Consider the following 57,671-nt stretch of genomic DNA (forward strand, 5'->3'; position numbering starts at 1 on the left):
CATTATAAATTCTTTTAAATTTCATATTAAATTTTTAAAATCTTTATTTCAATAAATGCTTGCCATAATTATCCCATATTATAAATTAATATTTTTTGAGCAGACATTAGAATCTTTGAAAAATCAGACAGATCAAAGATTCAAAGTGTATATTGGCGATGATGCTAGTCCAGAAAGACCTATTGCTTTATTAGAAAAGTATAAAGATAAGTTTAATTTCGTCTACCATCGTTTTGAGACTAATCTTGGAGGAAGTTCACTTACTAAACAATGGGATCGTTGCATTGCCTTAACTGGAGAAGAAGAATGGATCATGATTTTAGGAGATGATGATGTTTTGGGAGAAAATACAGTTGAGCAATTTTATAAAAAATTACCTGAAATAAAAAGTAAGGAAATTAAAGTAGTTAGATATGCAACTCAAGTTCTTAATGAGAAAAGTAAAGTTAATTCAGAAATTTATTATCACCCAGAAAAAGAGAAATCTTTAGATTTTTTGTTTAGAAAGATCAGAAGTTCTTTAAGTGAATATATTTTTTTGAAGCAAAAAGTCCTAAAAATTGGATTTGTTGATTTTCCATTAGGATGGTATTCTGATGTTTTAGGGGTTTTAGAATTTTCAGATTTTGGTACAGTTTTCACAATAAACGAAGCAGTAATTAAAATTAGAGTTTCTTCCGTAAGCATATCTGGAAGCTCCTTTTATTCAAAGAAAAAAAATAAGTCCAAATTTGATTTTTACTATTATCTTTTGTCAAGTAAGAGAAGCTTTTTTTCAGAAATGCAGCAAAAGGAATTGTTTTGGGAAATCTCAAAGTGCTATATAAATGATAAAAAACGAATTCCATTTTTTTTTAAAATTTCATGGCTATATCTAAAAAACTTTTCCATCAGCGGTTTTGTTAAATTTATAAGATTGATTTTCTTTTATACTTTCAAGGAAAAATGAAAAAAGATCAGGATTTTTATATTCCTCTCTTTCGTTCCATTTATAAAACACAGAAAAATATATTGAGATTGAAGACAATATTCTAAAAGCAATTTTAGATTTACCCAAGAAAGCATCATTAAAAAAACAAAGAATAGCAAGCGAAAGATTGAATTATTTTGAGAACAAATTAAAAGTTATTGAAATTTATAAAACTATAATGCAATGAGATTAGGCTTTAACCCTCATAAAGATAAGGAAATGCAACAATCTGATAGTTTTCATCAGGTTGTTATTCCTGTTTATATTCCAAATCAAGAGGGATATTTTAAAGATAGCTTCACAATTCTTAAGCTATGCTTGAATTCATTGTTTTGTACAAGTCATAAAAAAACATTCATAACTGTAGTAAATAATGGAAGTTGTCAGGAAGTGACAAATTATTTACATGAATTGTATTTGGAGAATAAGATTCATGAAGTATTGGAAACAACCAATATAGGGAAGCTAAATGCTATTTTAAAAGGTATAGTTGGGCATAAGTTTCCATTGATAACAATCACAGATTCAGATGTGTTATTTCTGGATGACTGGCAAAAAGCTTCCTATTCTATTTTTGAAAATTTTCCTAAAGTAGGAGTCGTTTGTCCTACACCGTCATCTCGCTCATTAAGTACTTATACTTCTAATATATTTTGGGATAGTTTTTTTTCTAAAAAGCTCTCTTTTTCAAAAGTTAAAAATCCTTTGGCTTTAAAAAAATTTGCTGTTAGTGTCGGAAATCCAGATTTTTACAATAAAGCTCATTTAGAAAATTATTTTACAATATCAAATAAGAATGAAAAAGCGGTTATTGGAGCTGGACATTTTGTAGGAACATACAGAGGTGAGATTTTTAGTAGTCTTGGAGTAAAATACTCTAATTATAAAATGGGAGGAGGTAGCGAAAGTGAAATTTTAGATATTCCAGTGGTCAAAAAAGGTTTTTGGCGTTTATCTACAGAAGATAATTACGCTTATCATATGGGAAATGTTGTTGAAGATTGGATGCGTGACGAAGTGTCAAAAATAGAACAAAATAAATCAGAAGTTGATTTTATTATTAAATCGGTACAAGATAGTTCTAAGTGGCTTTTCATAATAAAAACTAAATTTTTTGGAAAAATTATTTTAAACAAAAAAATAATGAAGTACTTTTTAATATGGAAAGGACTTTCAAAGGAGGAAGCTAGTAACTATTTGATTTAAAGTGAATATGCAAAATAAAATTAAAGTAGCTTACCTCATAACAGCCTATCATGATTATGAACATCTAAAGAAATTGATATTAGCTTTAAATGATACCAATATTTATTTTTTTATTCATATTGATAAAAAATCTTTAATGCCAACAAATTTAGATGAATTTGAAAATATTAAGTTTATTAAAAGACATAAAGTTTGGTGGGCAGGTTGGTCGCATCAAAAAGCAATTCTTAATTTAATGGCAGAAGCGATTAAAGGAAATTTTGACTATTATTCCTTAATTAGCGGAAGTGATTACCCTATAAGAAAGAATGATTTTTTGTATTCATTATTAAATCAAGGAGGAGAATTTATAAGCATAAAAGAAGGATTTCCTGCAGAATTTAAAAAAAAATGGATAACCAATTTCTATTTTGATCTGTTTTATCGTAGGAAGCCCAACAAGCCAATTTGGATTAAAATATTATTGCGTATGGAGAAAAAAATTAGTTTTTATTTTCCTAAAAAGAAATACCCATTCGAGAGGATTTTTTTTGGCCCGACTTGGTGGATTTTAGCACATTCGACAGTTCAGTATATTTTTGATTTTTTAGAAGCTAACCCAAAATATGAGAGATTTTTTAAAAATTCGTTTTGTAGCGAAGAAATTCTAATACCAACTATTATTGGGAATTCAAATATTAAAAATTTGAAAGGAAACTTAACGTATGTTGATTGGGCCGTTGCTCCAGGACCAGCTTTTATTTCGAAGGAACATCTTACAATTTTTGAAAATGATATTGTTAATAACGAATATGGAGATAATTGTGCATTTTTTGCAAGAAAATTTAAAAATGAAAGCTTAGAAATTTTGCAATATATTGACAATAATTTGAGGGTGTAATTTATGATAACAATAATTTATCCATATAGAGATAGAGAATCTGAGCGAGTGAAACGTTCTTTAGATTCGTTGAAAGAACAAACAAATTCTGATTTTGAAGTGCTTTTGGTTGATTATGGCTCAAATTTATCCTGTGCATCTATTATTAAAGATTTGATTTCCAATTATAAATTTGCAAAATATCTCTACAATTATTCAGGATTTCAGCCTTGGTCGAGAGCTAAAGCAATTAATATTGGACTTAAAAAGACTACTACAGAATATATTTTTACAGCGGATGTCGATATGATTTTTAGTCCAAATTTTGTTTCTAGACTTCATGAATTAAAAAATCCGTTCAAGGCTTATTATTTTAAAGTTGGTTTTCTTAATGAAAAAGAATCTAAAGCGAATAAGAAATTTGAGAATTATTTAATTGATTTTAGTACAGAAATTGGAGCGCAAGGATTATCATTATTCTATCTTAATAGCTTGAAAGAGATTACAGGTTATGATGAATTTTTACATTTTTGGGGAGCCGAAGATATTGATGTGCACAATCGGTTAGAAAAAAATCAAACTGAAAGCATTTTTTATTCAGAAGAAATTTTAATGCTTCATCAATGGCATGCTAGTTATAGGAAATCAGAAAAAAAAGTGCTTACAACAGACTTGCAACTGACAGATGTTGTGAAAATGAATCAACAAAAATTACTTGCCAATACTAGAAGCAAAGAAATAAAGATTAATAATTTAAATTGGGGAGCAGGTTTTTTAGAAAATGATTTTGAAAATTTAAAAAATTACGGACAAGAGAAACTAATGTTTAATAAAAAGGAAGTTGTAACGCATTTTCTATTTTGTGAATTGCCAAATTTTAAAAATGGAATTTTAAATATTCATTTTGTAAAAGATCCTTTTCAAACCTCATTAAAATATAGGCTAAAGAAATTTCTGGGCAAAAACGTTCCTAAATACTATTCTTTAAAAGAAATTAATGATTTACTGTTACTACATATTATTTCTTTTTATCACACACATCCTTATTTTTATGAAGTTAGTAATGATTTAAATAGCATTACATTTAAAATAAAAAAATAAAAAGATTCAAATCACACAACATGCCAAAAGTAATTCTGATTTCTCAAATTCCTTTACCTTACTCTCATATTGGGAGCTGGACAACTTTATATCATAATTATCTTAGTAAAAATCATTCCATTGATTATATTGTTTGTGAAGAGCCTGAAAATCTATATGCCGAAATAGAATATAGCATAGTTGCTAGTGCCAATCTACAAAAGTTTCAAAACAAATTCTCAAAAAATAAGTATAAAGAATATTTTAAAGCGCTAGAAAAAATTCTGGAAAAGGAGGATAAAGTTATAATCCAAATAATTGATAATTTTGGAATTGTAGAACCTTTAATTGATTTTTTAAAATTAAAAAATAAACAAGACAAATGTTACTTGCAGTTCTTTTATCATGGTTTCTCTCCATATTTTGAAAATTTTTCAGGGCGATGGTTTTTTGAAGGTATAGACGAAATGGTTCTATTAACCAAAGATTCATACAAAGCGCATAAAGCATACTATACAATTCTGCCAACAAAATTTTCAGTATTACATAACGGAATCGATACTTCGAAGTTTCATAAAGTAAGTATTGAAGAAAAAGAAAATTTAAAGAAACAATTAGAAATAACAAATAAGAAAGTATTTATCTGGTGTTCTCAGGATCGTCCTAAAAAAGGATTAGATTTTATTATTGATGTATGGAAAAGAGTAGATAAAAAAGAGAATGATGCAATTCTTTTAGTAATTGGTGCAAAACGAGATATAAAAATTGATGGGGTGTTTTTTTTAGGAAGAATACCAAATAATGATTTACCAAAGTACTATCAAATTGCAGACTGTTATTTGTTTCCTACGCTTTGGCATGAAGGTTTTGGATTAAGTTTAATCGAAGCTTTGCATTGTGGCTGTTATTGTATTGCTTCTGAAAATGGAGGCGTTCCGGAAGTTTTACAGTATGGAAAATACGGAAAACTTATAGAGAATCCAAACTTTATAGAAGAATGGTGTGATGCTATAAATTCATTTTTAGTAGGTAATGAAACAAATTACGTCAATATTCCGGAAACTTTATATTCGATGGAAAATTGGAACGATGGGATGAATGCAATAATTAACAATGCAAAGAAAAATCTAATTTAAGGTTATGAATCCGCTTTTGAAAACAACTAATAAAAAAAATGAATCGAATTCGGTATTCATTATTGCCGAAGTTGGACAAGCCCATGAAGGCAGTCTTGGCATTTTGCATTCTTATATTGATGCTCTTGCTCAAACAGGTGTAGATGCGGTAAAATTTCAAATGCATATTGCCGAATCAGAAAGTAGTGAATATGAACCATTTCGCGTGAAATTTTCATTAGAAGACGAAACAAGATTCGACTACTGGAAGCGAATGGGGTTTTCTCTCGACCAATGGAGGGGTATTAAAAACCATTGTGATGAGGTAGGTTTAAAATTTATTTGCTCTCCTTTTAGTAATTTGGCAGTTGATTGGCTAGAAGAGCTAGGAGTAGAAGAATATAAAATAGGCTCTGGAGAGGTCAATAATTTCTTAATTTTAGAAAAAATCGCCCGAACGGGAAAACCAGTGATTTTGTCATCAGGAATGAGTTCATATGAAGAATTAGAAAAAACAGTTGAATTTTTAAAAGAAAGAAATGTTGAATTTTCTATTTTACAGTGTACAACTGCATATCCGACTCAGCCCGAACAATATGGTTTAAACGTTATTCAGGAATTAAAAAATCGTTTTAATGTTCCTGTAGGGTTTTCTGATCATTCTGCAAAAATTGAGACTTGTGTTGCCGCAACAGCTTTAGGTGCTGATATTTTAGAATTTCATGTGGTATTTGACAGACAAATGTTTGGGCCAGATTCAAAATCCTCATTAACTATTTTAGAAACCAAAGAGCTTGTAGGAGCTGTTAGGCATATAAAAACCGCATTATCTAATCCTATAAATAAAAATAATAATGAAGCTTTTTCTTCGCTAAAGCAAATTTTTGAAAAATCATTAGCAATAAACAAAGATTTGCCTAAAGATCATATTTTGACTTTTGAGGATTTAGAATCAAAAAAGCCAAAGGGTTTTGGAATAGATGCTTTAAGATTCCAGAAAGTGATTGGGAAAGCTTTAAATAAAGATTTAAAACAATGGGACTTTTTAACAGAAAATGATCTTTCATAGAAAAGACATTTTAATTGATTTACGCTTCTTAATTTTCCTTACTCCAATTTATTTAAATATATAATAATTTCAAAATGCCAAAAAGAAAAATAGCTGTTGTAGTTACAGCACGTCCTTCTTATAGTCGTATAAAAACAGTTTTGTCTGCAATTCAGGAACATGCAGATTTAGAGTTGCAATTGGTAGTTGCTGCTTCGGCATTATTGGATCGTTATGGATCTGCAGTAAATTATATAGAAAAAGATGGTTTTAACATTACGGCCAAAGTTTTTAATGTACTAGAAGGAGAAAATCTTACTGCAGCAGCAAAAACTACCGGAATTGGCATTTTGGAACTTTCTACTGTTTTTGATAATCTGAAACCAGATATTGTTATAACTGTCGCTGATCGATTTGAAACCATGGCAACAGCGATTGCTGCTTCCTATATGAATATCCCTCTTGCGCATATTCAAGGTGGTGAAGTGACAGGAAATATAGATGAAAAAGTGCGTCATGCAATTACAAAATTAGCAGATTATCATTTTGTCGCTTCTGAAAGTGCTCAAGAAAGAGTTATAAAGCTGGGAGAAGATTCTAAAATGGTCTTCAATACAGGATGTCCCTCTATCGACTTAGCTTTAGAAATTAGAAATAGTAAAACACTTCCATTTGATCCCTACGAAAAATATGGAGGCGTAGGAGCAAAACCCAATTTATCCAATGGGTATTTGGTTGTCATGCAACATCCAGTAACAACAGAATATAAAGATTCAAGAAAGCATGTAGAGGCTACGCTTGAAGCAATATATAAATTGAATAAACCTACATTATGGTTTTGGCCAAATGTAGATGCTGGAGCAGATGGAACGTCAACAGGAATTCGAGCTTTTAGAGAACAGCACAATTTACCTAATGTTCATTTTTTTAAGAATATGGAAGGGAAAGATTTTTTACAATTATTAAAGCATAGCGATTGCCTGATAGGTAATTCTAGTGTAGGAATTCGCGAATGTGCATACTTAGGAGTTCCTGTTGTAAATATTGGTTCTCGTCAGAATAGAAGAGACCGAGGAGGAAATAGCGTAGATGTTGATTACTCACAAAAAGAAATAGAAGAAGCAATTACAGCAATTGTTAAGAATGATAAAATTGTCTCGTCTTCTATTTATGGCGATGGAAAAGCAGGAATCAAAATAGCAGAACTATTGGCCGAAGTTCCTTTACAATTTCACAAAACAATAATGTATTAATATGAAAGTTCTAGCATTGATTCCGGCTCGTGGAGGTTCAAAAGGAGTGCCGGAAAAAAATATTAAAGAATTAGGAAATAAACCATTAGTGGCTCATGCAATAGAATGTGCAATTCAATCTACCTATGTGTCTAAAATTGTACTATCAACTGATGATGAGAAAATTGCCACTATTGGTAGGCAGTATGATATTGATGTATTGAAAAGACCTGCTTATTTAGCTGAAGACAACAGTAACGTTGTGGAAACTGTAGAGCATGTGATTAAAGAATACAATGAAGATTTTGATATTATAGTTTTATTACAGCCAACTTCACCATTAAGAACATATTCAGATTTAGATAATATTGTTAATCTGTTAATTGATAAAACAGAAATTGACGGTGTAATTAGTGTAGTTCCAATGAATGATACACATCCTGCAAGAATGTATAATTTAATGGAGAATCATGAATTGAGTCCATTAATTGATAGTGGAGAAAGCATGAGAAGGCAAGATTTAACTCCAGTCTATTATAGAAATGGGTGTTTTTATGCAGTAAGAACTAAAGCTTTTAAAACCCAAAAAACTTTTATGGTCGAAAAAAAAATAGCTTATGTGATGAATCCGGATTGGTTGGTTAATATTGATACAATAAGAGATTTTAAATTAGCAACACTTTTATATGAAGACTGGAAAAAAGAAATTACTAATTACTGAACCTAATAATTTTAGCCCAAAAGCATTAGCAATTTTAAGCGAAGCTTTTGATGTAAAGTCTATAAAAGTAAAAGATAGAGAGGAATTGAAATTAGAGATTTCTAGTGTTGATGCAATTTTTATAAGACTGGGATTTGTAATTGATAAAGAAATTTTAGACAAAGCTACTAACTTAAAATTTATACTGACTGCAACAACTGGATTGGATCATATTGATGTTGATTACTTTAAAAGTCTAGGAGGTGAAGTGATTTCTCTTAAAGGTGAAGTAGATTTTTTAAAAAGCATACCATCAACAGCAGAACATACTTGGGCACTGTTGCTCGCGCTATTAAAAAAAGTTCCGACTTCCTTTGATCATGTTAAAAATGGAGGATGGAATAGAAATTTGTTTATTAATACAAATCTGAAAGAAAAAAAAATTGGCATTTTAGGTCTAGGAAGAGTTGGTGCTCAAGTAGCTCATTTTGCAAAAGCCTTTGGAATGGAAATTGGTTTTTTTGATGTTAAAAATGTTGAGAGTCAATTTTTGAGATTTAATGGTCCTGAAGAGTTGTTCAAATGGGCAGACATTATTACGATACATATTCCATTTTCTGTAGAAAACGAAAAATTTATTAATAAAGAATTATTATCGTTTGTAAAAAAAGGGACATTACTAATTAATACGTCTAGAGGAGGTATTTGGGATGAAAATGAAATTGCTAGATTAATCGTCAATGGTAATTTTAGTGGTATTGCAACAGATGTTTTGGAAAACGAATTAAATGGAGAAACAATAGAATTGAATCCTTTAGTTGATTTAGCTAGGCAAAGCTATAATGTAGTAATAACACCGCATATTGCTGGAGCAACTAAAGAATCAATGGAAATGACGGAAGAGTTTGTAGCGAAAAAACTGATCTTGAAGAGAGGCATTTTATTTTAATTCTTCAAAAATGTTATGCATTGCGAATAAGAAATGCCAAACAAACTTTCTTTTTTAAAATCTTATGAATCAAAAAGTAAACGATTGTTTTACAAAAAAGAAATAATGCAGAATTATTTTTTAGTTGTGAGCAAAAATCGGATATTTGGCCGCTCATTTACCCCCAAAAAACAATTTAGACACAATTAATGCCTACTAAAAAGATTTTTATTCTTCTTCCAGATGGAGTTGGACTCCGAAATTTTGCTTTCTCTAATTTTTATAAAATAGGATTAGAAAAGAAATTTGATATCACATACTGGAATAATACTCCATTTGATTTACATAGTTTAGGTTTTAAGGAGATTAAAATAAATAATGCTAAATCACGCCCTTTAACTGATAGTTATAAAAACGCTAGAAAACATATAGAGCTAAATCTCAATATAAGAAGAGAGAACGATAAAGTTTATGATACATATCGATTTCCTTTTGCATACAAAAATGTAAAGGGTGCTTTTAAAAGTTATTTTGCCAGGTTTTTGATTTCATTGTACAACTCAGACAAAGGGTTAATGAAAGTTAAATCAAAGATAAAAAGTATAGAAAAGAAAACGGATTTCTATAAACAATGTCTGCAGACACTCGAAAGAGAACGACCAAATTTTGTTTTCTGTACAAATCAAAGGCCAGTATTGGCTATTGCTCCATTATTAGCTGCAAAAGAACTCAAAATTCCAACAGGAACATTTATCTTTTCTTGGGATAATTTGCCTAAAGCAACAATGGTAGTAGAAACTGATTACTATTTTGTGTGGAGCGAACACATGAAATCGGAACTTTTAAAATACTATCCAGATATAAAGGAAAAACAGATTTTTGTTGTAGGAACACCTCAATTTGAAAGTCATTTTGACGAAAAAAATCTTATTGATAAAGCCCAGTTTTTCAATGATTATAATTTAGATCTAAATAAAAAATATATCTGCTATTCTGGAGATGATATCACAACTTGTCCAGATGATCCGCAATACCTATCTGATGTAGCAGATGCAGTAAGAAAGATAAATGAACAAGATAATAAATCACTTGGATTAATATTCAGACGCTGTCCTGTAGATTTTTCAAACAGATTTGATGAGGTTTTGGCCAGAAATAAAGATCTAATAGTTCCAATTAGTCCCATTTGGGAAAAAATAGGTGAACAATGGAACACTATCTTGCCAACGAAAGAAGATGTTAAATTACATGCAAGCACAATTTTTCATACAGAGATGGTGGTTAATCTCGGTTCGTCAATGGTTTTTGATTATGCGTGTTTTAAAAAACCATGCGCTTACATAAATTATGATGTATCGAATAGGGTTAATGAAAAATGGTCGGTTTCAAAAATTTATAACTATATGCATTTTCGTTCGATGCCAAGTAAAAAAGCAGTTATTTGGCTGAATTCTGTTGATGAAATTGCAGATAAAATTAGATTGGGACTAGAAGGCAACAATGAAACAATTGAACATGCTCAACAATGGTTTGAAATTATAAACCAGAACTCCCCTAAAAAAGCCTCAAATAGAATATGGGAAGCAATAGAATTAATTGCTGACTAATTTATTATAAAATCATTTTAAGTTATGTTTTTTAACTCTTTGGCTTTTGCCATATTTTTGCCAATAGTATTTTTCTTATATTGGTTCGTTTTCAATAAAACGAAAAGCGCACAAAACGCTTTGTTGATTGTTGCCAGTTATTATTTTTATTCTTGCTGGGATTGGAGATTTCTATTCCTGCTGGTTTTTTCTACATTTTTAGATTATTTCACTGGAATTCAAATTGAGAAAAGCAACTCAGAAAAGGGACGGAAATTTTGGTTTTGGCTTAGTATTTTAGTGAATTTAGGATTTTTAGGAATTTTTAAATACTATAACTTCTTTGCGGCTTCATTTGCAGAAATGTTTACTTCTTTAGGCTTTAAGGTAAGTCCAATGCTACTGAATGTAATTTTACCTGTTGGAATTTCTTTCTACACTTTCCATGGATTATCTTATGTAATTGATATTTACTATAAAAGAATTAAAGCAGAATATAATTTTGTAGACTATTCGCTTTTCGTGAGTTATTTTCCTCTTTTGGTAGCAGGACCAATAGAAAGAGCAACGCATTTATTGCCTGAGTTAAAAGAAAAGCGCGAGTTTAATTTTGAAAAAGCAAAAGAAGGAGTTTGTCAAATTGTTTGGGGATTAGTCAAAAAAGTAGTTATTGCCGATACTTGTGCCGTTTATGCAAACGCCATTTTTGATCATTATCCGTCAATGAATTCTTTTTCATTGATTTTAGGAGCAGTTTATTTTGCTTTTCAGATCTATGGAGATTTTTCTGGATATTCAGACATAGCACTGGGAGTTTCTAAATTATTTGGTTTAGAGTTATTGAGGAATTTCAATTACCCTTATTTTTCAAGAGATATTGCAGAGTTTTGGCGCCGTTGGCATATTTCGCTTTCTTCTTGGTTTCGAGATTATTTGTATATTCCGTTAGGAGGAAGCAAAGGTGGCCTTTGGATGAAAATTAGAAATACATTTATCATTTTTATTGTTAGCGGATTTTGGCATGGTGCCAACTGGACATACATTGTTTGGGGATTTATAAATGCTCTTTATTTCCTTCCTTTATTATTGTCCAATAGTAATAGAAATAATATGGATTCTATTACTTTAAAATGGAACTTTGATTCTGTTAGAATCCTATTTAGCATTTTAACCACTTTTTTATTGACTTGTGTAGCTTGGGTATTTTTCAGAGCAAAAACAATCACTGACGCCGTTTTATATCTAAAGAAAATATTTACTAATGGAGAGTTTAGTGCTCAGTATTTAGATAATGAACGATATAATTATGAATTATTACTAATGATCGGTTTGTTCGTTCTGGTTGAATGGAATAATAAAAACAAAGTTGAGCCAATTTCGGGGAAAAGGAGTATGCTTAAAATGACTTTAGCTATTATGGCAATTATCGCTTTTGGAACATACTCAGATTACAAAGAATTTATTTATTTCCAGTTTTAATGAAGAAGTTTTTATTATACATATTAGGAATTTTTCTACTAACAGTCTCGATAGCTGTTATTTTAGACGGATTGTATACTTATGTTTTTATGCAGTCAAGAAACCGTGGCAAAATTGAAACCGTTTTTAACTCTACAGCAAAAAAATACGATGTCGTGATTTTGGGTTCTTCAAGAGCTAATAATCATTTTGTGTCGCAAATGTTTGAAGACAAAGGTCTAAAAACATTCAATTATGGAATGAGTGGCGGGCATTTGTTTGAAGCTTCATTAATGTTGAAATTGATGATTGAAAGAAAATATGAAATAAAAAATATTATTCTAGAAGCAGATTTGAATCTTTCCAACGATCAAGAATCTGAAGGTGTTGCAACAAAGTTTCTACCTTATATTCATTGCTCAAAAGTTATAAAAGATCATTTTTCAACAGAAGAAAATTTTAATGAATTGTACTATATTCCTTTTTACAGATATTTGAAATTTGATTCTAAAATTGGTTTTCGAGAGATTTATAAAATAGTTTCAAAAGAAAAAACCAATGCCTTAGATAATTTAGGGTACTATCCTTTAGAAAAACATAAAAATGGCAATATGAAAAATAATATTGTCAATTTAAATCCATTGCCACACAATAAATACTACGAAGAGATTAAAGACATATGCAAAAAGAATGGCATCAATTTTATTGCTGTTATGACGCCAATGTGCGAGAATGTTGTTGGGATGAATTATTTTGACAAAGTAAAAAAGGCATATCCAGAAATTCATAATTACGAAAATACAGTTATTGAAAACAAATACTTTTCTTCATGTGGACATATGACAGATGAAGGAGCGAGATTGTTTACCGCAAGAATTATTAAAGATTTTTTTTAATAAAGGATAAGTTTTTTAATATTCAAAATGTTAACATTTAGTAAAATAGGAAAGAAAGGTAATTTGGGGAATCAACTTTTTCAAATAGCCTCAACTATCGGTTTAGCGGTCAAGAATAATCGAGAATTCTCTTTTTTGCAATGGAAATATCAAGATGCATTTAAAAATAAATTACCACTTTTATCCTTAAATCAATCTTTGTTTAACCATATTGAGGAAAAAGAATATCATTATCATCAATGGATTTTTGGAGCTGATAATTTTGATATTAGTGGTTGGTTGCAAACAGAAAAATACTTTGATATCGAATTGACAAAATACTATTTTGAGTTTTCAGATTCTTTAAAAGAAAAAATTAATAATAAATATGGTGAGGTTTTAAAAAAACGTACAATTTTAATTTCTATCCGCAGAGGAGATTTTGTAAATCACAAGGATTATTTTCAACTTCCAATAAATTATTATTTAAATAGTTTAGCAGTATTTTTTCCAGATTGGATTTCTTGTAATCTTATTGTTTTGAGTGATGATATCAATTATTGCAAATATCATTTTTCATTTTTAGAAAATGCCTTTTTTGGAGATGGGTTAAATGAAACGGAACAACTTTGTCTAGGAACAATGTGTCATGATTTTATAATAAGTAATTCTACTTTCTCTTGGTGGACAGCTTGGCTTGGGGAAAAAAGTGATTCAAAAATTATAAGACCATTCAAAAATTTTGATGGACAAAAAAGTAAAGAACTTAATGATAAAGATTATTATCCAGAACGATGGATAAAATATAATCATTTGGATCAAAAAATACAGTTGCATAATTTATGTTTTTTTATAAATGCTAGTAGGAATAGAGATGAAATTAAGGCATATCTGTCTAACTATTTTGAAGCAGAATTTGTTTTAAATGAAGAAAATTTTCAGTTTCCGAGAAATATTTATTTTATAAAGAAGGATTATTTTCTACCTCCACTTTTAGTTTATTTCTCTTGGTTAAAGCTTGAAAAATCTAATATATCCTTGGTCGTTAATAATGCAGTGAAAGTTTTTGAGGTGTCAAAATCATTAAATTACAAAGAGTTTGCAGTACAACAAGATTTTGGTCTTTTCTCAAAAATTTTTTCATTCGCAAAGAAGAGTAGCAAAAAAAGAAGTTACGAGCAGAAGATTTTTATTAAAAAAAGTGATGCGTTAGATTTAAATAAGAGTAAAGAAAACGAGCTTTTGGTATGTTTTTCTGCAGGTAGTTTTCTTAATATTGGAGGATATAAATTTAGTTTCAAAAGATTCTTGAAAACGAAAGAAAGACAATTAAAACGTACCGTGAAGAAAAAATTGAATAAAATAAAAAAATGAAACCAGACCTACATGTTGCTTATATTGTTTCTCATTATCCTCATAATGCTTTCGGGCACGATGGAGGAATTGGGACAAGCGTTTTTACTTTGGCTGAAAAACTAAAAGAGTTTAATGTACAGGTTTCTGTTTTTGTATATGGACAAAAGGAAGAATTTGTTATCGAAGAAAAGAATACGACGATTTATAGTTTGAGTAATAATAAAGGGAAGTTTTTTAATTTTTACTGGAATAGAAAAAAAATACAAAAATTCATTAATAGAATTATTCTCGAAAAAAAGATCGACATCATTGAAGCGGCAGATTGGACTGGAATTACAGCTTTTATGCGGTTTAAAATTCCGTTAATAATTCGTTTTCATGGTAGTGATGCTTATTTCTGCTATTTAGAAAATAGAAGGCAAAAACTTAAGAATTTCTGGTTTGAAAAATTAGCAATTAGTAATGCAGACGCATTTATTGCTCCAACAAAATTTGCTGGTGAAATTTCAAAAAAGCTTTTTAAGATAAAGGGAAAAGAAATTAAGACAATTTATAATGGTTTGAATCTTCAAAATTTTGAAAACGAAAAACCAGAAAAGTTTGAAGAAAATGTAATTCTTTACATCGGTGCTTTGATAAGAAAAAAAGGAGTTTTAGAACTGCCAGGAATTTTTAAAAAAGTCCGTAATGATTTTTCGGATGCCAAATTAATTTTAATAGGAGGCGATGCTCCAGATTTGAAAACAAAATCAAAATCAACTTGGGAGTTAATGAAGGCTTTGTTTACTACAGATGATTTGAAAAATGTAAATTATCTAGGTAAAATTCCATATAGAGAAATTCAAAACTATATAAAGAAAGCAAACGTATGTGTGTTTCCAACATATGCAGAAACTTTCGGAATGGTAACAACAGAAGCCATGGCTATGCAGAAAGCTGTTGTAAATAGCGATATAGGTTGGGCACAAGAATTGATTATTGATGGAGAAAGTGGTTATTTGGTTTATCCTTCAAATCATGATGAATATGCTAGTAGGATTCGTAATATTTTTAAAAAGTGTGATTTGAGTTTAGAAATTGGAAAAAATGCCAGAAAAAGAGTCGAAAATAAGTTTGATATTAACAAACTTGCAAAAGAAAATATAGCATTTTATTTAAAAGTAATAAATTCAAATTCTATTTAATGCTAGTTATAGTTTATCATCAAAACAATAAAGTTGTTGAAGTTGACTTTGATGGAAAAAGTATTCTATTTTCCGAAAAAAATATAGTAAACAATTTATTTCAGATTGCTAAGCAATATCCTGAATGTCTTATTATTTGGTGTCAATTAGATTTAAAATCAAATTTAAATTGTACCGAATTGGCAGAGATTTTTCATCATAAAAAAATAATGGCATCATATAATCTGTCAACAAATTCATTTTTTCCAGAAACGATAGGATATGCAGATCTCTCTCTCTTTATAAATGTAAAAAAAGATGTCACTTATCCGACTTGGATGATGAGCACTCATGTTGGCGGAATTAATGCGGAGGTTTTAAATGCTTTAAACAATCAAATTTTGAAAGATTTAAATTTTGATTACTTTTTACACTCAATGGCTAAGTTAGTAATGCCACTAGGTTTATATTGCTATTCTGAACCAAGGTTGCTTAAAAAATCTGAAGTAATATTCCCCAAATTTAAAAACAATAATTATCTCTTGTTTCGATTTGTTAAACAACATTATAAAACACGTTGGACATTTTTGTTGTTTTTAAATTTATTTCTTTATGAAAAAAAGTTTGCTTTTTTACCACTCTTTTTTACAATCTTCTACAACAAGCGATATTTAAAAGATGATTTATTACAACTTATAGAAAGCCAATCGCAAAAAAAGGCAGTAGAAGACGGCTCTATAGACATCATAATTCCGACAATTGGACGCAAAAAATACTTGCATGATTTCTTAAAAGATTTAGCATTACAAACTCATTTACCAAAAAAAGTAATAATTGTAGAACAAAATCCTTTTGTTGGCTCTTTTTCAGAACTTGATTTTATTGAAAGTAATAATTGGCCATTTTACATTAAACACATTTTTACGCATAAAACAGGAGCGTGTAATGCACGAAATTTAGCTCTTGCAGAAATAAAAAGCGAATGGGTATTTATGGCTGATGATGATATCAGAATTGATAAGATTTTTTTAGAAGAAGCTTTTGAGGTTATAAAAAAAGATGGACTAGAACAAGTAACATTTGGATGTTATGCATCCGATTATGCTGAAAACAAAAAAATCAAGCATAGATTTCAATCGGGTAATTTTGGCTCAGGCTGTAGTATTGTAAAATCAAAAAATATAGGTTCGATGTCTTATAACACAAGTTTTGAATTTGGTTATGGAGAAGATAGTGACTATGGAATGCAACTTAGAAACCAGGGATTTGACGTTATATATTCTCCAAAACCAGAAATAGTCCATCTCAAAGCACCAATTGGAGGTTTTAGAGCAAAACATATTTTAGATTGGACGAATGATTTAATTCAACCAAAACCATCTCCAACAATAATGTTGTATAAACTTTTAAATGAGACCAAACAACAATTAAAAGGGTATAAAACCACTCTATTTTTTAAATTTTATAAGGTTCAAAAAATTAAAAATCCTATTAAATATTATAAAAATTATAAAATTCAATGGGATAGAAGTTTATATTGGGCCAATAAATTAAATAGCAAAGAATGAAAATTTCCTTAATAATCTGTACCTACATGCGGGTAGAGTCTTTGCTTGCACTACTTCAATCTATTAAACTTCAGGATAGATATCCAGATGAAATTTTAATTATTGACGGTTCGACAAACGATACGACTGAAACAATGCTGAAGAAAAATAATTTTGAAAAAGTAAAATATACAAGAGTTAAAAATGAAGACCGAGGGTTAACTAAACAACGTAATATTGGAATTTTAAAAGTTGATTCAGACGCAGAAATTGTTTGTTTTCTTGACGATGATACTATTCTAGAGCCAGAATATTTTAAAGAAATTGCTAAAACATTTGAGAGTGATGAGGAAATTATTGGAGTTGGAGGAGTTGCTGTAAATGAAAATAAATGGAAGCTTCAAAATAAGAACCAATATTATAATAAAAAGAAGTTTTATTTGTTTGAAGGATATTTTTACAAAGAAGGCTTAAGAAATGTTGCAAGAAATTTTCTAGGTCTAGCTTCAAATTTAGGATCAGGAAAAATGCCGTTTTATTCGCATGGAAAAACTTGTGGCTTCCCATTGACAGGTAAAACTTATGAGGTTGATTTGTTAATTGGAATGTCTATGTCATTTAAAATAGATGTACTAAATAAAATTAAGTTCTCAAAATTTTTTGAAGGTTATGGTTTATATGAAGATGCAGATTTTAGTTTAAGAGCTTTACAATTTGGTAAAAATGTCATTAATACAAGTGCCAAACTGTATCATTATCATGATCCATCAGGAAGACCAAATCAATATAAATATGGGAAAATGGTAGTAAGAAATGGATGGTATGTTTGGAGGATTAAAAATCCAAATCCAAAAATCATTGATCGTTTTAAATGGAATGCTATTACTATTTTGTTAATCATGATAAGACTAACAAATGTATTTACAGAATCTGATAAGCAATCTGCTTTTAAAGAAAGTATTGGAAGAATTGTTGGATGGTGCAGTTTAATTTTTAGTAAACCAAAAAGAAAATGATTTTAATTATAAAAAAGAAAATTGCGAAGAAACTTAAAGAGTTTAAGCAAAACTACTCCCATGTAAGATATTATAATGGTGATGATGCAGTTGTTTATTTACATTTAAATCATAAAACGAAAGTTCGCACTTACTTAAATCTTTTTTTTAGAATTAGAGCAGTATACAACGAGCCAATTGTTATAAAGTTTTCAGTCTTAAGAATGATATTTTTGGCAAGATGGTTTCGCGAGCTTGATTATATCTACTTTTCAAAGCCTTTTTCAAGACTTAAGAAAACAAAGGTTTTTAGTCATAATAAAAATGCCGATTTCAAAGTAAGTTATAATTATAGAAAAATATACTCTATTTCCAATTTTAATAAAAATGCATTACCTTATATAATGCATCCAAGCAATTATTTACATGGTGATGTGGAAATGATGGAAAAAAAAGTTGGTATATTGATGAGTGGAAACTTTGATGAAAAAATATATAACTCAGGTGTTATTTCTAAAAACTTCGGAATAATGAACAGATGGGAAATTTATCAGCAAGTCTTGAAACATGATAAATTGTATTCTGTAAGCGGAGATGAACTTTTACAGGATCTTGATTCATTAAAATTTAAAGAAAGTTTTGTTTTAATGAAATGGCAGACAGGAGCAATTCCAATAGAAAAGTGGCGTTATTATCTATCTACAGCAGATTTTATTTTTTGCGCACCCGGCATGACTATGCCTATGTGTCATAATATTCTTGAAGCAATGTCTGTCGGAGTAATTCCAATTTTAAATTATGCGAATTGGCTGAATCCGTCACTGCAAGATGGTATTAATTGTTTCGAATACCGTAATTTTACAGATATTAAAAAAGTAATTGATAAAGCTCTTTCTCTATCAGGAAGTGAAAAACAGATTTTAAGGCAAAATACATTGGAGTATTATAAGAAATATTATAATTTGTATGATTTTAAAATTGATGCTTCAAGTGAATTAATAGTTTTGAATGAGGCTATTTCAGATTTAACCTAATATTTTACATGAGAAAATTTGTTGTTATCACGCATGTAAATCATATTAAAAATCGGGATCTGTATTATGCGTACGCCCCTTATGTACGAGAAATGAATCTTTGGTTAGAACATACTGATCAATTAGTTGTTGTAGCTCCATTACAGCGAGTAGTTTTTACTCCGATTGATTTAGCATATAATTGCAAAGATGTTGTTTTTAAAGTTGTGCCTGAGGTTAATTTTATAACTTTAAAAAAACAGCTTATTTCGGGTTTTAAATTGCCGATTATTTTTTGGAAAATATTTTGGGCAATGTATCATGCAGATCATATTCATTTGAGATGTCCTGGAAATATAGGATTGATAGGATGTTTTGTTCAGATTTTATTTCCAAAAAAGATAAAAACGGCAAAGTATGCCGGTAATTGGGATCCAAAAAGTAAACAGCCTTGGACGTACAAATTACAAAGTGCAATTTTGAATAATACTTTTCTGACTCGAAATATTAGCGTTTTAGTTTATGGAAATTGGCACAACCAATCAAAAAATATCAAGCCTTTTTTTACAGCAACTTATTCTAATACGGAAAAAGAAGTTGTTGAAAAGAAAGGTTTTGATAATGGAATTTCTTTAGTCTTTGCAGGAAGTTTGGTTAAAGGTAAAAATCCTCTATATGCAATCAAGGTTGTAAATCAATTGGTGAAAAAGGGATATAATGTTGTATTAAGCCTTTTCGGAGAAGGAGTGGAGAGAGAGAATTTGCAACAATTTATTTTAGAGAATAAAATAGAAAATTTTATTTTTTTGCACGGTAATCGAGACAAAGAAACAATTAAGGAAGCCATGAAGGAAAGTCATTTTGTAATTTTGCCTTCTAAAAGTGAAGGTTGGCCAAAAGTTATTGCAGAGGGAATGTTCTGGGGATGTGTACCCTTGTCAACAAATGTTTCTTGTGTTTCAGATATGTTAGATAATGGAAAAAGAGGAATATTTTTAACAATGAATTTAGAAAAAGATGTGTTACAAATTGAAGAAATCCTGAATAATGAAAGTGAATTTTTCTTCAAAAGCAAACTAGCATTAGCTTGGTCGCAAGAGTATACCACAGAAGTTTTCAATGAAGAAATTAAAAAGTTAATGTTGAGATAGGATGAGAGTTGTTCAGATAATTGATTCTTTAGAAACTGGAGGAGCAGAAAAGATGGCAGTAAATTATGCCAATGCACTTGCCGACAAAATTGAATTTTCGGCATTAGTAGCGACGCGTAGTGAAGGCTTACTGTTGGAGCAATTAAGTAATAAGGTTTCTTATCTGTTTTTAAACAAAAAGGGAAAAATTGATTCTAAAGCCATTTTAAAATTAAGGAAATTTATAAAAAGCAATAACATTGGAGTTATTCAGGCTCATAGCTCTTCTTTTTTTATTGCAGTTTTGATTAAAATAATATATCCAAAAGTTAGAATTATTTGGCATGATCATTATGGAATTTCGCAAAATTTGAAGTCAAGAAAAAGTCTAGTGTTAAAGTTTAGCTCAGTTCTTTTTTCTGGAATAATCTCGGTTAACAATGCTCTTAAAATCTGGGCGAAAGATTATTTAAAATGTTCGGATGTAATTTATTTGCCTAATTTTATTATTGAACCAACTATGCTTGTAAATGATTTTCAACTTCATGGAGAAGACGAAAAAAGAATAGTTTGTGTGGCGAATTTGCGTCCCCAAAAAAATCATGAATTATTAATTGCCGCTGCAGCCGAGATTCATAAAAAGTTTCCTGATTGGACTTTTCACTTAATAGGAAAAGATTTTAATGATACTTATAGTGAAAAGCTTTATGCAAAAGTAAAGGATCTTAAACTTTCCAAGACAGTGTTCTTTTACGGAGCTATAAACAATCCACAAGTAGTTTTTAGGCAATGTGAAATTGCTGTCTTGCCTTCCCTTTCAGAAGGACTTCCTTTAGTGATTCTTGAATATGGTCTGTTTAGTTTACCTGTGATAGCAACAAATGTTGGAGAAATATTAAAGATCATACCTTCATCAGATCAAGGTATAATAATAGAATCAAATAATTTGAATGAATTCGTATTTTCCATTAGTAAATTAATCGCAGAAAAAGATTGTAGAGAAAATATGGGGAAAAATTTGTATTCTCATGTAGAAAAAAAATTTAGCGAAAAAACAATCTTAAATGAATATATTAATTGGCTGAAGGCTCTAAATTAATAGTGAAAAGAATATTTTTATTACAATGAAAAATACAAAAATATCTTATTTTACAATTATTATTTTTCATGCTCTTATTGCATTGACAGTTTTTGTACTTCCTTTTTTGTCAAAAATTTATGCACTGCTGATTCCTCTAATTGGTTTCTTTATTGTTTGTAAAAATCAGAATAGAAATAATGAAGTGCTTTTAGTAAGTGCTTATTTAGTGGGTTCAGAGGTTTTCTTGCGAATGACAGGAGGGAATTTTAATAACGAATACATAAAGTTTTCTGTAATGTTTTTTATGCTTTTAGGAATGTTTTATAGTAATTTCTCTAAAAGTTCATTTATCTATCTGTTTTCGCTACTATTATTAGTTCCAGCTGTGGTAGTAACTGCAAATGAGCCAAATTTAACTGGAAATTTTAGAAAAATTTTAATTTTTAATTTATCTGGGCCTTTTTGTATAGTTATTTGTGCAATTTATATGCTTAATAGGAGAATTGCACTTGAAAGATTGAAAGACATAATGATTGCACTTGGTTTACCTATTATAACTACAACGGTCTATCTGTTTCTGTATACTCCAAATATTAGAGATGTTGTAACAGGAACACAATCAAATTTTGAAACATCTGGTGGTTTTGGGCCTAATCAGGTTTCTACTATTTTAGGATTAGGGATGTTTGTCTTTTTTACGCAAGTGATCTTATTCTCAAAGTCTAAATTAGATTTGTTTATTAATTCAGGATTATTTGTATTTATTAGTTATCGAGGAATTGTTACTTTTTCGAGAGGAGGTATTATTACCGCTGTTGTAATGATTGTCTTTCTTTTGCTTTTTCTTTACTATTTTTCTAATTCAAAAGGGAAAAATAAGTTAAAGTTAATCTTTGTTTTAACAGGGATTTTAAGTGTTGGAATTTGGACATACAGTTCTTTTCAGACAAGAGGCCTTATTGAGAAACGATATGCTAATAAAGATTCTGCAGGACGTGAAAAAAAAGATCGTTTAGGGGGAAGAGAAGAAATTATGGATGCAGAAATAAATCTCTTTATAGATAATCCTTTTTTGGGTGTTGGAGCCGGACTTAGTAAGTCAAAGAGGATAGAGGAATTGGGTGTTGAAGTTGCATCACATAATGAAATAACTAGATTGCTTGCTGAACATGGAGTTTTTGGCCTCGCTGCCTTTTTAATTCTTTTTATAGTTCCATTTTTTCAATATATCAATAATAAGCAACATTTATTTTTTTTATCATTTTATTTTTTTTGGTTGCTAACAATAAATCATGCGGCAATGCGAACTGCAGCCCCTGCGTTTATATATGCATTATCGCTTCTTTTTGTTCAAGTGAAAATTCCTGAAGAAACAGAAAATTAATAAATTAGTTATATTTTTTTGCGATACATTTGCTTTGCCCTAACCCAATTAAAACCTACAAATGATGTTCTCAAAAAAGAAAATGCATTTTGAAATTTCGGAGAGGAAGATATTGCTTCTTTCTTTTGATGCTATTTTTATTTTATCCGCGTTATATCTATTAAGTTCAGTATTTGACTATCATTATTTTGAATTTGATATTCACAGCTCGTTGAGTATTCTTTTACTAATTGCCTATCTTTATATTTTCGGAGTAATTTTTGAAATTTATAATTTACAAGTGGCAAGCAATCAGCTTCAGATTCTGCAGAATGTCGTTTTTACTGTCACTGCTACTGTTCTCGCTTATTTGTTTACACCAATTCTTTCTCCTGTATTGCCTAAACAGAGGCTCGTTATATTAATATTTTATTTTACAATATTAATTACGCTGTTGGTATGGCGTTTGTTTTACTGTTACTTTCTAGCCTCTCATCGTTTTTCTCAAAGTGTAGTTTTGATTTGTGACCAAAGCGAAGTTGAAGAATTAGTTTTAGGATTAGAGAATGTCGACCCGCATTATAAAATTATTGGTTTTGTAAACTCCGATTCTATTGCAGATGAAAATCTAGATTTTCATTACGTAAAAGAAATAAAGAAGGATGCTCTAGAACATTTTGTATTGACACATCATGTTTCAGAAATCATCATTGCTTCTCAAAATACAGATGGCATCACTCCAGATTTATATCAGCAACTGCTTCATTTATTAGAAAAGGGAGCTATTATACGAGAATATACTCAGGTTTACGAAAGTAAAACACAACGAATCCCAGTTCATCATATAGAAAAAGATTTTTATAGATTTTTTCCTTTTAGCAGAAGTAATAGCAATAAACTTTATTTGTCTTTTGTTCGGCTTATAGAAATCATGTTTTCTATGTTGGGACTATTAATTTCCCTAGTTTTTATACCAATAATTTTTATTTGCAACATCTTTGCAAATAAAGGAAGTCTTTTTTATACTCAAGAAAGAGTAGGGAAAAATGGTGATATTTTCAAGATTTATAAATTTAGAACCATGACAGAGAATTCAGAAACCAATGGAGCTGTTTTTGCTGTTCATAATGATAAAAGGGTTACTCCGTTTGGTAAATTTATGCGAAAGTCAAGAATCGATGAACTGCCTCAATTTATTAACGTTTTAAAAGGAGACATGGGCGTAATTGGTCCAAGGCCTGAGCGTCCTTTTTTTGTTGAAGAAATCGCGGCTGTAATGCCTTTTTATGAAACACGCCATGTAATTAAGCCTGGACTTACAGGATGGGCGCAGGTTAATTATTCTTATGGAGAATCTATAGATGAGAGTTTGATTAAACTTCAATACGATCTATACTACATAAAGCACAGAAGTGTTTTTCTTGATTTGAGTATCACTTTCAAAACCATTACTACGGTTTTGTTCTACAGAGGTCAATAATATTTTTTAGATTATAATCGGAATTGGTTTTTTGTTGCGAATAGCTGTTCGCACTAAAACCACTCCGCTTGTAACGATTAACGGTAAAGTGATGAAGAAATGTGCTTTGTTAATCAAAAACAAAAAGTAAATCACTAAAAGGACAAAGTTGATTAACGAAAAGCGATAAGTCCATAATTTGTTTTTGAAAATAGAAAACAATACTAAAAGCAATAAAAGCGGACTGAATAATAATACATTATAATTCATTGCTAGTTCTTGGTGAAAAGAATAAAATCCCATAATAACAAAGAATATTCCAATAAGAGATAAAATCAAAAAGTAGATTTTATCAACTGTTTTGTTTCTGGCGAAGATTACAAAAAGTAAGATAAAAAGATACGTATAGATGTTATTCCACAAAGATTTTGGAGTCTCTTTTGTAAATTCTAATAACGTTTTGCTTTTGGCAGCGAGAGGCTTATTTTGGAAAGTAGTTTTGTCCAAACTGTTTTTCAATTCAAATGGAAGAAAAATTCTTGTTCCCATTTGATCTACTTTCGTTCCAAAAATAATACTTGTTCCCAACTGATCATAAAAATGACCATCAAAGTAAGGAAACAGAATAGAGCGATAGGTTTTGTCTGTGTCTTCTGTTTTAGCAATTACATTTCCGCCTAAAGTTTTATTTACCACATCAACAACCATCGAAGTGCAGTTTTTGTCGATAAATTTGTAAGTATAATAACGCTCGTCAGAAGCTAAAACTGCATTTAATTGGTCGAAAAGTTTTTGTTTTAAATCTTGAGAAATCAGTAATTCCTGCTCATAAATACTTCTTTTTTCATAAGTGTATTCATTAAAAAAATCTGCATAAGAGTGTACTGTTGCAAAATATTGGAGATCTCCTTTTGCGAACTTTAGAACAAAATTTGGAGTTCTAAAATCAAAAGTTCCGTAATTGTAAACAACGTCAAAATTGTTTCCAGGATCTAAAACTCTAATTCCTGTATGTCCGAAATAAGAATACGTTTCGTTTCCAAGTCCACAAGTCAGAATGCTAATTTTAGCGTCTTTAGATAAAGCTAAACTTTGGCTGAAACCAATAAAACTGGATAAGAATAATAAAATAAAAAGTGCTTTTTTGGACATGACAGTTTTCATGATTTAAAATTTTAATGTTTTTTGGTTTCTAATTATTATCTAAAGATACCTAAATCTACTTTCAGCGAAAAAATATTAGAATACAACGCAGTGCTTTGATTTCCTAAATCAGTTAAGGCATAATCAATTTGTATGCCTTTATATCGAAATCCTAAACCGATATTAGGCTGAAAGTTTACTTTTTCAGTATTGTCCAATTGTGTTACATTCTGAAAATTTCCTGCACCAGCTCGAACAAAAACCAAATCGGTATAGCCAAACTCAAACCCTAGAGCTGGGTCTATACTTATAGGTTTTGAAGAAATGATATCGTTTGTCTGTTCGAATCGCATATTTAAATTCGCAGAAGTCACAAGACTGCATTCGTTATGAAAATCAAATCTTTTTGAAACTCCCAATTGTGCTTTTGGTAGTGTTATTTCTGTGCTTTCTGGTAATTCTTTATTTTCTCCTGGAATTGCATTAGCGATTTTGGCATATTCTTCTTCATCAATATTCCAAATGTTGTAAGTTGTGGTAATGTCTCGAAGCATTAAACCAAATTTCCAATCGTTTCTTTCAAACTGAAGTCCAATATCAAATCCAAATCCCCACGAATTAGCAAATTTTCCAATTACTCTTCGAATTACTTTTGCGTTTACACCATATTGAAATCCGTCAACAGGCAGTTTTCGAGCATAAGAAAAAGTAAAACCATAATCTGCAGTAGAGAAAAGGCTAATTCTATTATAGTCTATATTTCCTTGATTATCTATTAATTGTGTGGTATCCATGATATCGTCGACTCCAAAACGGATCAGCGAAATTCCCCAAGCACTTCTGTCGTCAATGGGGCTTGCGTAGCCTATGTAATCGTATTGCGCAATATTCGCAAAATAGCTGGCGTGCATTAAGCTAATTTGATGATCTTCAAGATGCGTTAAACCTGCAGGATTCCAGTAAACAGAATTTACATCATTGCTAGAAGCAGTTACAGCACTTGCCATTCCAAGAGCCGCGGCATCGACACCAATATTCATAAATTCATTCGAATATTTTCGAACAGTTTGTGCATACTGAAAAGTACAACTCCAAAGTAATAAAAACACTAAATATTTCTTCAACGTATATGTTTTTGCAGATCGAGGCCTGTTTTTAAATTTTTATCAAAAATATAATATTTTACTCATCTAATAAGTTCCTTTAGTTAAATATTCCGAAAGTCATACTTTGAAATAAAAAACTCTCGAAAAAACTCGTTTTGCATCGAGTTATTATACTAAATTTGTTCTCTTCCATTATCAAAACTTTAAGCTATGAATATTAAAAAGCATATACCAAATCTAATTACATTAATCAATCTTTTCTGTGGCTGTGTCGCAGTTGTTTTTGTCTCTAAAGGAGATTTTTTAATGGCTTTTTACATGGTTTGCTTAGGAATCTTTTTTGATTTCTTCGATGGTTTTTTTGCCAGATTATTTAAAGTTTCAAGTCCGCTTGGGTTACAGTTGGATTCTTTGGCAGATATGGTTACAAGTGGCGTTGTACCAGGTTACGTCATGTACAGTATGTTTGCAAGAGGCGGTGATCAACTAGGAAATCAAGCAATTGTTCCTTTTTTAGGATTTATTATAACTTTAGGCGCCTGCTACAGATTAGCCAACTTTAATATAGACACGCGTCAGACAGATTCGTTTATTGGCTTGCCAACTCCTGCAAATGCCATTTTTATTATTAGTTTGCAAATAGTTCTGGATATGTATGCAGATTCGTCTCTTGTAATTCTTGAATTATTAACAAATCAGTGGGTTTTATTACTTGTTACTTTGGGTAGCGCTTACATTATGAATGCTGAAATTCCATTATTTTCTTTAAAAATTAAAAAATTCAGCTTAAAAGACAATGCACTTCAAATCGTGTTTTTGATTGTTTCAGTATTGTTAGGGGTATTACTTCATTACATTGCAATTCCGCTGATTATTGTTTTCTACGTTTTACTGTCTATTATCAATAATCTATTTCTGAAAAAGTAATTCTGTTTAATGGCAAGAAAAACGACTTATCGTAAAACATATTCAAGAAAACCAGCTGGAAGATCTTTTCTGAGCAGACTTTTTCGAGGACTTTTATTGATTTTTTTCGGACTTTTATTCATTGGGATAATTTATCATTATCGCAAAGGACTTGCTTATTATTTAGGTTTTAAAACAGAAAAGGTTTTAGATGAAGATGCGGTTGATAAACATCTTTCTGATGTTAGAAATATTCGTGTTCTTGAAAATCATAAAGGAAAAGTAATTGGAATCGACGTGTCCGAATTTCAGGGAAAAGTCGATTGGGAAGAAGTCGAAATTTTAGATGAGAAATACCCGGTTCAATTTGTTTTTATTCGTGCAACTGCAGGGAATGATCGTGTAGATAGACAATTCAAAAGAAATTGGGAAGGAGCAAAAGAAAATAAAATCATGCGTGGCGCATATCATTATTATCGTCCTAACGAAAATTCTATAGAACAAGCAGATCTTTTTATCAAAACAGTAAAATTACAAAAGGGAGATCTTCCGCCAGTTTTAGATATCGAAAAATTACCTAAAAATCAGCCTTTAGATAGTTTGAAAAAAGGGCTGAAACGTTGGTTGAATAAAGTCGAAAAACACTATCAGGTTCGTCCAATAATTTATTCTGGTGAACGATATTATTCTGATTTTTTAAAAGAAGAGTTTAGCGAATATCTTTTCTGGATTGCCAATTATAATTTCTACAGAGAGAAAATCGAAGATGATTGGCTGTTTTGGCAGTTTACAGAAAAAGCTTCTCTGCCAGGAATCAAACACCGAGTTGATGTTAATATCTACAATGGCGATTTAGAACAATTGCATTTTATTACGGTTGAGTAATAGTGATCAGTTTTTAGATTTTTAGTTTTCAGTATTTTATCAAAAAAAAAGTTTTTTAGTCTCAGCCCAAAACTGACCACTAAAAAACTGACCACTGAATACTTTTTTTAATTTATTTCAATAAAACTAAAATAACAATTATTATAAAAGGTAATAGAAGCATTACGGAATATGGATTGGCAAAATTTATAGTATAACCCATCCATTGAATCTTTTTGGGAGGAAGCAATCTTTTGTCTTTCGGATTATAATAGCAGGTGTTGAAGAAATACCAATTCTTTGGATCTTTATGCCAATTATCGTAATCTTCCTGAGTTGGTTTTTCTGATTTCATTCGTAACTTTTTTAAGAATCTTAGATTAAAAAAAATGGTAAAAAGAAATTTGTATTTTACTTTTTACCATTCAGATATAACTTTCTTAAAATTCCAGTTTCTTTTTACGAAGCTCGAAGTTTTGTCCAAGATAAACGCGGCGAACCATTTCATCTTCTACCAATTCTTCTGGAACTCCTGCTTTAAGAATTCCTCCTTCAAACATTAAGTATGTTTTGTCGGTAATCGCTAATGTTTCCTGAACGTTGTGATCGGTAATTAAGATTCCAATGTTTTTATTTTTCAATTGCGCTACAATTCGCTGAATATCTTCAACTGCAACTGGGTCAACTCCTGCAAAAGGTTCATCCAATAAAATAAATTTAGGATCGGTTGCCAATGCACGGGCAATCTCTGTACGACGACGCTCACCTCCAGAAAGTAAATCGCCTCGGTTGGTGCGAATGTGTTCTAAACTGAATTCTTCGATTAAACTTTCCATTTTAGCAATCTGTTCTTCTTTAGAAAGTTTAGTCAATTGTAAAACGCTCAAGATATTATCTTCAATGCTTAATTTTCTAAATACGGAAGCTTCTTGTGCCAAATAACCAATTCCTTGCTGAGCACGTTTGTACATTGGGTAATCAGTAATGTTCAAATCGTCAAGATAGATGTTTCCTTGATTTGGTTTTACCAATCCCACAATCATGTAAAAAGACGTTGTTTTTCCAGCTCCATTCGGACCCAAAAGCCCCACGATTTCTCCTTGATTTACTTCAACAGAAATCCCTTTTACAACACTACGTCCTTTATAGGTTTTGATTAAATTATCGGCTCTTAGCTTCATTTTTTTTAATTAGATAATGTGTCAATTTGATAATGAGATAATTATTATCTCTGTTGGCAAAATAAAATAAAATAAATTAATCAATTAAACGAATTAACATATCATATGAAAATTATCTAATTGACTAATTATCAAATTATCTAATTGCCATTTTCTTCAAGAGCTTCCCAGAATTCATAAGCTCTTCTTAAATGAGGAATCACAATTGTTCCTCCAACTAGAGTTGCGATTCCCATTGCTTCCATCATTTCTTCTTTAGAAACGCCTTCTTTATAGCTGGTTTCTAAATGGTATTTTACGCAGTCATCACATCTTAAAACGGCTGATGCTACTAGACCCAAAAGTTCTTTTGTTTTTACATCAAGAGCGCCTTCAGCATAAGCGTTAGTGTCAAGATTAAAAATTCGCTTTACAATTTTATTATTGTCGGCAAGCAGTTTTTCGTTCATTTTAGAACGATAGTCGTTAAATTCTTGAATGATATCAGACATTTTCTTTTAATTTATTTCTGTAAACAACTTTCGAAATCAAAATACTTACTTCGTAAATAATCAACATCGGAATTGCTACAATGGTTTGACTTACTACATCTGGAGGTGTAACAATAGCTGCGATAACCAAAATAAGGACTACAGCATATTTCCAATACTTTCTTAAGAATTCAGGAGTTACTAATCCTAATTTTGTTAAGAAATAAATAGCAATTGGAAGTTCAAAAAAGATTGCGCTTCCAAGAATACTCGTTTTAACCATTCCCATATAAGATTCTAGAGTAAATTGGTTTTTTACCACATCACTTATGGAGAAAGTAGCAACGAAGTTTACCGACATCGGAATTACAACAAAATACCCAAATAATACTCCTAAAAAGAAAAGTAGTGAAGAGACAAAAATGAATAATTTTGCATTTTTTCTTTCTTTCTCATAAAGGGCTGGGCTGATAAATTTCCAGATTTCCCATAAAATATAAGGGAAACTCAATATGAAACCAGCCAGAAGACACATCCATACAAAGATGTTAACCTGACCTTCCATTTCGGTATTCTGAATAATAAAATTCAGTTCTGTGATGCAAATGCTGTCAGCAAAACCTAGCTGATGCGATAAGTCGCAAAACCAAACATAGGTAAAGAATGTTGGTCTTATTGGACCTAAAATAATTTGATCAAATAAATAATCACTAATAAAATAAGTAACAAATGCCATTATGCATGTTGCAAGTGTACTTCTAACCAATAACCATCTTAGTTCTTCAAGATGATCCAAAAATGACATTTCGCCAAGATTTTTTTTTGCCATTATACGATTCCTTCTTTTAAAATGTCATGTAAATGTAAAACGCCTTTGTACGTTCCTTCGTCAGAAACAATTAGCTGTGTAATAGAGTAGTCTTCTAAAATATTTAAAGCATCGACAGCCATAGTTTCAGACGAAACTACTTTTGGATTTTTAGACATAATATCCCTTGCAGTTAAGTCCGCAATAGTATCTACGTCGTTTAGCATTCTTCGGATGTCTCCATCGGTAATAATTCCAACAATTTTATTGTCTTCAATTACTGCAGTAACTCCTAATCTTTTTTCAGAGATTTCAAAAATCACTTTTTTGACAGATGTATCAGGAGCTACAGCTGGTTTTAGTGAGTTTTCTATCATGTCTTTTACACGAAGCAATAGTTTTTTTCCTAAAGCACCTCCTGGATGATAAACTGCAAAATCTTCTGGTTTAAAATCACGCATTTCCATTAAACAAACGGCTAAAGCATCACCCATTACAAGCTGTGCTGTTGTGCTATTTGTCGGAGCTAAATTGATAGGGCAGGCCTCTGTGTCAACAGTTGTGTTTAAAACCAAATCTGAACCTTTTGCTAAAAATGAAGTTGTGTTTCCTGTAATAGCAATTAAGGTGTTTCCAAATCTTTTTAATAAAGGAACAAGGACTTTGATTTCTGGACTATTTCCGCTTTTAGAAATGCAGATAATGATGTCGTCATTTTGAATCATTCCTAAGTCGCCGTGAATTGCTTCTGCGGCATGTAGAAACATAGAAGGAGTTCCAGTTGAGTTAAAAGTAGCCACCATTTTTTGCGCAATGATCGCGCTTTTTCCAATCCCCGTAACTATTAAACGGCCTTTGGTTTCGTATATGCGTTGGACAGCTTCGTAAAAATTTTCGTCCAAAAAATCAATTAGTTTTGTAATTGCTTCACTTTCAGAGAGTATTGTTTTCTTGGCAATCGCCAATATATTTTCTTTTGTGATCAAAACAGAATATTTAAAATTTGTATGTATAAAAGAAAGTTGTATCTTTATGTGTTGCAAATTTATACAAAATACCATTAATATAGAGAATGAATTCAAATGAAATTGAAATACATAAAGAATTAAAGAAGTATTTCGGCTTTAGCCAATTTAAAGGCTTGCAAGAGCAAGTCATTACGAGTATTCTAGACAGAAAGAATACGTTCGTAATAATGCCGACTGGTGGTGGAAAGTCTCTTTGCTATCAACTGCCAGCTTTAATTCAAGAAGGAACAGCAATTGTTGTTTCTCCTTTAATTGCTTTGATGAAAAATCAGGTTGACGCAATTCGAAGTCTTTCGTCTGAGAATGGAATTGCACATGTATTAAATTCTTCCCTAACTAAAACAGAAATTGCTCAAGTCAAAAAAGATATTACGTCTGGATTGACCAAACTTTTGTATGTCGCCCCCGAATCATTAACAAAAGAAGAATATGTAGCCTTTTTACAAAGTGTGCCTATTTCTTTTGTTGCTATCGATGAAGCACACTGTATCTCAGAATGGGGACATGACTTTAGGCCAGAGTACAGAAATCTGAGAAATATAATTAAGCAGCTGGGGAAAGTGCCTATTATTGGACTTACTGCAACTGCAACACCAAAGGTTCAGGAAGATATTCTGAAAAACCTTGATATGGTAGACGCTAATACTTTTAAAGCGTCTTTCAACAGACCGAACTTATATTATGAAGTTCGTACAAAAACAAAAAATATCGAATCGGATATTATTCGATTTATCAAACAGCATAAAGGCAAATCTGGAATTATTTACTGCTTAAGCCGTAAAAAAGTAGAATCGATTGCCGAAGTTTTACAAGTGAACGGAATCAGTGCTGTTCCTTATCACGCAGGTTTGGATGCAAAAACGCGGGCTAAACATCAGGATATGTTCTTAATGGAAGATGTCGATGTCGTTGTAGCAACAATCGCATTCGGAATGGGAATTGATAAACCAGATGTTCGTTTTGTAATTCACCACGACATTCCAAAATCATTAGAAAGTTACTATCAGGAAACGGGTCGTGCAGGACGTGATGGCGGAGAAGGACATTGTTTGGCTTATTACTCGTATAAAGATGTAGAAAAGCTAGAAAAATTTATGTCTGGAAAACCAGTTGCTGAACAAGAGATTGGTTTTGCACTTTTACAGGAAGTTGTGGCTTACGCCGAAACTTCAATGTCGCGTAGAAAATTTCTTCTTCATTATTTCGGTGAAGAATTTGACAGCGAAACAGGTGAAGGAGCCGATATGGACGACAACGTTCGTAATCCAAAACATAAAGTAGAAGCCAAAGAAGAAGTGGTTAAGCTGCTGGAAGTTGTTCGCGATACGAAACATATTTACAAGTCAAAAGAAATTGTCTTTACTTTAATAGGGCGTATTAATGCTGTTATTAAAGCGCACAAAACAGATACGCAACCTTATTTTGGTTCTGGTTCAGGCCACGACGAAAAATATTGGATGGCTTTATTGAGACAAGTTTTGGTAACAGGACTTTTGTCAAAAGATATTGAAACTTATGGCGTAATAAAAATTACGCAAGAAGGTCTTGACTTTATCAAAAAGCCAGCTTCATTTATGATGTCTGAAGATCATGAATACACCGAAGCCGATGATGAAACTATTGTAACTGGAGGAAAATCTTCTGGTACTGCAGACGAAGTTTTAACTGGAATGCTTCGTGAACTTCGTAAAAAAGTAGCCAAAAAACTTGGAGTTCCTCCATTTGTAGTTTTCCAAGATCCTTCGATTGAAGACATGGCTTTAAAATATCCGATAACAATTCAAGAATTATACAATATTCATGGTGTTGGTGAAGGAAAAGCTAAAAAATATGGAAGTGAATTTGTTGCTTTAATTAGCCGTTATGTTGAGGACAATGATATTATTCGCCCAGACGATTTGGTAGTAAAATCTACAGGAGTAAATTCTGCTAATAAATTATATATCATTCAGAATATTGATAGAAAACTTTCATTAAATGATATCGCTTCCGCGAAAGGACTTTCGATGGATGCACTGATTAAAGAAATGGAGCAAATCGTTTATTCTGGAACCAAACTAAATATTAAATATTGGATTGATGATATGCTTGATGATGATCAGCAGGAAGAAATCCACGATTATTTCATGGAATCTGAATCTGATAAAATCGAAGATGCCTTAAAAGAATTTGATGGCGATTACGATATTGACGAATTACGTTTAATGCGTATTAAGTTTATTAGCGAGGTGGCTAATTAAATTCCAAATTCCAAAAATAATAAAACATTAAAAAAGAAAATTCCAAATTCCAAGCAATCTAAAGCATTGGAATTTGGAATTTTCTTTTTTGGAATTTTATTCACTATAAACTTCCCCACGATGTGGTTTCAAAGCATCTCTTACTTTTATCATATTTTCATCGGTTACGACCATAAAAGCTATGGCGTACATGTCGTCTATGATTTTAAATCCTGTAATATTTAAAGGTAGCTTTTCAATTACTATATATTCTTTAAGGTGTATTTCGTGATGTTCAGCAGTTTTTGCAGAAGCTGGTCCGCGGAAATCCCAGATTAGTTTTATTTTTCTAGACATTTTTTTAAGGTGCAAAGGTTGTAAGGAACAAAGATACAAAGTCTTTCTTAAAGGTTGTATGTAGAGACGCACTGCAGTGCGTCTACGCAACGTTTACCCGTAATATGTTAAACGCACTGCAGTGCGTCTCTACGATATTCTTTGTATTGAAAATCTCCTTACATCTGTGTCAATCTGAATGCAAATTTTACAGCAGATATAAATTCTCATTTCAAAATAGTACTTTTGCATGTTCTTTTCATAGAAAGAAAAGCTAATAGAATAAAAAAGACAAAATGCCTAAAGAACTTTTACTTCAAGTAACACCAGAAATTGCTGCAAACGAATCATTGCTAAAAGACCATTTGTCTAAGCAGATTAAAGTTTCTGCTCAAGAAATTCAGCACGTTTCAATTTTAAAACGCTCTATTGATGCTCGTCAGAAAGCGATTAAAATTAATTTGAAAGTTCTTATTTATTTAAAAGGCGAACCTTTTCAGGAAACTAAGATCGAACTTCCTATATATAAGGATGTCTCCAAAGCACAAGAAGTTATTGTGGTTGGCGCTGGTCCGGCTGGGCTTTTTGCGGCATTGCAATTAATTGAATTAGGTTTAAAGCCAATTGTATTGGAACGCGGAAAAGACGTTCGAGGTCGTCGTCGCGACTTAAAAGCGATAAATCGCGAACACATCGTTAACGAAGATTCTAATTATTGTTTTGGCGAAGGCGGAGCAGGAACGTATTCGGATGGAAAATTATATACGCGTTCTAAAAAACGTGGTGATGTAACTAGAATTTTAGAACTTTTAGTAGCTTTTGGAGCTTCTGAAGACATTTTGGTAGAAGCGCATCCGCACATTGGAACTAATAAATTGCCTAAAATTATTGAAGATATCCGAAATAAAATTAGAGAATTTGGTGGTCAGGTTTTATTCGAAACTCGTGTAAGCGATATTTTAGTAAAGAACAATGAAGTTGAAGGAATCGTAACGCAAAACGGAGATAAAATTCACGCCAACAAATTGATTTTGGCAACAGGACATTCGGCGCGTGATATTTTTGAATTATTAGACAAAAAGAAAATCTTAATAGAAGCAAAACCTTTTGCTTTGGGAGTTCGTGCAGAACATGCTCAGGAATTAATCGACAGTATTCAATACAGCTGTGATTTCCGTGGCGAACATTTGCCGCCAGCGCCATATTCTATTGTAAAACAAGTTAACGGTCGCGGAATGTACTCATTCTGTATGTGTCCAGGAGGTGTAATTGCACCATGTGCTACAAGTCCGGGAGAGGTAGTTACAAATGGTTGGTCACCATCAAAACGGGATCAGTCAACAGCAAATTCTGGAATTGTAGTCGAATTGAAATTAGAAGATTTCAAACCTTTTGCCAAATTCGGCGCTTTGGCTGGAATGGAATTTCAAAAAAGTATCGAACAAAAAGCTTGGCATTTGGCTGGACAAACTCAAAAAGTACCAGCGCAAAGAATGATTGATTTTACACAAAGTAAAGTTTCAGCTGATATTCCGAAAACGTCTTATGTGCCTGGCACTACTTCGGTAGAATTGGGACAGGTTTTTCCAGGATTTTTAACTCAGATTATGCGTCAGGGATTTCAGGATTTTGGAAAATCAATGAGAGGTTATTTAACTAACGAAGCTATTTTACATGCGCCAGAAAGCAGAACGTCATCTCCGGTTAGAATTCCGAGAGATCCTATGACTTTAGAACATTTGCAAATCAAAGGTTTATATCCTTGCGGAGAAGGTGCGGGTTATGCGGGCGGAATTATTTCTGCAGCAATTGATGGCGAAAAATGTGCCTTAATGATTGCGGAATCCTTGAAATAATTGGCTTTGCACTTTTCATGTAGGAAAAGATTGTTATCTTAGTATTCTGATTTTAATAGAATATTCCCCCAAAGATGACAATACAAGAAATCGAAAAAAAATACGGATTTGAATTTCCGCTCTTATACAAACAGTTAGACGCAGACGGCATGCTTGATGTCGGTGAATATGGTCCAAATTGGTATACAGAGGTTTATCCTACTTTAAAAGAGAATCCGCCTTTGCTTCTACATTCGTATGATTTTGAATCATTGAATTTAAAATCGGTTGCCGAAGAAATAGAAGAACTTCAAGATCCAGAAGATTATCGCAATATAAATCCAGAATTTAAATTTATTCCGTTCGCTAAAAGTGGCGGTGGCGATCATTATTGTTTCTTTTTAAACGAAGAAAATAATGGCGATGTGCCGATCGTTTTTGTTTGGCATGACATGAACGAAGTGAATTATCTGGCAAAAAATCTTCAGGATTTTATCTTCAAAGTTTTATTGATCGATATGTCGAAACAAGATGTTTACAATGAACTTACTGATGAAGAATTTAGAAACGACATTGAATCTGTTTTTAAATCGCACAAAAAGTATTTGACAGAACAGCAAAATACAATTCTGTCTGCTATTTTACAACGCGATATTATTGATTATGAAATACATGTTTCTCCAAAGATAGTAGAATCGGCTAGAGGATTATTAACAGATTTCGAATTAGAATCGATTGTCAATGAAGTGATTCCTTTTGATAAAATGAATCAGAGTTTTAAATATTCAAACGATTAGTTTTTATACAAGATATTTTTATGAGCTTTTTCTCCAATCTATTTAATAGAAATAATGATCCAAAATCGATCATTTCTTTTGATGTTGTCGATCCCATTTATTCGTATTTATATAACCAAGAATCTAGCCTTGAATTTAAAGTAAAAGGAATTCAAGAAGATGTTATGGTAAATTTATTTTTCTTTCCGAGTTCTTTCGACCATGAAGAGGGAAAAGAAGAAATTAAAAAAGCTGGTTTCAATAATTCGTATGAAGTTTTAAATGAGCTTTATAAAAAAGTAAATATTGGAGTTCTTTCAGACGAAGCCATACAAGAAGGTTTAGAATATGATTTTATACATATTCAGTTTTATTCGGAACCAACCGCAGAGGAGAAAAAGTTTTTTAAACGTTCGATAAAAAACTTTGTAATCTTTTTTTGCTGCACCAATAGTTTAGAAGTAAACGATTTTAAAATATTGTATTCAGGAAAACATTTCTTCGATTATACAAAAGGATTGTTGGAAAGTGAGCTCTTGGATGTAAATAATCCGAAGAATGAAAGTGAAGCAATTGGAATTAGAGATTTTAAATTGGTTTTGCAGGGAGTCTGCCAATATTTAAATATTGAAATTCCAGAAACGGTGGAACTTCCTTCGTCTGAAAATTTAGTAGAAAGTGTAGAAGCTACTCTAGAATCTTTTGAAGAATTTATCAAATTAGTTTCAAGAGAAAATATCGAAGAAAAACAATTAAAAAAACAATCTAAAAAGCTCTTTAAAGACTATAAAAAAGGAACAAATGAATATCACGATATTGTTGATGGTCATTTTGATTTCTTTGAAAGTATTGATGCTTGGAACAGTGACTGGAAATTTGATCCCGAAGATGCTGAATATTTTATTTCTGAAATGATTGGCGAAGATCTTAATTTTGAATATCCGGATGAAACCTATAGTCATGATTTGTTTCCTTATATTCAATCAGCTCTAGAAAAACGCGGTTTCGAATTAATGAGTTACAATACAAATGGAGATAATTATTTGTTTTTTGTAGCCAATAAAGAAGATGTCGGTCGAATTTTAGAATTATCTGAAATTACTAAAATTGAAATTGATCAATTGTAGGTTTGTTAACGTATCGTTTGTCATCCTGACGGAGGAAGGATCAGACTAGTAATTCGGCAAAGATTAGAGATGCTCTTTGTGGAGCTTCGTGTGTGATCCTTCCTCCGTCAGGATGACAGAAAAGACGATCCGCTATGGGATCAAAATAATTTTCCCAGTGCTTTTTCTGCTTTCTAGAAAATCATGAGCCAATTTTCCTTCTGATAATTTAAAAGAAGTTGGTTCAGAAAGTTTGATTTTTCCTTCTGTAATCCAATCGAATAACTGAGTTGCGCGTTTAATTCGTTCTTCTTTCGAATTCAAATAACTCCACAAGTCGCCTCCAGTTAAAGTTTTAGAACCGTCCATAAGCATTCTAGGATCTACAGGTGCTGGATCTCCGCCCGCCATTCCGAAAAAAACGACTTGTCCGCATTCTTTAGTGATTTCAAAACTTTCCATTAAAGTGCTTCCAATACTGTCATAAACTGCATCGACACCGTTTGGAAGAACTTTAAAAACTTGTGATTTCCAATCTTCATTGTAAAGAAAAACATGATCTGCACCTTGTTCAAATCCGATCTTTGCTTTTTCTGCAGATGAGGTTAAACCGATAACCGTTGCACCCAAAAGTTTACTGATTTGAGTTAATATCTGCCCAACTCCGCCAGCAACCGCATGTATTAAAACAGTTTCTCCCTTTTGGGTTTTGTGACTGTCTGTAGCAAGATAATGCGCGGTTAAGCCTTGAAGCAAAACAGAAGCGGCAGTCTCAAAAGAAATGTTTTCAGATAATGGAATAATGTGATTTACATTTACGGCAACCAATTCTGCATTGGCAAATGGAGCGTCGGCAAAAGCCACACGATCACCAAATTTGTATTCTGGATGATTGTTGGCATCGACCACAATTCCTGCGCCCTCATAACCTGCAATAAAAGGCGGATTTCCTTTTAAATGATAATTCCCTTTTCGGCGGTAAACATCGGCAAAATTTAGTCCGATGGCTTTCATCTCGACTAAAATTTCATCTTTTTTTAATTGCGGATTAGGGATTTCTATATATTCTAAAACATCTGATTCTCCAAAAGAAGAAAAGGTAAGTGCTTTCATTTTTGAGTAATTTAAGAATGTAAAGTTCGGGAAAATTCAAAAGAAAAAGCCTCAAAATAATTGAGGCTTTGTTTTATTTTTTCTTGACCACAGATTAAAAGGATTTACATAGATTTTTTTCAGTTTCAATTTAAAAATCTTAATAATCCTTTTAATCTGTGGCCAAAAAACGAATTAGATCTTAGGAAACTTCATATCATTAAAAGTGCTTTTCTGTTTAGCTAAAGCTTCGATATCTTGCCATTTTCTAGGAGAATCAGCAGAAAGGTTTTCATATGAATCTTTAAGCATTAAAATATCATCTTCGATACGAACACCGATATTCCACCATTTTTTATCGCATTTGCTGTTTGCCGGAATGTAGATTCCAGGTTCTACAGTAAGTATCATGTTTTCTTTTATAAGGGTCTGTGGTCCATTGTAAGTTCCTTTGTCGTGAACGTCTAGACCAAGAAAGTGGGAGCATGAGTGCGGATAATATAATTTTACATCTTTCGGATCTGTAATAATTCCTAATTTAATTAAACCTTTTGCTATTACATCTTTTGCAGTTTCGTTTAAAGCGACAAGAGGAGTTCCTTCTTTACAGATTTTAAAAACAGCTTCTTGAGCATCATAAACAATTTGATAAATTGCTTTTTGTTCTTCAGTAAATTTTCCGTTTGCAGGAACTGTTCTTGTAACGTCTGCAGAATAGCCATGATACTCAGAACCAACATCCATTAATAATAATTGCTTGTCGATTTTTGTGGCATTGTTTTCCCAATAGTGCAAGATACATCCGTTTGCTCCAGCTCCTACAATTGGTCCATAACCTTCGCCTTCTGCTCCATAATGTTTATGAATGTAGGCATGAATTCCGTCGGCTTCGTTTTCGCTCATATCTGGGCCTACAGCTTTCATCACTTCGTTGTGCGCAATACAAGAAAGTTTTACTGTTTTACGCATCAAAACAAGTTCTTCTGGAGTTTTTATTTCACGAAGAGAACTGGTAATTTTATTGAATAAATCTGTTGAAGTTTCATTTGCTTGCGTAATTCCTGCTTTAGCTTTAAATGATTTTAATAATGCATATAAATTATCAGGATTATTGTTTTCTGCTACATCTGTTGGAAATTTATCATAAATCACTTTGTCAAATTTTGCAAAATCAATGGCAAAGGCATTAAAATCTTTTCCGTTATAAACAGTTGTAAAGCCTAGTTTAGATTTTGCGCCTTCAATTCCTAAGCGTCTTCCTGTCCACATTTCGTGTGCTGCATTTCTTTCTCTAACAAAAAGGACTTCGTTGTATTTTTCGGTTCCTTGCGCTTCTTTAAAAATTAATAATATTGCATCTGGTTCTTTGTATCCCGATAAATAATACATGTCAGGATTTGCATGATAATTATAGTCAATATCTCTCGAAAAGACTCTTTCGGGATAAGAAAAAATGACTGCTACAGAATTAGCAGGCATTAAAGCTCTAAAAGCTTCACGGCGTCCTTGATGAAATTCTTTTGTGAGATAATCTGTTGGAAGGTTTTCTTGCGAATGAACAAACGGTGCTGTCAATGCAAATACAAACAAAAATAGAATTTGTTTCATTTTTTTGGTTTTTTATTGATGATTTTGGTTTTTGATTGATGCAAAATACAAAAAAAATATCCTCACTTGTTTTATTTTAAACATTTGACTCATAAAACTTTAAATAAATTGTAGTAACTTAGAGACAAAAAATAATAGTTTATGCCAAAAAAAAAATTTCAATAAACCTGTAACTGGGCATGAATATTGAGAAAAGAATTTTTATAGAATTATTTTAGACTTCAAAAAACAAATTATAAATCTTTAAAATCCACTTTTATGAAAAAATACACATTTGCAGTCCTTTCAGTTTTAACTTTATTATTTGCTTCATGTACGGCATCAAAATCTGCTTCTAATGGAGGTGATTTATTTGGAACAACTTGGGAGTTAGAATATATCTCAGGACCAAGAATTGCTTTTGAAGGATTATATCCGAATAAAAAACCGCAGCTTACTTTTGATCAGAAAGAAACAAAAGTTTATGGAAATAACGGATGTAATGGTTACAGTGCATCCTATACCTTAAAAGGAAAGTCTTTAACTTTTGGACAAGAGGGACCAACTACAATGATGTTTTGTGAAGGTGGTGGTGAACAAGTATTTCTAAAACAAATTAGACAAATTACAAGTTATTCTATTGATAAAGACGGGAAACTAAATTTAATTCAGGGCGATATCCCTGTAATGAGATTTAAAAAAGTAGCTAAGCAATAGTATTCAAAATCAAAATAAAAAAAGAAAGCTGTCTCAAAAGGACAGCTTTTTTGTTGGATGAAATATTTATATTTTTTTATATGTCGCTCTTCCAGAGCTTTTATGTTGTAATAATTTATATTTTGCTATAAATATTTCGCTCTTCCAGAGCTTATGTTGTAACACATTTATTCTTTGCTATAAATATTTTGCTCCTCTGGAGCTTAAAAAAGCTAAATTGTTTTCAATTTCAATTGCTCAATGTTTTTGCTGATAATGCTTTTGTCGGAAGCAGTTTTAGCTAAATGCATTGCGGTTTCAAAATGCTGTAATGCTTTTTTGATATCAATTTCAGAATATAGATTTCCTAGTAGAGAATAATAAAAATGTTTATCGGTTAAACTTAGTTTTTCAGCTTCTTTGATTGCTTCTTCTTTGCCTTTTACTTTAGATAAGGCGTAAGTTCTGTTTAAAGCCACAATTGGCGAATATTCTAAAATGATTAGATTGTTGTAGAGTTCCAGAATATTTTGCCATTTCTCAATGGTTTCTTTTTTGATAGTGTGCCAATAAGCAATTCCAGCTTCTAAGTGGTATTTTGAAAGTGTATTTCCAGTTGAAGATTGACTTAAAAAGTAAGTTCCTTTATCTATTAATCCCTGATTCCAGAGTGATTGATCCTGATCCTCGTATAAAATAATTTCACCATTCAAACCAGTTCGCGCATCAAACCTTGAAGAATGAAAACACATTAGCGCCATTAAAGCATTGGTTTGAGGCAGATTTGTGCTTTCATTTTGAATTAATAAATAAGTCAAACGCATTGCTTCGGTACAAAGATCTTTGCGTAAAGTGGTATTTTGAGAAATAGAATAGTAGCCTTCAGAATAAAGTAGGTAAATGGTTTTGAGAACTGTCTGTATTCTGTCTTTTATTTCAGAATTGTTAGGATGCTGAATTTTTATGTTTTCTTCCTTCAGTTTTTCTTTGGCACGATTAATCCTTTTGTAAATAACTTCTTTATTAGATAAAAAAGCATCAGAGATTTCATTTATTCCAAAACCGCACAATAAATTTAAGGCAAGGGCAATTTGAGCTTCTTCTGAATTGCAGGGATTACAAACCGTAAAAATCATCGCGAGCTGACTATCAGCAATATTTTGATCAGATAAATCAATGTCGATTTCAGGATTGTTTAATGGAGTATTGTGTTTTATTTCGGTAACTATTTTGGTTTCAAAAACATTGTTTCTTTTCAGGTAGTTTTTGGTTTTGTTTTTGGCAACAGTATATAGCCAAGCACTTGGATTTTCTGGAATTCCTTTAATGGCCCAGGTTTCTGAAGCAGTTAGGAAAGTATCACTTACAATATCTTCTGCAACTTCGATATGCTGAATTCCGAATAAGCTGCAGAGAACTGAAACTATTTTTTGATATTCGGTTCTGAATAAATTGGGAATAAGTTCTTTGTGCTCCATATTTTAAGGAAAAATGCCTAAGTAAAGATACAAAGGCATTTTTATATAAGTTAGTTCAAAATCTAAACAGCCATTCTAATTTCGACATTTCCGCCAAAATTTAAAACCGGACATCCTTGTGCGATTTCGGCAGCTTCATCGTAATCTTTGGCTTTAATAATGATTAGTCCGCCAATAGATTCTTTGATTTCAACAAAAGGTCCGTCTGTGATTCCTTTGTTTGAATTTACAAGTTTTCCCTGACCGTCCCATTTTTGTAAAGGTCTTGCCAATTTATCTTGTGCTGCCAAACTTCCAAACCAGTTTTGCCATTGCTGAAAATGCTGTTGCAATTCTTCTGGAGACGGTTGTGTCTCTTTTGTTATAAAATCTCTTCTGAAAATCAATAAAAACTCATTCATTTTTTTATGTTTTTAAATTGAATAATTTGCTTTTGAGTTGTATAAAGTTAATTGTTTTTAGAGAATAAAAATCAATTATTGTTTATCCAAACTGTCCCACTCTATAAGTTCCTGGTGTATTAGCAAAAGTAATGTTTAGGCGGTTCCAAGCATTAATTGCTGCAACTGCAAGTGTAAGATCGATTAATTCTTGTTCTGTAAATTCTGCTTTTGCAATTTCGTAAATTTCGTCAGGAACATCGCAGGCATTTACTGCTTCTGCTAGAGCAAGAGCAACTCTTTCTCTTTTTGTGTAATAAGGAGCTTCTCTCCAAACACTTAATCCAAATAAACGTTGTGTTGTTTCTCCAGCGGCTAAAGCTTCTTTTGAATGCATGTCTAAACAATAACCGCAGTTGTTAATTTGAGAGATCCTGAAATTTATTAATTCCATAAGAGATGCTTCGATTGCTCCTTTTTTCAAGTAACCGCTAATTCCAAATAATGTGCTAACTGCTTTTTGACCTTGTTCGAATAAATTAAGTCTAGTTTCCATGATGTATAATTTTTAATTGTTTATACCCTAATAACAATCGAACTTTCAGAATTGGACAAAAAATGGAAAAAAAATCAATTATTTTTTCAATTAAACAAAAAAACCTAGTGTTTACAAGGGTTAAGAAACGAAAAAAAGCTGAGTAAATCGAAGAATTTATAGAATTATTTTGTCAGCAAACCCCAGCGGGTGAAATATTTGTAGAATTTCAATAAGACAAATAAAAAAAGCTCCGGAGGAGCGACATATTTTTAATAATCTAATATATGCCGCTCCTCCAGAGAAAAACATTCTTGCTATAAATATTTCGCTTCTCCGAAGCTTGAAAAAAGAAAGAGACTGTCTCAAAAAGACAGTCTTTATAATATCGTTAAATGCCCTTTATTTCTTTTTCAGTTTATCTTTGAAAACCTTTTCAAACTTTTCTATTTTAGGCTGAATCACCATTTTGCAATACGGTTGATTTTTATTGTTTGAATAATAATTTTGATGATAATCTTCGGCTTTATAAAAAACTTTAAATGGTTCAACTTTTGTCACAATTGGATTATTGTACACTTTTGCTTTATTGAGTTCGGCAATAATGCTTTGTGCAGCTTTTTTCTGTTCTTCGTTTTTATAGAAAATAACAGAACGATATTGCGTTCCAACATCTGCTCCCTGACGATTTAAAGTTGTCGGATCGTGAACGGTAAAAAAGACTTTGAAGATTTCGTTAATATCAGTGACTGTTTTGTCGTAAGTAATCTGAACCACTTCGGCGTGACCTGTTTCTCCTGTGCAAACTTCTTCGTAAGTTGGATTAGCGACTTTTCCGCCAGAAAATCCAGAAACAACAGATTTTACTCCGTCAAGATTTTCGTAAACGGCTTCAACGCACCAATAACAGCCTCCGCCAAGTGTAATGGTTTCCAGATTCGCTTTTTTATTTTGTGAAATGCCATTCAGCGAAAGCGCAAAAAAACATATTAAAAGTATATTTTTCATTTGTAGTTTATTTAGTATCTGGAATAAAATCAAGAGCAATCGAATTCATGCAGTAGCGTTTTCCGGTTGGTTCGGGACCATCGTCAAATATGTGTCCTAAATGTCCGCCACATCGCCCGCAAAGCGTTTCAATTCTTTCCATTCCTAGAGAATCATCATTTTTAAAAACAATGCTTTTTTTGTTTTCCTGTTCAAAAAAGCTTGGCCATCCGCAGCTGCTTGAGAATTTTGCAGTCGATCTAAAAAGCATATTACCGCATGAAGCGCAATAATAAGTTCCTTTTTCGTCAGTATTCCAATATTTTCCTGTAAAAGGTCTTTCGGTATCAGCCTCACGCATTACGGCATAAACATCTTCGGGTAAAACCTTTTTCCATTCGGCATTGCTTACATTTAGTTTTGTTTTGTCGGTATTAGAATAATAAGGATTTCCGGGCTTGCTGATTTTATTTTCCATAGCTGCAGTTTTTGAAGCTTGTTTTTTTGTGTTTTGTCCGCAGGCTTGTAAAATAAAAAGCGGAATCAAAAAACAAAGACTGAAAATTAGGTTTTTAGATTTCATAAGTTCTTAGGTGCATTAATCTGTATATCAAAGATACGTTGAGAACTAGCTTCAAATTACAGACGGTGTTATTATTGAGATTTTTTTAAGTGTGTTTTAACTTTTTATTAGTTACGTAAAACAACGCAATGTAGTTTTTATGTCTTAATTTTAACTGCTTTTAAAATTTAGCGTAAAATATAACGTTGTAAATCAGTAGAATAGAAATAGAATGAAAAGCTTAACTTTTGCCAAACGGAATTAGGATTTTTAAGCCATTTCTTTTTTCGTATTTTTGTTTGCTTAAGAAGCCTTATGACAGAAGAAAACGTAATACTAGTTAATCAAAACGATGAACAGATTGGCTTAATGCCAAAATTAGAAGCACATGAAAAAGCGCTTTTGCACCGTGCCTTTTCGGTTTTTATTTTGAATAGTAAAAACGAAATTATGCTGCAGCAGCGTGCTCATCATAAATATCATTCTCCATTGCTTTGGACAAACACTTGTTGCAGTCATCAGAGAGAAGGAGAAACAAATATTGAAGCGGGAAGCCGAAGGTTGTTTGAAGAAATGGGTTTTAAAGCTGAATTGAAAGAGCTGTTTCATTTTATTTATAAAGCGCCTTTTGATAATGGTTTGACAGAACACGAACTAGACCATGTTATGATTGGCTATTATAATGAAGAACCAAACATAAATCCAGATGAAGTAGAAGACTGGAAATGGATGAGTATTGAAGATGTTAAAGCAGATATTGAAAAACAGCCCGAAATTTATACCGTATGGTTTAAGATAATTTTTGATGAATTTGATCATTATCTTGAAGACCATAAATTATAGCCAAACTAACCAAAAGCATAATGAGAGTAACCATATCAAGAAAAGCACATTTTAATGCTGCACATCGACTGCATCGAAAGGATTGGTCATTTGAAAAAAACGATGCTGTTTTTGGAAAATGCAATAATCCTAACTTTCATGGTCACAATTATGGTTTAACAGTAAGTGTTACAGGAAAAATTGACCCCGAAACTGGTTTTGTTCTCGATGTGAAAGTATTAGCGGATATTATACGAGAGGAAGTAGAAATTCCGTTTGATCACAAAAATCTTAATCTGGATGTTCCAGAATTTGCAGATTTGAATCCGACTGCAGAAAATATTGCTGTTGTGATATGGAATAAAATTAGACAACGAATTCATGCCGACTTTGATCTTGAAGTGGTGCTGAACGAAACGGACCGAAATTTTGTAACTTATAAAGGAGAATAAAAAATGTCATTAAAAATAGGAGATATAGTTCCGAATTTTACTGCGAAAGACAACAATGGTGAACTTTTTGAAAGCCAAAGCGTTTTAGGAAGAAAACCGCTGGTGATTTATTTTTACCCAAAAGATAATACGCCAGGATGTACAACCGAAGCTTGCAGTTTTCGGGATCAATATGAAGATTTTAAAGATTTGGGAGCTGAGGTAATTGGTATTAGCAGCGATAGTGTAAAGTCACATCATAAATTTGCTACTAAACATAAATTACCTTTTATTTTGCTTTCAGATCAGGATAAAAGATTAAGAAAACTTTTTGGTGTCCGTAATATTTTATTCGGACTTCTTCCGGGACGCATTACCTATATAATTGATAAAAATGGACTGGTAATCTCGATATTTGATAGCGCAAATGCCGCTAAACATATACCGAAAGCCTTAGAAGCCGTTCAGGAATTAGTATCGTAGAATACCAAAATAGTATCAAAATAGAATTAATTAAACAAATATATTAGCCTTAAAACATGAGTCAAAATTTATACCCTTTGCAATTTGAACCGATTTTGAAAGAAAGAATCTGGGGAGGAGAAAAACTAAAAACAATTCTGAACAAACCAATTGTTTCTAAAATTACGGGCGAAAGCTGGGAATTATCTACTGTACAAGGAGATGTAAGTGTGGTTGCAAATGGAGTTTTAAAAGGAAAATCTTTAATGGATTTAATAGAGGAAACGCCAGATGCAATTTTAGGAACTAAAGTTTATGAAAGATTTGGAAAACAATTTCCATTGCTTTTTAAATACCTAGACGCAAGAGAAGATCTTTCTATTCAAGTGCATCCAAACGATAAATTGGCAAAAGAACGTCATAATTCATTCGGAAAAACCGAAATGTGGTACGTAATGCAGGCCGATGCTGATGCTAGAATTATTGTTGGTTTTAAAGAAGATTCTAGTAAAGAAGAATACTTAAAACATTTAAACGATAATACTTTAGTTTCTATTTTGGATGATGTGAAAGCAAAATCGGGAGATGTTTTCTTTTTAGAAACCGGAACTGTTCATGCAATTGGGGCTGGATTAGTGGTTGCCGAAATTCAGCAGACATCTGATATTACTTATAGATTATATGATTTTGATCGTGTAGATGCACAAGGAAATAAAAGAGAATTGCATGTAGATTTAGCTCTTGATGCTATAAACTACAATAAAGTTGATACACAAAAGAAATACGATTCAAAAGCCAACACATCAAATGTTGTAGTTGATTGCCCTTATTTTACAACTAATTTCCTTCCATTAGAGAATAAATTAGAAGTTTCGAAATCGGGAGAAACATTTACAGTTTATATGTGTATTGAAGGAAGCTTCGAAATCGAATATGACGGATTTAAACATACTTATATTAAAGGAGATACTGTCTTGGTTCCAGCTGCGATAAATGCATTTGTTTTGAGCGGAAAAGCTTCAATCTTAGAAATTTACATTTCTTAGCACTTATTCTAAAGATAATATGTACTTTTGCAGACGCAAATTAAAATTATAATAAAAATGGCAAACGTTAAAAATTTAAAGAAAGACATCAATTTTGTATTAGGAGATATTATTGAGGCAGTTTACTTGTTTGAGATGTCTACAACAGGAAATCCTACTCCAGAAACGAATGCTTTAATCGATGAAGCTATCGCTGCATTCGATACTTTGATTACAAAAGTGAACGCTAAGAACGTTGAAAATAAAAAAGCACACTTCAAACAAATCAATGTTGAATTAGAACAAACTGCTAATCAATTGATTGAAAAAATCAACGCATTATAAGCAAAAAAAAGTGTAAAAAAGTGCAAATTTATTTTGGGAAATTGAAAAACCGCTTTATATTTGCACCCGTAATGACGCCGATGTAGCTCAGCTGGCTAGAGCAGCTGATTTGTAATCAGCAGGTCGTGGGTTCGAGTCCCTCTATCGGCTCAAAAAACGGAAACCATTCGCCTCGGCGAATGGTTTTTTTAATTATAGAGAGAGGTGTGAAATTTTTTTTGGAATATTAAAAAACATTTATATCTTTGCACTCGCAAAATAGGCCGATGTAGCTCAGCTGGCTAGAGCAGCTGATTTGTAATCAGCAGGTCGTGGGTTCGAGTCCCTCTATCGGCTCAAAAACCATCACAGAAATGTGGTGGTTTTTTTTATGCCATTTTTTAAAATTTCAATTCTAAAATTCCAAATGCCAATTTTTCGGCGAAGAAGAAGTTACACTAGGAATTCGACAAAGATTGGTGGTTTTCTTTACGGAAGTTTTTCAAATATAGCTCGCGGTTTCAACCACAGGAAGCATATTAAATGAAACGTATTGCATTGTGGTGATTTAATTATGTTTTAAAGATTGAAAACCGCTTGCGATAGCATTTATATGCTTTGCGGGATTTTTGTTGAATTTAAGCATAAAAAAAACGTCCTGATAATTCAGGACGTTTTTCATTGTTGCTTTTATGTTTTATTCAGCTGGAGCTGGAGTTGTTGCAGCTGCTGGTGCATTTTGTTCTGCTTTTTTAACTTCAGCAACATACTTAGTTAGTTTCTTTCCATAAAGTGACTGTGCTACTTTTGGCGTCATTGATTTTTGAATCGTATCAAGAAATTTCAAATTGATATCGTAAATCTCTGCTAACGCAATATAAGGTGCTACTTCGTGATCTTTATTGTTTATGGCAAAGTTTGTAGCGTATAAATATTTTCTTTTAATATTTGACTGTTGTTTTGCGTCAATGCTGTCAATTGCTTTTTGATCTTGTCTTTTTAAAGCTTTGAATTTTGATTCAACCATAGACAAGTTTTCGTCTCTAAAACGAGTATTGATTTTTTGGTATTCCTCATATAATTCTTGGTTTTTAGATCCAGTAATTTTTGCACCAGCGATGAAGTTGTCCAAATTGGTGTCGATATTGATAGTTCCTGGCTCGGCAAAAAACAAAATGTTATTGTCTAATGAGTTTGTTACGCCTCGATCTAAATATAAATAGAGCATTTCTGGAGATTCTAATTTAATATCTCTTTCAAAAGCTGAGTTTCCATCAATTTTGATGCTGTCAATAGCAACAAGAGAAGTGTCGACAATTCTTTGGATATATAAAGTTCCGGTTTTTAAACCTTTAATGTTTCCTGTGATGTGTAGGTTATCAGCAGCTGATTCTTTTTTGCTACAAGATGCTAATACTGCAAGAGTAACAAAAGCAATTAGTGTTTTTTTCATTAGTTTTTGAGATTTTGGTGCAAAATAAAGAAAATAGTTTAAATGTAAATAGGGGGTGATGTTTTATTTTTTATAAAAAAAATAAATCCCAATTTATTTCTAAATTGGGATACTAAAGTAATGCAAGAAAAGGGTTTACATCGACAAAATAAACGAAGTGCCATTTTCGTGCGTATAAGTGTAAGTTGCATCGCAGTCATTGTTTCCGTAATCTATAACTCCGTTTAAAATACCTCCTTGTACTTTTAATTGTCCTTTGGAGATAAATAAACAAGAATATTTTTTAATTAGTGGTTCTTTTACTGTCAAAGTAAGTGCTACACCATTTGAAGATGTTACGGTATGCGTGCCATCGATAATTTCGTAAACATTGTCAGATAAAATTAAAGGCGTGTCTGCACCTGCAGTTTGTTTAGTAGTGTAAGTTCCCGAATTGGTATAAACGCCTCCTTGTAAATCGGTTAATTTTCCATTAGTAACTTTTCTGGTCCATTGCGGTGTAGAAGCAACAGTTGTAGTGTTTGTGTATTCAATAGTTCCCTCTAATTTGATGTCTTTTATAGAATAGTCAATTCTTTTAATTGTCATTTTGCTTCCAGTTTCTGTAATTGGTCCCGAAAGCGTTACTTCTAGTTTTCCTTTACGCGTAAGATTATTTCCGTCTTTGCATCCTGCTGTTCCAAAATCGGCTAAAAAGACTTTAGGATATTCTCCTCCATTTGGTGTTGTAATGGTAATTGTTGCGCAAATTCCAGGAGGTGTATCAGCGGGTTTTCCAGAAGTTGAAGTGCTTGTGCTGATTAAAAGACTGGTGTTAAGATCCATTTCGTTTGAAGTGTCAATGGCAACTGATGCTCCAATGCTGGTTAAGTCTGTTGAAACGGCTGGGTCGTTATTGTCGCTTGAGCAAGAAACATATAAAAGTGCTGTTGCACAAATGGTTGTTAGTAAAATAGCAGTTTTTTTCATAGGGTCTTTTTGTTTTGGATTAGATTAATAAGGCAGTCAAATGTAATAAAAAATTTGAATTGCAATAAAGATCATTTAGTGGTAATCTATAGCGCTTTATAACGAATTTTTGAAGAAAAAATTATGGTCGAAGGGATGAGAAACAAAAAAAGCTGCCCAAACTGGGCAGCTTTTACTAAGATAGCATCTAAATGCTTATTTGATCATTTCGAAACTTCTTTTTACGAAAGCCGTAAGCGCTTCTCCTTTTAATAGGTTTTGAGATAATTTAGCTAAATCTAAAGCTTGCTTAACTAAATGCTCTTGGTGCGTTTTGTCTTCTGTATTTAAAATACTTGAAGCTAAATCAGAATTGGTGTTTACAACCAAATTGTACATTTCTGGCATATTACCCATTCCGAACATTCCGCCGCCACCTGTTTGGCTCATTTCTTTCATTCTACGCATAAATTCTGGTTGCGTGATAATGAATGGAGCTGCTTGAGAATCCATAGCTTCCAATTGAACGCTGTATGCTTTTGGAATATAAGCTTCTAAAGAAGTTTTTAAAGCTGCTTTTTCGTCATCAGAAAGTTTAGAAATAGTGTTTTCTTCTTTTTTGATTAAATTGTCAATGTGATCAGAGTCAACACGTACAAAAGTTAATCCGCTGTTATCGTTTTCGATTTTTTGGATTAAATGCGAAATAATAGGAGAATCTAAAAGCAATACTTCATAGCCTTTGTCTTTTGCTGCCTCAATGTAAGAGTGCTGAGCATCTTTATTTCCAGCGTAAAGAACTACTAATTTGCCGTCTTTATCAGTTTGGTTTTCTTTTAGTTTTTCTTTTAATTCTTCTAAAGTAAAGTAAGTGTCATCTACAGTTGGATATAAAACAAATGCACCTGCTTTTTCGTAGAATTTCTCTTCAGAAAGCATTCCGTATTCTAAAACGATTTTAATATCGTTCCATTTTGCTTCAAAATCAGCACGGTTTTCGTTAAATAGAGCTTTCAATTTATCTGCTACTTTACGAGTAATGTAGTTTGAGATTTTCTTAACAGCTCCATCTGCCTGTAAACCAGAACGAGAAACGTTCAATGGAATATCTGGAGAATCGATAACACCTTTTAACATTGTCAAGAATTCAGGAACAATTCCTTCTACGTTGTCAGTAACGTAAACTTGGTTTTGGTACAACTGAATTTTGTCTTTCTGGATTTGCATATCATTACCCAATTTCGGGAAATACAAAATACCAGTTAAGTTAAAAGGATAATCTACATTTAAATGAATGTGGAATAATGGCTCTTCAAACTGCATTGGATACAATTCTCTGTAGAAGCTTTTGTAATCTTCATCAGATAATTCAGAAGGCTGTTTTGTCCAAGCTGGATTTGGATTGTTAATGATGTTGTCAGTTTCAACCGTTTCATTAACGTAGTCTTCTGGAGCATCTTCTGGTTTAGGAAGAGTTTCAGTTCTTGTTCCGAATTTAATCGGAATAGGCATGAACTTGTTGTATTTGTTTAATAAACCGCTAATTTTAGAATCATCTAAAAATTCAAGAGAATCTTCAGCAATATGAAGAATGATTTCTGTTCCGCGTGAAGTTTTGTCAGCTGGCTCTAAAGTAAATTCAGGACTTCCGTCACATGTCCAATGTGCCGCTGGCTCATCTTTGTATGATTTTGTAATGATTTCAACTTTTTCAGCTACCATAAAAGCAGAGTAGAAACCAAGTCCAAAATGTCCGATAATTCCAGAATCTTTAGCAGAGTCTTTGTATTTGTCCAAAAATTCCTCAGCTCCAGAAAAAGCTACCTGATTGATGTATTTTTCAACTTCATCACCAGTCATCCCTAAACCTTGATCGATAATGTGGATTTTTTTACCTTCTTTATCGACTTTTACTTCAATAATTGGGTTTCCGTATTCTACTTTAGCTTCACCAATGCTAATAAGATGTTTTAATTTTAAAGTAGCATCAGTACCATTAGAAACAAGCTCGCGTAAGAAAATTTCGTGGTCGCTGTATAAGAACTTTTTAATTAAAGGAAAAATGTTTTCTACTGAAACATTAATTTTACCTGTTGCCATATTTTTTAATTTTTGATTTAATTTGATGATTTTCATTCGTTCAAATAAAATACCAATTGTATTTTGGGTGACAAAATGTCGGAAATGTTAATTCTGAAAGAAAATAAATAGATTCTAAAACGAAAAATATCTTTATGAATCGTATATTTGTGGTACAATAATTGTTAAAAAGGCAAGTATTAATCTAAAAAAAATTGTACAAAATGAAGAAGAGTATTTTTATATGCTTGATTGCCGCTATGTTTTTTGCGTGTAAGTCAGCTTCGTCAACAGCTTCATCTTCTGAAGCAACTACGCTTTCAACAAAACTTGACAAATCGACTCAAGTAGCGTTAAAAGGGAATTGGGTACTTACCAATGTTTCTTACCCAGGTTCTGATTATATCAAAGTAAATTCATTTGATCTTGCAGATTCAAAATGTTTTATTGGAAGTACTTGGAGCTTTATTTCGAATAATAATAAAGGAACAATGGCTTTGACTTCGCCAAGTTGTACTGGATTTTCTTCGCCAATTGTATGGAGTATCAACAATCAAGGTTTGTTTGTGTTGAAAATTCTTAATGCAGGTGAGAAAGCGAAGAAAGTTAGAGATGGTTATTTGCTAAAAGTTGCAGGTGTAACTGAAAGTTCTTTTCAGTTAGTTGATAATATCAATGTGGGAGGTCAGGTAAAAGATGTGGTTTACCAATTTCAAAGAGCTAATTAATATTTTAAAGATATAGAAAATGAGAAAGATAACGGTTTTAGGTTTAAGTAGTTTAATGGTTATAGCTAGTTTTTTTACAAGCTGTGATTCAGTAAAAAACGCAAATAATACGCAAAAAGGAGCCGGAATTGGTGTAGTTGCAGGTGGTGTTATTGGTGGTATTTTAGGAAATAATATCGGACGAGGCGGAAACGCTGCTTTAGGAGCTGCAATTGGAGCTGCTGTAGGTGGAGGAACTGGAGCTTTAATCGGTAATAAAATGGATAAACAAGCTCGTGAAATTGATCAAGCTTTACCAGGTGCTTCTGTTGAAAGAGTTGGTGAAGGTATTCACTTAACATTAAACGAAAACGCTGTTCGTTTTGATACTAATAAATCTACTTTAACAGCTCAAGCAAAAGCTAATTTAGATAAATTAGTTCCTGTATTCAATGATTATGGAGATACAGATATTCAAATTTTTGGTTACACAGATAATACTGGAAAACCAGAATACAACTTAACACTTTCTGGACAAAGAGCTGCTTCTGTGCAAGCTTATTTAGTTTCAAAAGGATTAAAATCAAGCCGTTTCAAAACTTCAGGTTTAGGAATTGCAGATCCAATTGCAACAAATGATACTCCAGAAGGTAGAGCTCAAAACCGTCGTGTTGAATTTTCAATTACAGCAAACGACAAAATGGTAAATGACGCTAAAGCAGAAGCTGGAAAATAGTTTCTAATAAAATAAATTATCAAAAAAGCTGTTTCAAATAATTGAAGCAGCTTTTTTTTGACTTTAGAAATTAAACATTGTAAATTTGACGACTCATATTACAACTCATGCTTGACATTCAAAATATATCTTTTTCGTACACCGAAAGCCCCGTTATAAAAAACATTTCTTTTTCTATTGAAAAAGGCCAGAATATTGCGATTATTGGTGAGAGTGGCTGCGGAAAAAGTACGCTACTCAAGCTTATATACGGATTATACGATCTGGATGAAGGGAAAATTTTTTATGGCGATAAACCGATCTTGGGGCCAAAGTTCAATTTGATTCCAGGGATGCCTTATATGAAATATCTGGCCCAGGATTTTGATTTGTCTCCATACGAAACAGTTGCAGAAAACGTAGGTAAGTTTCTCTCGAACGGTTTTGCAAACATGAAAAAGCTTCGTGTTCAGGAATTGTTAGAAATGGTAGAAATGGATCAGTTTGCAAATGTTAAGACCAAATTTCTAAGTGGTGGACAACAGCAAAGAGTGGCGTTGGTTCGAGTTTTGGCTTTAGAACCAGAAGTAATTTTGTTAGACGAGCCATTTAGTCAGATAGATGCTTTTAGAAAAAATGCTTTACGTCGTAATTTATTTCGTTATCTAAAACAAAAAGAAATTACGTGTATTATTGCAACACACGATAGTACAGATGCTTTGTCTTTTGCCGATCAGGCAATTGTGATGAGAAGCGGAGAAGTGTTGGTAAAAGATGATCCTTCAAAAATATACGAAGATCCAAAGGTTAAATATGTGGCATCTTTGTTTGGAGAAGTAAATGAAATTCCGACTCATTTATTATTGTCTTACGCAGACGAAGCGCATAAAACATTAGTTTATCCGCATCAATTTAAAATGGTTTCAGAATCAAAATTGATGGTAAAAATTAGAAGAACTTATTTTAGAGGAAGCCATTATTTAATTGAAACAGTTTATAAAAGGCAATTGATTTTCTTTGAAAGCGAAATAGATTTGCCGCTTGAACAAGAAGTTTTTCTGGCTTTAAATTATTTGTAATTAGGGAATGTGTCAATTAGAAAATTAGATAATTTCTAATTGTTAAAATAATAAACCCGACAGTTTTCAAAAACTTGTCGGGTTTACTTTTAGAATCAAATTATGAATTTAGTTTTTCAGATACTTTTCTAAGAACTGATCTTGTTCCCATAGCAAGTGCAAAATGTTTTCTTTTGCTACATAACCGTGAGATTCTTTAGGTAGAATAACCATTCTTGCTGGCGCTCCTAATCCTTTTAATGCTTGAAAATAACGTTCTGTCTGCAAAGTAAAAGTTCCCGGATTATTGTCTGCTTCTCCATGAACTAATAAAATTGGCGTTTTCATTTTTTCTGCATTCATAAATGGAGACATTGCGTTGTAAACTTCTGGCGCTTCCCAGTAATTTCTTTGTTCAGATTGGAATCCAAATGGAGTTAATGTTCTGTTGTACGCACCGCTTCTCGCAATTCCGCATGCAAAAAGATCCGAATGGGTTAATAAGTTGGCAGTCATAAATGCTCCATAAGAATGTCCTCCAACAGCCACTTTTTTACGATTAATATAGCCTAAAGCATCTACTGCATCAATCGCCGCCGCCGCATTATCTACTAATTGCGAAATAAAATTGTCGTTTGGTTCCGTAGTTCCTTCTCCAATAATTGGAAAAGCAGCGTCATCTAAAACTACATAACCTTTTGTTACCCAATATACAAATGAGCCATAATAGGGGAAAGTGAATTCGTTTGAATTTTGAGTCGATTGAGAAGCGCTATTTCTATCTTTATATTCTGCTGGATATGCCCAGATCAATAGCGGCAATTTTTCTTTTTTAGTTTTATCATAACCAACAGGAAGATATAAAGTTCCTGAAAGCTCCAATCCGTCCTTACGTTTGTATTTAATAACTTCTTTGCTAACGTCTTTAATGCTTTCAAACGGATTTTTGAAATCAGTAACTTGTGTTAGGCTATTTTGTTTTTTTATATTTCTGAAATAGTAATTTGGGTATTCTGTTTTTGACTGAATCATAACTAAGATTTTCCCAGACTTGAAATCTTCAATTTCTAAAATATCCTCTTTTTTATCTTTATAAGGAGAAGTATAAATACGTTTTGATTTTAAAGTTTCTACATTGAATTCGTCTACAAAAGGAAACTGTCCGTTTTTAGTATAACCTTCGCCAATTCTATAAAGGTTGTTTTTTTCGATTGCTAAAACATATTTATTGTAAGCATTCTTTTTTGTTTCAAAAACTCCAGGATCAGAATAAACATCTTGTGAATTTCTATCCGTAATCATTTTTGGCTGCTGATTTGGGTTTGATGGATTAATCAAAAATGTTTTGGTGCTCCTCGTGTCGTACCATTCTTCAGAAAGAACAGCTAGATTGTCATTCCCCCACATAATGTCGCTAAAACGCTGTGGAGTTTTTGCTAATGAAGAAGCTTCTTTGTCAAAAGGCGCATCCCAAAGAAAAACTTCATCTCTAAAATCGACTTTGTTTGCAGGATCTCCTTCGTCTAAAGCTACAACATAAGATAAAGTTGCCGGTTTGTCGTTTCTCCAAGCCATTTCTCTTTTTCCTTTTCGAACAGCCATAAAACCTTTTGGCATAATTTCATTTAAAGGAACCTCGTTTACCGTTTTAATTTCTCTTCCGCTTAAATCATAAACAACCGTTTTAGATGGAAATCTGTTTAATGGAACTACATAAGAAAATGGTTTTTGAATTGTTGTCAGCATAATGTACTGACCATCTGGAGAGATTTTTTCTCCAGCAAACATAGCGGCATCTTTGTATAAAACAGCATCTCCATTTAGTTTTACTTTATACAATTCAGAAGTTATGCAGTTTTCAAAATTAGCTTCGTCATTTTTGTTTTTCAGCATATCGGGATACGTTCTATTTTGAGATTTTTCTCCTGAAGTGTTTGAAATAATCGGTCCAGTAGGCAGATCTTTTTTAGAATCTAAAAGTGGCGGTCTGTTTTTAGGAAGCATTTTTACTAAGATAGTTTCGCTGTCTAAAAACCAGTTAAACGGATTTCCAAGATTAGCATTTACTCTAGCCTCTGTAAGTTTTGTCGCTTGTACGCTTGCAACATCTAAAACCCAAAGTTCTACACCAGAATTGGTAGTGTGCGAGAATAGGATTTTTTTGTCGTTTGGCGACCAAAGAATGTTTGATATTTTCGGATTATCAGGGAGTCCTTTTACCTGAATTTCTTCCTTTCCGTTTATTTTTCTTAATTTAAGATTGATTAAATACGTTACAGTGCTTGAAATATTAGTAACTGGATTAATTCTCAAACCAGCTAGACGAACTTCGTCTTGGTTTAAATCGTCGAGTGTTTTATAGGTGTTGCGGTACATCAAGAGCATGTT

56 protein-coding genes and 2 tRNA genes are annotated in these 57,671 nt (G+C 31.9%); 39 read left to right on the top strand and 19 right to left on the bottom strand.

Features of this window, described 5'->3' with window-relative positions:
• Positions 1 to 55: 55 nt before the first annotated feature.
• From BSF41_RS09870 to BSF41_RS09970, 21 genes are all read left to right on the top strand, one after another.
• Positions 56 to 949, top strand: coding sequence for a glycosyltransferase family 2 protein (locus BSF41_RS09870; protein ID WP_095929343.1), 894 nt, complete (start codon positions 56 to 58; stop codon positions 947 to 949).
• Positions 950 to 1,153: 204 nt separating this feature from the next.
• On the top strand, positions 1,154 to 2,176 hold the full coding sequence (locus BSF41_RS09875) for a glycosyltransferase family A protein (RefSeq protein WP_095929344.1): 1,023 nt from the start codon (positions 1,154 to 1,156) through the stop codon (positions 2,174 to 2,176).
• 7 nt (positions 2,177 to 2,183) lie between these two features.
• A complete protein-coding gene (locus BSF41_RS09880) occupies positions 2,184 to 3,056 on the top strand; it encodes a beta-1,6-N-acetylglucosaminyltransferase (protein WP_095929345.1) in 873 nt (290 codons plus the stop codon).
• 3 nt (positions 3,057 to 3,059) lie between these two features.
• Positions 3,060 to 4,136 carry a glycosyltransferase family 2 protein gene (locus BSF41_RS09885; RefSeq protein ID WP_095929346.1) on the top strand — a complete coding sequence of 359 codons (1,077 nt, stop codon included), beginning with the start codon at positions 3,060 to 3,062 and terminating at the stop codon, positions 4,134 to 4,136.
• 20 nt (positions 4,137 to 4,156) lie between these two features.
• Complete coding sequence (locus tag BSF41_RS09890; protein WP_095929347.1) at positions 4,157 to 5,251, top strand: glycosyltransferase family 4 protein; 1,095 nt, start codon at positions 4,157 to 4,159, stop codon at positions 5,249 to 5,251.
• 4 nt (positions 5,252 to 5,255) lie between these two features.
• Positions 5,256 to 6,299 (top strand): N-acetylneuraminate synthase family protein, encoded by a 1,044-nt coding sequence (locus BSF41_RS09895; protein ID WP_095929348.1) that lies wholly within the window; start codon positions 5,256 to 5,258, stop codon positions 6,297 to 6,299.
• Between the two features lie 74 nt (positions 6,300 to 6,373).
• A complete protein-coding gene (gene neuC, locus BSF41_RS09900; protein WP_095929349.1) occupies positions 6,374 to 7,531 on the top strand; it encodes a UDP-N-acetylglucosamine 2-epimerase in 1,158 nt (385 codons plus the stop codon).
• Between the two features lies 1 nt (position 7,532).
• Positions 7,533 to 8,231, top strand: a complete 699-nt coding sequence (locus BSF41_RS09905) for a cytidylyltransferase domain-containing protein (protein ID WP_095929350.1) — start codon at positions 7,533 to 7,535, stop codon at positions 8,229 to 8,231.
• Complete coding sequence (locus BSF41_RS09910; protein WP_095929351.1) at positions 8,197 to 9,159, top strand: D-isomer specific 2-hydroxyacid dehydrogenase family protein; 963 nt, start codon at positions 8,197 to 8,199, stop codon at positions 9,157 to 9,159. Before BSF41_RS09905 ends, BSF41_RS09910 begins: the two co-directional genes overlap by 35 nt.
• A gap of 188 nt (positions 9,160 to 9,347) precedes the next feature.
• Positions 9,348 to 10,745: a UDP-glycosyltransferase gene (locus BSF41_RS09915; RefSeq protein ID WP_095929352.1), complete on the top strand. Its 1,398-nt coding sequence runs from the start codon at positions 9,348 to 9,350 to the stop codon at positions 10,743 to 10,745.
• Between the two features lie 24 nt (positions 10,746 to 10,769).
• Positions 10,770 to 12,203 (top strand): MBOAT family protein, encoded by a 1,434-nt coding sequence (locus BSF41_RS09920; RefSeq protein WP_095929353.1) that lies wholly within the window; start codon positions 10,770 to 10,772, stop codon positions 12,201 to 12,203.
• Complete coding sequence (locus tag BSF41_RS09925) at positions 12,203 to 13,078, top strand: hypothetical protein (RefSeq protein WP_095929354.1); 876 nt, start codon at positions 12,203 to 12,205, stop codon at positions 13,076 to 13,078. The genes BSF41_RS09920 and BSF41_RS09925 overlap by 1 nt, the downstream gene beginning before the upstream one ends.
• Positions 13,079 to 13,105: 27 nt before the next feature.
• Positions 13,106 to 14,431 (top strand): alpha-1,2-fucosyltransferase, encoded by a 1,326-nt coding sequence (locus BSF41_RS09930; RefSeq protein ID WP_095929355.1) that lies wholly within the window; start codon positions 13,106 to 13,108, stop codon positions 14,429 to 14,431.
• Positions 14,428 to 15,597 (top strand): glycosyltransferase family 4 protein, encoded by a 1,170-nt coding sequence (locus BSF41_RS09935; RefSeq protein ID WP_095929356.1) that lies wholly within the window; start codon positions 14,428 to 14,430, stop codon positions 15,595 to 15,597. Before BSF41_RS09930 ends, BSF41_RS09935 begins: the two co-directional genes overlap by 4 nt.
• Positions 15,597 to 17,144, top strand: coding sequence for a glycosyltransferase family 2 protein (locus tag BSF41_RS09940; protein ID WP_095929357.1), 1,548 nt, complete (start codon positions 15,597 to 15,599; stop codon positions 17,142 to 17,144). The genes BSF41_RS09935 and BSF41_RS09940 overlap by 1 nt, the downstream gene beginning before the upstream one ends.
• Positions 17,141 to 18,139, top strand: coding sequence for a glycosyltransferase family 2 protein (locus tag BSF41_RS09945; protein WP_095929358.1), 999 nt, complete (start codon positions 17,141 to 17,143; stop codon positions 18,137 to 18,139). The genes BSF41_RS09940 and BSF41_RS09945 overlap by 4 nt, the downstream gene beginning before the upstream one ends.
• Entirely contained in the window at positions 18,136 to 19,152 is a 1,017-nt protein-coding gene (locus BSF41_RS09950; RefSeq protein ID WP_095929359.1) for a glycosyltransferase, read from the top strand. Before BSF41_RS09945 ends, BSF41_RS09950 begins: the two co-directional genes overlap by 4 nt.
• A gap of 8 nt (positions 19,153 to 19,160) precedes the next feature.
• Complete coding sequence (locus tag BSF41_RS09955; protein ID WP_095929360.1) at positions 19,161 to 20,282, top strand: glycosyltransferase family 4 protein; 1,122 nt, start codon at positions 19,161 to 19,163, stop codon at positions 20,280 to 20,282.
• A 1-nt stretch (position 20,283) separates the two neighbouring features.
• The gene (locus tag BSF41_RS09960) at positions 20,284 to 21,360 is read left to right on the top strand and encodes a glycosyltransferase (RefSeq protein WP_095929361.1); all 1,077 of its coding nucleotides are present in this window, start codon (positions 20,284 to 20,286) and stop codon (positions 21,358 to 21,360) included.
• 25 nt (positions 21,361 to 21,385) lie between these two features.
• The gene (locus BSF41_RS09965) at positions 21,386 to 22,726 is read left to right on the top strand and encodes an O-antigen ligase (protein WP_095929362.1); all 1,341 of its coding nucleotides are present in this window, start codon (positions 21,386 to 21,388) and stop codon (positions 22,724 to 22,726) included.
• 64 nt (positions 22,727 to 22,790) lie between these two features.
• Positions 22,791 to 24,185: a sugar transferase gene (locus BSF41_RS09970; RefSeq protein ID WP_095929363.1), complete on the top strand. Its 1,395-nt coding sequence runs from the start codon at positions 22,791 to 22,793 to the stop codon at positions 24,183 to 24,185.
• Between the two features lie 6 nt (positions 24,186 to 24,191).
• Here the strand turns inward: BSF41_RS09970 and BSF41_RS09975 are convergent, their stop codons facing one another.
• The gene (locus BSF41_RS09975) at positions 24,192 to 25,328 is read right to left on the bottom strand and encodes a DUF4105 domain-containing protein (RefSeq protein ID WP_095929364.1); all 1,137 of its coding nucleotides are present in this window, start codon (positions 25,326 to 25,328) and stop codon (positions 24,192 to 24,194) included.
• A 35-nt stretch (positions 25,329 to 25,363) separates the two neighbouring features.
• Positions 25,364 to 26,347 carry a PorV/PorQ family protein gene (locus BSF41_RS09980; RefSeq protein ID WP_095929557.1) on the bottom strand — a complete coding sequence of 328 codons (984 nt, stop codon included), beginning with the start codon at positions 26,345 to 26,347 and terminating at the stop codon, positions 25,364 to 25,366.
• A gap of 276 nt (positions 26,348 to 26,623) precedes the next feature.
• Here BSF41_RS09980 and BSF41_RS09985 point away from each other — a divergent pair, with 276 nt between their 5' ends.
• Together BSF41_RS09985 and BSF41_RS09990 are read left to right on the top strand one after the other, a co-directional pair.
• Positions 26,624 to 27,340, top strand: coding sequence for a phosphatidylcholine/phosphatidylserine synthase (locus BSF41_RS09985; protein WP_095929365.1), 717 nt, complete (start codon positions 26,624 to 26,626; stop codon positions 27,338 to 27,340).
• Between the two features lie 9 nt (positions 27,341 to 27,349).
• A complete protein-coding gene (locus tag BSF41_RS09990) occupies positions 27,350 to 28,204 on the top strand; it encodes a glycoside hydrolase family 25 protein (RefSeq protein WP_095929366.1) in 855 nt (284 codons plus the stop codon).
• 112 nt (positions 28,205 to 28,316) lie between these two features.
• On the opposite strand, the gene BSF41_RS09995 is transcribed toward BSF41_RS09990, so the two are convergent.
• The 5 genes from BSF41_RS09995 to BSF41_RS10015 form a co-directional block, all read right to left on the bottom strand.
• Positions 28,317 to 28,538: a DUF5808 domain-containing protein gene (locus tag BSF41_RS09995; RefSeq protein WP_095929367.1), complete on the bottom strand. Its 222-nt coding sequence runs from the start codon at positions 28,536 to 28,538 to the stop codon at positions 28,317 to 28,319.
• 85 nt (positions 28,539 to 28,623) lie between these two features.
• The gene (gene lptB, locus BSF41_RS10000) at positions 28,624 to 29,364 is read right to left on the bottom strand and encodes an LPS export ABC transporter ATP-binding protein (RefSeq protein ID WP_029272155.1); all 741 of its coding nucleotides are present in this window, start codon (positions 29,362 to 29,364) and stop codon (positions 28,624 to 28,626) included.
• 140 nt (positions 29,365 to 29,504) lie between these two features.
• Entirely contained in the window at positions 29,505 to 29,855 is a 351-nt protein-coding gene (locus tag BSF41_RS10005; RefSeq protein WP_095929368.1) for a carboxymuconolactone decarboxylase family protein, read from the bottom strand.
• Positions 29,848 to 30,663, bottom strand: a complete 816-nt coding sequence (tatC, locus tag BSF41_RS10010) for a twin-arginine translocase subunit TatC (protein ID WP_095929369.1) — start codon at positions 30,661 to 30,663, stop codon at positions 29,848 to 29,850. The genes BSF41_RS10005 and tatC overlap by 8 nt, the downstream gene beginning before the upstream one ends.
• Positions 30,663 to 31,628: an SIS domain-containing protein gene (locus tag BSF41_RS10015; RefSeq protein ID WP_172426880.1), complete on the bottom strand. Its 966-nt coding sequence runs from the start codon at positions 31,626 to 31,628 to the stop codon at positions 30,663 to 30,665. The genes tatC and BSF41_RS10015 overlap by 1 nt, the downstream gene beginning before the upstream one ends.
• Before the next feature lie 86 nt (positions 31,629 to 31,714).
• Between BSF41_RS10015 and BSF41_RS10020 the strand changes: the two genes are divergently transcribed.
• Positions 31,715 to 33,910, top strand: a complete 2,196-nt coding sequence (locus BSF41_RS10020) for an ATP-dependent DNA helicase RecQ (protein WP_095929370.1) — start codon at positions 31,715 to 31,717, stop codon at positions 33,908 to 33,910.
• A gap of 96 nt (positions 33,911 to 34,006) precedes the next feature.
• Here the strand turns inward: BSF41_RS10020 and BSF41_RS10025 are convergent, their stop codons facing one another.
• Positions 34,007 to 34,246: a hypothetical protein gene (locus BSF41_RS10025; protein WP_095929371.1), complete on the bottom strand. Its 240-nt coding sequence runs from the start codon at positions 34,244 to 34,246 to the stop codon at positions 34,007 to 34,009.
• A gap of 275 nt (positions 34,247 to 34,521) precedes the next feature.
• Here BSF41_RS10025 and BSF41_RS10030 point away from each other — a divergent pair, with 275 nt between their 5' ends.
• The 3 genes from BSF41_RS10030 (at position 34,522) to BSF41_RS10040 (ending at position 37,963) form a co-directional block, all read left to right on the top strand.
• Positions 34,522 to 36,081: an NAD(P)/FAD-dependent oxidoreductase gene (locus tag BSF41_RS10030; protein WP_095929372.1), complete on the top strand. Its 1,560-nt coding sequence runs from the start codon at positions 34,522 to 34,524 to the stop codon at positions 36,079 to 36,081.
• A gap of 74 nt (positions 36,082 to 36,155) precedes the next feature.
• Complete coding sequence (locus tag BSF41_RS10035; RefSeq protein WP_095929373.1) at positions 36,156 to 36,857, top strand: SMI1/KNR4 family protein; 702 nt, start codon at positions 36,156 to 36,158, stop codon at positions 36,855 to 36,857.
• 20 nt (positions 36,858 to 36,877) lie between these two features.
• Entirely contained in the window at positions 36,878 to 37,963 is a 1,086-nt protein-coding gene (locus tag BSF41_RS10040; RefSeq protein WP_095929374.1) for a hypothetical protein, read from the top strand.
• A 132-nt stretch (positions 37,964 to 38,095) separates the two neighbouring features.
• On the opposite strand, the gene BSF41_RS10045 is transcribed toward BSF41_RS10040, so the two are convergent.
• Together BSF41_RS10045 and BSF41_RS10050 are read right to left on the bottom strand one after the other, a co-directional pair.
• Positions 38,096 to 39,055 (bottom strand): quinone oxidoreductase, encoded by a 960-nt coding sequence (locus BSF41_RS10045; RefSeq protein WP_095929375.1) that lies wholly within the window; start codon positions 39,053 to 39,055, stop codon positions 38,096 to 38,098.
• A 174-nt stretch (positions 39,056 to 39,229) separates the two neighbouring features.
• On the bottom strand, positions 39,230 to 40,642 hold the full coding sequence (locus tag BSF41_RS10050) for an aminopeptidase P N-terminal domain-containing protein (RefSeq protein WP_095929376.1): 1,413 nt from the start codon (positions 40,640 to 40,642) through the stop codon (positions 39,230 to 39,232).
• 258 nt (positions 40,643 to 40,900) lie between these two features.
• Between BSF41_RS10050 and BSF41_RS10055 the strand changes: the two genes are divergently transcribed.
• Entirely contained in the window at positions 40,901 to 41,338 is a 438-nt protein-coding gene (locus BSF41_RS10055) for an META domain-containing protein (RefSeq protein WP_095929377.1), read from the top strand.
• Positions 41,339 to 41,550: 212 nt separating this feature from the next.
• On the opposite strand, the gene BSF41_RS10060 is transcribed toward BSF41_RS10055, so the two are convergent.
• The 5 genes from BSF41_RS10060 to msrB form a co-directional block, all read right to left on the bottom strand.
• Positions 41,551 to 42,795 carry an RNA polymerase sigma factor gene (locus BSF41_RS10060; protein WP_095929378.1) on the bottom strand — a complete coding sequence of 415 codons (1,245 nt, stop codon included), beginning with the start codon at positions 42,793 to 42,795 and terminating at the stop codon, positions 41,551 to 41,553.
• Positions 42,796 to 42,857: 62 nt separating this feature from the next.
• Entirely contained in the window at positions 42,858 to 43,196 is a 339-nt protein-coding gene (locus tag BSF41_RS10065; RefSeq protein ID WP_095929379.1) for a YciI family protein, read from the bottom strand.
• Between the two features lie 82 nt (positions 43,197 to 43,278).
• Positions 43,279 to 43,731, bottom strand: coding sequence for a carboxymuconolactone decarboxylase family protein (locus tag BSF41_RS10070; RefSeq protein WP_095929380.1), 453 nt, complete (start codon positions 43,729 to 43,731; stop codon positions 43,279 to 43,281).
• A gap of 381 nt (positions 43,732 to 44,112) precedes the next feature.
• Positions 44,113 to 44,718 carry a peptide-methionine (S)-S-oxide reductase MsrA gene (gene msrA, locus BSF41_RS10075; RefSeq protein ID WP_172426881.1) on the bottom strand — a complete coding sequence of 202 codons (606 nt, stop codon included), beginning with the start codon at positions 44,716 to 44,718 and terminating at the stop codon, positions 44,113 to 44,115.
• 7 nt (positions 44,719 to 44,725) lie between these two features.
• Entirely contained in the window at positions 44,726 to 45,280 is a 555-nt protein-coding gene (gene msrB, locus BSF41_RS10080) for a peptide-methionine (R)-S-oxide reductase MsrB (protein WP_095929381.1), read from the bottom strand.
• A gap of 294 nt (positions 45,281 to 45,574) precedes the next feature.
• On the opposite strand from msrB, the gene idi reads away from it, so the two are divergent.
• The 7 genes from idi to BSF41_RS10115 all read left to right on the top strand — a co-directional run bounded on the left by idi (position 45,575) and on the right by BSF41_RS10115 (position 48,680).
• Positions 45,575 to 46,102 carry an isopentenyl-diphosphate Delta-isomerase gene (gene idi, locus BSF41_RS10085; RefSeq protein WP_073408979.1) on the top strand — a complete coding sequence of 176 codons (528 nt, stop codon included), beginning with the start codon at positions 45,575 to 45,577 and terminating at the stop codon, positions 46,100 to 46,102.
• 20 nt (positions 46,103 to 46,122) lie between these two features.
• Positions 46,123 to 46,533, top strand: coding sequence for a 6-carboxytetrahydropterin synthase (locus tag BSF41_RS10090; RefSeq protein ID WP_095929382.1), 411 nt, complete (start codon positions 46,123 to 46,125; stop codon positions 46,531 to 46,533).
• Between the two features lie 3 nt (positions 46,534 to 46,536).
• On the top strand, positions 46,537 to 46,995 hold the full coding sequence (locus BSF41_RS10095) for a peroxiredoxin (protein ID WP_095929383.1): 459 nt from the start codon (positions 46,537 to 46,539) through the stop codon (positions 46,993 to 46,995).
• Between the two features lie 56 nt (positions 46,996 to 47,051).
• Positions 47,052 to 48,020: a type I phosphomannose isomerase catalytic subunit gene (locus tag BSF41_RS10100; RefSeq protein ID WP_095929384.1), complete on the top strand. Its 969-nt coding sequence runs from the start codon at positions 47,052 to 47,054 to the stop codon at positions 48,018 to 48,020.
• 57 nt (positions 48,021 to 48,077) lie between these two features.
• The gene (locus BSF41_RS10105; protein WP_012022371.1) at positions 48,078 to 48,344 is read left to right on the top strand and encodes a hypothetical protein; all 267 of its coding nucleotides are present in this window, start codon (positions 48,078 to 48,080) and stop codon (positions 48,342 to 48,344) included.
• A 76-nt stretch (positions 48,345 to 48,420) separates the two neighbouring features.
• Positions 48,421 to 48,494 (top strand) — tRNA-Thr (locus tag BSF41_RS10110).
• Positions 48,495 to 48,606: 112 nt separating this feature from the next.
• Positions 48,607 to 48,680, top strand: a tRNA-Thr gene (locus BSF41_RS10115).
• Between the two features lie 340 nt (positions 48,681 to 49,020).
• Here BSF41_RS10115 and BSF41_RS10120 read toward each other — a convergent pair.
• From BSF41_RS10120 to htpG, 3 genes are all read right to left on the bottom strand, one after another.
• Entirely contained in the window at positions 49,021 to 49,776 is a 756-nt protein-coding gene (locus tag BSF41_RS10120) for a DUF4369 domain-containing protein (protein ID WP_095929385.1), read from the bottom strand.
• A gap of 135 nt (positions 49,777 to 49,911) precedes the next feature.
• Entirely contained in the window at positions 49,912 to 50,745 is an 834-nt protein-coding gene (locus BSF41_RS10125; protein ID WP_095929386.1) for a hypothetical protein, read from the bottom strand.
• 195 nt (positions 50,746 to 50,940) lie between these two features.
• Positions 50,941 to 52,824 (bottom strand): molecular chaperone HtpG, encoded by a 1,884-nt coding sequence (htpG, locus tag BSF41_RS10130; protein WP_095929560.1) that lies wholly within the window; start codon positions 52,822 to 52,824, stop codon positions 50,941 to 50,943.
• 203 nt (positions 52,825 to 53,027) lie between these two features.
• On the opposite strand from htpG, the gene BSF41_RS10135 reads away from it, so the two are divergent.
• The 3 genes from BSF41_RS10135 (at position 53,028) to BSF41_RS10145 (ending at position 55,304) form a co-directional block, all read left to right on the top strand.
• The gene (locus tag BSF41_RS10135) at positions 53,028 to 53,531 is read left to right on the top strand and encodes a lipocalin family protein (RefSeq protein WP_095929387.1); all 504 of its coding nucleotides are present in this window, start codon (positions 53,028 to 53,030) and stop codon (positions 53,529 to 53,531) included.
• A 19-nt stretch (positions 53,532 to 53,550) separates the two neighbouring features.
• Positions 53,551 to 54,246 carry an OmpA family protein gene (locus BSF41_RS10140; protein ID WP_095929388.1) on the top strand — a complete coding sequence of 232 codons (696 nt, stop codon included), beginning with the start codon at positions 53,551 to 53,553 and terminating at the stop codon, positions 54,244 to 54,246.
• A gap of 107 nt (positions 54,247 to 54,353) precedes the next feature.
• Positions 54,354 to 55,304 carry an ABC transporter ATP-binding protein gene (locus BSF41_RS10145; protein ID WP_095929389.1) on the top strand — a complete coding sequence of 317 codons (951 nt, stop codon included), beginning with the start codon at positions 54,354 to 54,356 and terminating at the stop codon, positions 55,302 to 55,304.
• Positions 55,305 to 55,412: 108 nt separating this feature from the next.
• Here BSF41_RS10145 and BSF41_RS24080 read toward each other — a convergent pair whose 3' ends face one another.
• Positions 55,413 to 56,585: an alpha/beta hydrolase family protein gene (locus BSF41_RS24080; protein WP_371611122.1), complete on the bottom strand. Its 1,173-nt coding sequence runs from the start codon at positions 56,583 to 56,585 to the stop codon at positions 55,413 to 55,415.
• Between the two features lie 38 nt (positions 56,586 to 56,623).
• Between BSF41_RS24080 and BSF41_RS24085 the strand changes: the two genes are divergently transcribed.
• Entirely contained in the window at positions 56,624 to 56,692 is a 69-nt protein-coding gene (locus tag BSF41_RS24085; protein WP_371611124.1) for a hypothetical protein, read from the top strand.
• The last annotated feature ends 979 nt before the right edge of the window (positions 56,693 to 57,671 follow it).

Source organism: Flavobacterium sp. ACN2, from assembly GCF_002303885.1.
In the GTDB taxonomy this organism is placed as follows: domain Bacteria; phylum Bacteroidota; class Bacteroidia; order Flavobacteriales; family Flavobacteriaceae; genus Flavobacterium.

Excerpts from the sequence above, each read along its gene's own strand:
- BSF41_RS09870 (WP_095929343.1), top strand. The coding sequence starts at position 56 with ATGCTTGCCATAATTATCCCATATTATAAATTAATATTTTTTGAGCAG.
- BSF41_RS09875 (WP_095929344.1), top strand. The coding sequence starts at position 1,154 with ATGAGATTAGGCTTTAACCCTCATAAAGATAAGGAAATGCAACAATCT.
- BSF41_RS09880 (WP_095929345.1), top strand. The coding sequence starts at position 2,184 with ATGCAAAATAAAATTAAAGTAGCTTACCTCATAACAGCCTATCATGAT.
- BSF41_RS09885 (WP_095929346.1), top strand. The coding sequence starts at position 3,060 with ATGATAACAATAATTTATCCATATAGAGATAGAGAATCTGAGCGAGTG.
- BSF41_RS09890 (WP_095929347.1), top strand. The coding sequence starts at position 4,157 with ATGCCAAAAGTAATTCTGATTTCTCAAATTCCTTTACCTTACTCTCAT.
- BSF41_RS09895 (WP_095929348.1), top strand. The coding sequence starts at position 5,256 with ATGAATCCGCTTTTGAAAACAACTAATAAAAAAAATGAATCGAATTCG.
- neuC (WP_095929349.1), top strand. The coding sequence starts at position 6,374 with ATGCCAAAAAGAAAAATAGCTGTTGTAGTTACAGCACGTCCTTCTTAT.
- BSF41_RS09905 (WP_095929350.1), top strand. The coding sequence starts at position 7,533 with ATGAAAGTTCTAGCATTGATTCCGGCTCGTGGAGGTTCAAAAGGAGTG.
- BSF41_RS09910 (WP_095929351.1), top strand. The coding sequence starts at position 8,197 with ATGAAGACTGGAAAAAAGAAATTACTAATTACTGAACCTAATAATTTT.
- BSF41_RS09915 (WP_095929352.1), top strand. The coding sequence starts at position 9,348 with ATGCCTACTAAAAAGATTTTTATTCTTCTTCCAGATGGAGTTGGACTC.
- BSF41_RS09920 (WP_095929353.1), top strand. The coding sequence starts at position 10,770 with ATGTTTTTTAACTCTTTGGCTTTTGCCATATTTTTGCCAATAGTATTT.
- BSF41_RS09925 (WP_095929354.1), top strand. The coding sequence starts at position 12,203 with ATGAAGAAGTTTTTATTATACATATTAGGAATTTTTCTACTAACAGTC.
- BSF41_RS09930 (WP_095929355.1), top strand. The coding sequence starts at position 13,106 with ATGTTAACATTTAGTAAAATAGGAAAGAAAGGTAATTTGGGGAATCAA.
- BSF41_RS09935 (WP_095929356.1), top strand. The coding sequence starts at position 14,428 with ATGAAACCAGACCTACATGTTGCTTATATTGTTTCTCATTATCCTCAT.
- BSF41_RS09940 (WP_095929357.1), top strand. The coding sequence starts at position 15,597 with ATGCTAGTTATAGTTTATCATCAAAACAATAAAGTTGTTGAAGTTGAC.
- BSF41_RS09945 (WP_095929358.1), top strand. The coding sequence starts at position 17,141 with ATGAAAATTTCCTTAATAATCTGTACCTACATGCGGGTAGAGTCTTTG.
- BSF41_RS09950 (WP_095929359.1), top strand. The coding sequence starts at position 18,136 with ATGATTTTAATTATAAAAAAGAAAATTGCGAAGAAACTTAAAGAGTTT.
- BSF41_RS09955 (WP_095929360.1), top strand. The coding sequence starts at position 19,161 with ATGAGAAAATTTGTTGTTATCACGCATGTAAATCATATTAAAAATCGG.
- BSF41_RS09960 (WP_095929361.1), top strand. The coding sequence starts at position 20,284 with ATGAGAGTTGTTCAGATAATTGATTCTTTAGAAACTGGAGGAGCAGAA.
- BSF41_RS09965 (WP_095929362.1), top strand. The coding sequence starts at position 21,386 with ATGAAAAATACAAAAATATCTTATTTTACAATTATTATTTTTCATGCT.
- BSF41_RS09970 (WP_095929363.1), top strand. The coding sequence starts at position 22,791 with ATGTTCTCAAAAAAGAAAATGCATTTTGAAATTTCGGAGAGGAAGATA.
- BSF41_RS09975 (WP_095929364.1), bottom strand. The coding sequence starts at position 25,328 with ATGAAAACTGTCATGTCCAAAAAAGCACTTTTTATTTTATTATTCTTA.
- BSF41_RS09980 (WP_095929557.1), bottom strand. The coding sequence starts at position 26,347 with ATGAATATTGGTGTCGATGCCGCGGCTCTTGGAATGGCAAGTGCTGTA.
- BSF41_RS09985 (WP_095929365.1), top strand. The coding sequence starts at position 26,624 with ATGAATATTAAAAAGCATATACCAAATCTAATTACATTAATCAATCTT.
- BSF41_RS09990 (WP_095929366.1), top strand. The coding sequence starts at position 27,350 with ATGGCAAGAAAAACGACTTATCGTAAAACATATTCAAGAAAACCAGCT.
- BSF41_RS09995 (WP_095929367.1), bottom strand. The coding sequence starts at position 28,538 with ATGAAATCAGAAAAACCAACTCAGGAAGATTACGATAATTGGCATAAA.
- lptB (WP_029272155.1), bottom strand. The coding sequence starts at position 29,364 with ATGAAGCTAAGAGCCGATAATTTAATCAAAACCTATAAAGGACGTAGT.
- BSF41_RS10005 (WP_095929368.1), bottom strand. The coding sequence starts at position 29,855 with ATGTCTGATATCATTCAAGAATTTAACGACTATCGTTCTAAAATGAAC.
- tatC (WP_095929369.1), bottom strand. The coding sequence starts at position 30,663 with ATGGCAAAAAAAAATCTTGGCGAAATGTCATTTTTGGATCATCTTGAA.
- BSF41_RS10020 (WP_095929370.1), top strand. The coding sequence starts at position 31,715 with ATGAATTCAAATGAAATTGAAATACATAAAGAATTAAAGAAGTATTTC.
- BSF41_RS10025 (WP_095929371.1), bottom strand. The coding sequence starts at position 34,246 with ATGTCTAGAAAAATAAAACTAATCTGGGATTTCCGCGGACCAGCTTCT.
- BSF41_RS10030 (WP_095929372.1), top strand. The coding sequence starts at position 34,522 with ATGCCTAAAGAACTTTTACTTCAAGTAACACCAGAAATTGCTGCAAAC.
- BSF41_RS10035 (WP_095929373.1), top strand. The coding sequence starts at position 36,156 with ATGACAATACAAGAAATCGAAAAAAAATACGGATTTGAATTTCCGCTC.
- BSF41_RS10040 (WP_095929374.1), top strand. The coding sequence starts at position 36,878 with ATGAGCTTTTTCTCCAATCTATTTAATAGAAATAATGATCCAAAATCG.
- BSF41_RS10045 (WP_095929375.1), bottom strand. The coding sequence starts at position 39,055 with ATGAAAGCACTTACCTTTTCTTCTTTTGGAGAATCAGATGTTTTAGAA.
- BSF41_RS10050 (WP_095929376.1), bottom strand. The coding sequence starts at position 40,642 with ATGAAACAAATTCTATTTTTGTTTGTATTTGCATTGACAGCACCGTTT.
- BSF41_RS10055 (WP_095929377.1), top strand. The coding sequence starts at position 40,901 with ATGAAAAAATACACATTTGCAGTCCTTTCAGTTTTAACTTTATTATTT.
- BSF41_RS10060 (WP_095929378.1), bottom strand. The coding sequence starts at position 42,795 with ATGGAGCACAAAGAACTTATTCCCAATTTATTCAGAACCGAATATCAA.
- BSF41_RS10065 (WP_095929379.1), bottom strand. The coding sequence starts at position 43,196 with ATGAATGAGTTTTTATTGATTTTCAGAAGAGATTTTATAACAAAAGAG.
- BSF41_RS10070 (WP_095929380.1), bottom strand. The coding sequence starts at position 43,731 with ATGGAAACTAGACTTAATTTATTCGAACAAGGTCAAAAAGCAGTTAGC.
- msrA (WP_172426881.1), bottom strand. The coding sequence starts at position 44,718 with ATGAAAAATATACTTTTAATATGTTTTTTTGCGCTTTCGCTGAATGGC.
- msrB (WP_095929381.1), bottom strand. The coding sequence starts at position 45,280 with ATGAAATCTAAAAACCTAATTTTCAGTCTTTGTTTTTTGATTCCGCTT.
- idi (WP_073408979.1), top strand. The coding sequence starts at position 45,575 with ATGACAGAAGAAAACGTAATACTAGTTAATCAAAACGATGAACAGATT.
- BSF41_RS10090 (WP_095929382.1), top strand. The coding sequence starts at position 46,123 with ATGAGAGTAACCATATCAAGAAAAGCACATTTTAATGCTGCACATCGA.
- BSF41_RS10095 (WP_095929383.1), top strand. The coding sequence starts at position 46,537 with ATGTCATTAAAAATAGGAGATATAGTTCCGAATTTTACTGCGAAAGAC.
- BSF41_RS10100 (WP_095929384.1), top strand. The coding sequence starts at position 47,052 with ATGAGTCAAAATTTATACCCTTTGCAATTTGAACCGATTTTGAAAGAA.
- BSF41_RS10105 (WP_012022371.1), top strand. The coding sequence starts at position 48,078 with ATGGCAAACGTTAAAAATTTAAAGAAAGACATCAATTTTGTATTAGGA.
- BSF41_RS10120 (WP_095929385.1), bottom strand. The coding sequence starts at position 49,776 with ATGAAAAAAACACTAATTGCTTTTGTTACTCTTGCAGTATTAGCATCT.
- BSF41_RS10125 (WP_095929386.1), bottom strand. The coding sequence starts at position 50,745 with ATGAAAAAAACTGCTATTTTACTAACAACCATTTGTGCAACAGCACTT.
- htpG (WP_095929560.1), bottom strand. The coding sequence starts at position 52,824 with ATGGCAACAGGTAAAATTAATGTTTCAGTAGAAAACATTTTTCCTTTA.
- BSF41_RS10135 (WP_095929387.1), top strand. The coding sequence starts at position 53,028 with ATGAAGAAGAGTATTTTTATATGCTTGATTGCCGCTATGTTTTTTGCG.
- BSF41_RS10140 (WP_095929388.1), top strand. The coding sequence starts at position 53,551 with ATGAGAAAGATAACGGTTTTAGGTTTAAGTAGTTTAATGGTTATAGCT.
- BSF41_RS10145 (WP_095929389.1), top strand. The coding sequence starts at position 54,354 with ATGCTTGACATTCAAAATATATCTTTTTCGTACACCGAAAGCCCCGTT.
- BSF41_RS24080 (WP_371611122.1), bottom strand. The coding sequence starts at position 56,585 with ATGATTACGGATAGAAATTCACAAGATGTTTATTCTGATCCTGGAGTT.